The organism is Rhodococcus sp. 14-2483-1-2, from assembly GCF_002259405.1.
In the GTDB taxonomy this organism is placed as follows: domain Bacteria; phylum Actinomycetota; class Actinomycetes; order Mycobacteriales; family Mycobacteriaceae; genus Rhodococcoides.
The window spans coordinates 57672-113880 of the sequence record NZ_NPFW01000012.1 but is presented as its reverse complement, the minus strand read 5'-3'; the positions used below and the strand labels follow the sequence as shown (position 1 = coordinate 113880).

Below are 56209 nucleotides of genomic sequence, written 5' to 3'. Positions count from 1 at the left end.
TTCGGTTTCACCGTCTCGCTCCGCACTCCGGAGGAGATCCATCTGCGCGGCACTCAGGTCGGCGCGCCGTGCGTGATCATCCGCCGCGGTAAGCGAACACGCTTCGTGGGCGCAGCCTTCGCCGCCGCAGACGATGCCGACCTCGTGACATTGGCCGAAGCCACCGGGCAGCGGGTCCAGCGCCTACCCGACACACTCGGCGGTGCCGCGGTCACTCTCACCGACCCGGGCGGGCAACCCGTCCAGGTGGTGTCCGGGTACACCGACCATCCCGAACTTCCCGGCCAGGAAGCGCACACCTACAACTTCGGTGAACCCCGCTACCGGCTCAACGCGACGCAACGGCCACCGCGTCAGCCCGCCCGAGTCCAGCGCCTGGGACACGTGGTGCTGCAACGCACCGGCTACCTCGAGAACCTGGACTGGTACCTGCATCACCTCGGCCTGATCGTCAGCGACTTCCTCTACTACGACGGTCAGCGTGATCGCGGTCCAGTGATGAGTTTCATCCGTTGCGATCGTGGCAACACTCCGTCCGATCATCACACTCTCGCAATGACTCTCGGTCCGTCCAACCGGTACGTGCACTCCGCCTACCAGGTGTCGGATCTCGATGCGATAGCCGCGGGCGGGGAGTACCTCACCCAACGCGGGTACCGGCATTCGTGGGGTATCGGCAGGCACATCCAGGGCAGCCAGATCTTCGACTACTGGCGTGATCCCGACGGTTTCCTGGTGGAACATTTCAGCGACGGCGACATGTTCGACAACTCCCTCGAACCCGGCTGGGCCCCGATGACGGCGTCCGGTTTGGCCCAGTGGGGGCCGCCGGCGTCGAAGGACTTCCTCGGAATCGCCCCCAGCAGAGCGTCATTGCACGAACTGAAATCGATCTTCTCCTCACTGCGCAACGACAACGAGTTCGACACCGATCGCCTTCGCGGCCTGATGAAAGTGGCATCCTCATGAGCATCGCTGTACTCCGCACCGCCGACGCCTGGTGGGTCGAAACCCCCGCGGGCGCGTCGCGCATCGACACCTCGGCGGTGAGCACCGCCGAGCTCCTCGCCGATCGGCCTGCCATCGAATCCGCTCGCAGCGCAACCGATGTCGTTGCAGTGGAGACACTGTCGTTGATCTCGCCGGTGACGGCTCCCTGCCGCGTCATGGCGAACATGACCAACTACGTCTCTCACGTCAAGGACTCGGGAATGAACCCCGAGACGGTTCCGCTGACGTTCTTTCGCAAGACCTCCGGTTCCATCAGCGGACCCACCGACGACGTCATCAAGCCGACACACGTGAAGCTGCTCGACTACGAGATCGAGATCGGACTCGTGTTCGGCAAGACGCTCACCGTCGGAACCAAGGTCGACGCCTCCAACGTGGCCGAGTACGTCGCCGGCCTCGTGCTCACCAACGACGTCTCTGCCCGCGACGTCCAGTTGCCGAAGACTCAGTTCTACGAGGGCAAGTCGTATCCCACCTTCACTCCGGTCGGGCCGCGCCTGGTCCTTCTGGAGGCCGGTGAGTTCGACCGGTTCGGCGAACTCGCCCTGACCCTGCGGGTCAACGGCTCTGTGCGACAGGACAGTACGGTCGCCGACATGATCTACCGCCCGGTCGAGTCACTCAAGGCCCTGAGCAAGTTCCAGCGGATCGACGCAGGCGACCTGCTGCTCACCGGCACTCCCGGCGGCACCGCATTGAAGGCCCCCGCCAAGCCGATCGAGATGATCGGATCGCTGGTTCCGCCGTCGGTCAAGTGGAAGGTCTTCTTCAAGAAGCAGGCCAAGAATCCCGCGTTCCTGAAAGACGGTGACGTCCTCGAACTGACCTGCTCGACTCCCGACGGAGCCCTCGATCTGGGGGTCCAGCGCACCCGGGTCTCCTACCGATGACCGGTACCGAGTCCGACGGCACTCACTTTCCAGTGGTGATCGTCGGAGCCGGTCCGACGGGCATGACCGCTGCGTTGCTGCTGGGCCGGTACGGCGTGCCGTGCCTCGTGCTGGACAGGTGGGAGGACGTCTACCCGCAGCCGCGGGCAGTCCACCTCGACGACGAGGTGTACCGCATTCTCGGTGATCTGGGCCTGGCCGAGGACTTCGCGGCCATCTCCCGTCCCGGTCGCGGACTGAGGTTGTGCACCAGGGACATTCGAACCCTGGCCGAGTTCGAACGCGATCCCGACGATCGACCGCACGGCTACCCGCAGGCCAACATGTTCGATCAACCCGAACTCGAGCGTCTGATGCGTTCTCACATCGCGCGTTACGACTCCGTGCAGATGCGTGGCGGATGCGAGATCACCGATGTGCAGAACCTGACGGATTCGGTTCGGGTCCGGTACGACTCGACCGAGGACGGGACGCCACATTGGGTGACCGCCGACTACGTCCTCGGTTGCGACGGGGCCAACAGTGTGGTGCGCAGATCCATCGGTTCGAAAATGGAGGATCTCGGTTTCGAGCAGCGATGGTTGGTCGTGGATATCGAGACCGACGTCGATCTCGGGCAGTGGGATGGCGTGCACCAGGTGTGCGATTCCGAGCGATCGGCGACGTACATGCGCATCGGCCCCACCCGCTACCGCTGGGAGTTCCGGATGCTCGACGGCGAGACCCTCGACGAGTTCACCGATCTCTCGGCCATCCACCCTTTCATCGCACCGTGGTTCGTTTCCGGCGAGATCCCGGACATGAAGCTGATTCGCAGCGCGGAGTACACCTTTCGTGCCCAGGTGGTGGACCGGTGGCGTGATCGCCGGGTCTTCCTGCTCGGCGATTCCGCGCATCTGACGCCGCCCTTCATCGGGCAGGGCATGGGCGCAGGGCTCCGAGATGCGCGCAATCTGATCTGGAAGATCGTCGGCGTGCTCGACGGGCATCTGAAGGAGACCTCGCTCGAGAGCTACGAGACAGAACGAAAGACGCACGCCAAGCAGATGATCGAATTGGCGGTCGCGATCGGATGGGCCATGACCGGCGGCAGCCGGCTCACCGGCATCATGCGCACGAACATCGCACCCGCCCTCGGCTACCTACCGTTCGTCGGCGAGAAGGTCACCGCCAGCACCACCCCGTCACTCGCTCGATCGCAGTACGTGCTGCGTTCGCCCGTCCCGGTTCGCACACTGGCCGGAAAGCTGTGCCCCAACAGTCCGTTGGACAGCGGGGCTCGTCTGGACGACCTCGCGCCGGGCCGGTTCCTGTTCGTCTCGTCGACACCCCTGGCCATCGGGCACCGTCGAGAGATCGAACGCCGCGGAGCCGTCGTCGTCGAGGTGGCGGCGTCGTCGGAGCTGGGGGTCTGGCTGCGCCGCGGACACGCTGTTGCCGCCATCGTGCGACCGGACCGCACGGTCATGGCGTCGGGCACCTCGGTGCCCTCCCTGCACACCAAAGTACCGACCACAGCTTTTCGCAGGACAGAATGCCCGGCACCCGTAGTGACGAAGCCGGCACCTACCCGCACCGTGAACAAGAGGCGTAGATGAACACTGCAATAGTCACCGGAGCGACGTCGGGAATCGGCGAGGCCGTCGCCGAGGTTCTGATCGCTCGCGGCTACCACGTCATCGGAACGAGCCGCGACAGCTCGTCGGTGGCCGACCCGATACCCGGTGTCGAATACCGCGACCTGGACCTGACGGACCCATCATCGATCCGCGGGTTCGTGGACGGCATCGCCGAGACCTCGGTGGATGTGCTGATCAACAACGCAGGCGAAAGTCAGTGCGGCCCACTCGAAGAGCTGCCCATCGAGGCGATTACCCGGCTCTTCCAGCTCAACGTCTTCGGAGCGATCGAGTTGACCCAGGCCGTGCTGCCGGGCATGCGAGATCGTGGCAGCGGAAAGATCGTCAACATCGGGTCGATGCTCGCGAGCTTTCCGCTGGCCTACCGTTCGTCGTATGCCGCCACCAAGGCTGCGATCAAGGGGTTTACCACCGCCGCGCGCTACGAGCTCAAGCCCTACGGAATCGACATCACCACAGTCGAACCCGGCTCCATCGCCACCGGGCTCTCGGCCCGTCGGACCAAGTACTGCGGCCCGCATTCACCGTACCTCCGCGACTTCACCACGGTGATCTCGCAGCTCGACGCCAAAGAGGCCGAAGGCATCACGGCCGAGACCGTGGCCCTCACGGTTCTCAGAGCCGTCGAGGACAAGAAGACGCTGCCCATCTACGCGGTCGGCAGCAATGCCCCTGCGGTGTTCTTCGCCCAGCGATTGCTGCCGCGCACGGTACTCGAACTGTTCACGGCCCGGGCCTACGGACTGCCCAGCAAGCGACCGGTGAACTAGCGAAACAGGTTCGCGACGAACGGAATCGTATCGGCCTGCGACTGGACGAAGGCTCCACTGTGGTCGGTGTTGTAGGCCCTGAACGTCACCGGCTGACCGTCGGCCGTCAGACGGGCGACGTAGGCGGCGGTGGTCGGGAACGGAACGTCGATGTCCTGCAGTCCGTTTCCCATGAAGAAGGGCTTGTCGAAACCTGTTTCGGGCATCGCCATGTAGTCGTCGAGAACGGCGGTGAAGTTCGGCAGGCCGACCAGTGGCGCGGTGAAGAAGTCGCCGATCGTCACACCGTCGAGTTGCGCCTCGAAGTCCGATACGCAGCTCGTCTCGGCCAGGTCTGCGTACTTCTTCCCGAGCGGGGTCAGGATGTCGTCCAGCCCGAGCTCGGGATGCGCGTAACGCAGCGACGCGCCGATGTACGCGACATAGGCGGTCAGGCCCGACGGTAGTTCCACCGGCGGAACGCCCGGTCCACCGATCGAGACCAACTTCTCGATGTACGCGGGAGTTCCGGTACCCACCGCCCCGCGGTAGTCGAGATCGGGGCCGCCGAATTCGGTTGCGTAACGGGCGGTGTAGATCGCTGCGCCACCGCCCTGGGATTGGCCGACGGCCACCCAGGATCGCGAGAGGTCCTCGCTGTGGTTGCGGCCCGCCTTGACCATGTCCACCACGTTGTGAGCCGTGGTTCGACCGTCGAGATACGCCGGTAATCCGGGCGTTCCGAGGCCCGCATAGTCGCTGGCGACGATGGCATAGCCCTGCGCGAGCCAGTTCGCCAGGTACGGCAGATCTCGCTCGGCGTAGGACGGACCGATCAGCGACGGCGCGCATGCGTCGCCGAGCCCGGATGTGCCGTGAGCCCACGAGATCACCGGCCAACCACCCTCCGGCGCAGTTCCCGGCGGTAGGAAGACGGTGCCGGTGCTCAGAGCCTTCTCACCGAAGGTGTCGGTGGTGACGTAGGTGAGCACCTCGGCCGAGGCAGCGCCGGGAATCCAGAGGTCTCGGTCCAGATCGCGAGTCGAGACGACGTCACCGATCTCCTGAGTGATAGCCGGTGCAGCGGAAGCGGGTACGGCCAGCAGCGCCGTCACCATGCTCGACGCGAGCGCCGCGGCAACCGAGAGGGCACCGATCCGACGACGAGAGGTCACTGGTTCTCCATTCCATTCGAGTGTGCGAAGCCACCGCGTTCGTCGATGCGCGCCACCTTGTAATACACGACCGCTCCGATCCACACGAGGAAGAACGTACCGACGACGAGCTGGCCGGCCAGATTGAGATCGATGACGGCCAACGCGTCCCACAACCCGCCGGTCAGCTCGAACTGTTCGGCAAGCAGGGTCAACAGCTGCACCGTGCCGATCACCAGTGCCACGAAGACGGACAGTCCCGTCATCGTCATGTTGTAGTAGATCTTGCGCACCGGCGTCACGAATGCCCAGCCGTACGCCTTGGACATGAAGATGCCGTCGATGGTGTCCATGGTGGTCATGCCCGCGGCGAACAGAACCGGCAGCGCGATGATCGCCATCGGCGGAAGTCCGCCTGCCATGGCCGTCGTGCCTGCGACCGCAAGCAGACCGACCTGAGTGGCGGTGTCGAACCCCAGCCCGAACAGCAGACCCAGCGGGTACATCTGCCACGAATGGTTGATCAGCTTGTCGTAGCGACCTCGGAACAGTCGATTCATCAGCCCACGCTTGGCCAGCAACTCGTCGAGGCCGGCTTCGGTGAACTCACCTCGTTTCGCGCGTCGCCAGACTCCGACGATTCCCGCGAGCACTGCGATGTTCAACGCCGCGATGAGATACAGGAACGTTCCGGACACCAGCGTGCCGATGATGCCGCCGACTCCGGCGAATGCGTCCTGGAACGCCGTCGCCCGCGACGCGACGAACGCGATGGCGGCGACGAAGACGAACACGACGGTCGAATGACCGAGCGAGAAGAAGAGGCCGACGGCCAACGGCCGCTTGCCCTTCTGCAGCAGAAAGCGGGTGGTGTCGTCGATGGCGGCGATGTGATCGGCGTCGAACGCGTGCCTGAGCCCGAGGGTGTACGCCAACACGCCTGCTCCGGCGTAGACCAGCGTGCCGTCGGCTCCGGTGAGGTTGTGGATGCTCGGAATGGAGTTGTAATGGGTGAACAGACCCCACCCGACCACGTGCAGAGCGGCGACGAAGCCGGCCATCGCCAGCAGTCGAGGAACCTCGTCGAGAGTGAATCGACTCTGCCGTCGGCCGAGCTCGACACGCGAGAGTTGGGTCGTCATGGAGACATTGTGGCCGATGACATCGAATTACTCTTCCCGCGCAGCCGCTGCCAGGACGCGCATCGAATCGCGTTCCACGGACCAGTAGGCCAGAAGAGCGAACACTCCCCCGACGGCCAGCAGCGGAAGAAGCGGAATCAGGCCGACGGTGAGTGAATCCGCCGCGTCGGACACCACACCGACCAGAAGCGGCCCGACGGCACCGCCCGCCGTCGCGGCGATCTGCAGCATGCCGAATCCCAGGCCCCGATCGCGTGCCGGGACGACGTCGGCGACGCAGGCGGTGAGAGTGGGAAGGGCGAAGGCCGAGAAGAAGGCGAACACGGTGAGGAGAACGACGAACATCAGCGTGGAGTTCATACCGAGCGCAATCGACATGAACACACTTCCCACCAGAATTCCGCTACCGCCCAGCAGTACTCGCCATTGCGCGAGGCTGGTGCCGACCACGGCACGACGGGTTGCCATCGCCGCGACGAGCGTGCCGAGGACGATTCCGAGCAGCGTCATGCCTCCGCCCGCCGTCGCGGCAGCCGATTCGGACAGGCCGTACCGACGTTGCAGCAGACTCGGTAGCCAGAAGGTCAGACCACCGATCGACAGACTCATGACCGTCAGAGCCGCGCCGGTGAACCACAGCGTTCGGATGGGAAGTAGCCGGCGGAGCTGGGTGGCAAGCGGTCCGGACGGCGTGTGAGCCTGCAGGCTCGAGTCTGCACGGGCCGCCAACCTGTCTGCGTATCCGCGCTCGGGTTCCTTCAGACGTGAGACGAGCACTGCGACAAGCAGTCCGGGGATCGTCATGACCATGAACGCCCCGCGCCAGCCCAGCCAGTCCGCCAGCACACCACCCAGGACAATGCCCGCTCCGCCCAAGTACGCCGAGGTTCGCCACCAACCGAATGCCGTAGATCGTGTTGAGGGCGGGTAGAAGTCGGCAAGAAGACTCGCACTCGCCGGGTTGTCCACTGCCTCCGCCGCGGCAAGACCGACCCGTACGAGGTAGAAGATCAGGAAGGTGGGCGCAAGCGCGGAACCCAACGTCGCCAGAGACCACAGTACGACGACCCAGGTCACGATCCTGCCGCGATCGTGACGGTCGGCGAGGTATGCAGCCGGTATCGCCAGGACGCCCGCGGCGATAGCGGACGCACTGGGCAGCGATCCCGCCACCGCGTCGCCGAAACCCCATTCGGCTTGCAGCTGAGGAAGAACGGCAGCCACGAGGCTGAATTCGATACGGTCCACGAAAGCGACGAGAACCAACACGATCGCCGGTCCCCAGCCGAACGGAAGGACTGCAGAACCGGGCCCGGTGCGCAAGGTCCCGATGGTTCGCCAACGGCTGCCGCGATCGACCACCGTGCCTCGATCGATACCGGTCGCCATGCGTCGTCCACCTCGATTCAGCGTCACGGGAAGGCTCCACTCCCGGGCCACCTCCTACCCCAGTCTGTACCTTTCGAGAAAATCTCAACATCGGTTGATGTCTCTGTGATTTCCGGCGAACATGCTGACAGGTCACAACACAGAAGCGGACATTCGGGGCTGCCGTCACGGCAGGATGAGATGGCCGGAAACGAAATGAGTTGGGACGGTGTTTATGTCACGGGCGAGAATCGCGATGTGCGTGCTCGCGGGTCTGGGATCCTTCGCGATCGTCGTTGCGCTACTTCTGCCCACCCTCGTATACGACCGTCTGGCGGTGACTCCCCTCGACATCGCCGCCACCACGGTGGCCACCACGGCAGAAGGTGCGGGCGGCGAGGTCCTCGACGCGAGGACGATCACCGGACCCGGACCCCTGTCCATCGCGACGGATGTTCCCCTCGTTCTTCAGCGGTACATCACCGTGGAGGATCCCTCCGACGCAGACCGCGTCACCTTCCAGGTCGGAGCCACGGTGCGACGCGCCGACCGCGACGGGGATGCGGGCCTGCTGACCGCCTCGGTGGATCGAGTGACGAGTGACCGGCGCACCGGCCTGCCCGTCGAGCCCACCGGATCCCTGCAGACCACCGTCGACTCGCCTGCTGTTCCTCTGCCGCGCATGGGGTTACAGCATCGCTTCCCCTTCGATACCCAGCCGATCACGTACACGGTCTACGACGCGACGGCGTGGACGAGCTTCGAGGCGAACTTCGTCGAGGAGCTCACCATGGAGGGGCTGCCGATCTATCACTTCCGATCGATCGTGACCGAAGCCGACCTCTCGACCACAACACAGTCGCCGATCAACTCGGTGACCCTCCCGGCATCGAAATGGGGACTGGGCGACGGGGACGAGCCGATCACGATGAAGCGCTGGTACTCGAACGTTCGCGACATCTACGTCGAGCCCTCGAGTGGGAGCCTGGTGTGGGGACAGGAAACGCCGTACCAGTACTTCGCGAGAGATCCGAAGATCCCCGAGGTCACCATATTCAGGGCGTCACTCGCTCTGGACGAGACGGGTCGGCTGGAGCAGGTGGCCTCGGCACGCGACGCCGCGAACAAGTTGGCCTGGTTGACTTCTCGCGGACCACTCCTGGGATACGCGGTCGGCGGAGCCTGCCTCGTCGGTGCCGTCGCCGCCGGAGTGATCGGATCTCGTCGCGCGCGTTCGCCCGAGCCCACTCGCCGACATGCAGACGAAGACGAGCGCGCGTCGGTATAGGTGACCTGGGGTCGACTCTCAGGTCACTGCTGCACGACTCGGAGCAATCCCCAACGCCCCGAGCACCATTGCCCGCAACACGGGACGAGCGTTCTTCGACGGAGTACGCCCCGCACTGTTGGGCGTGGAGTTGATGAGGCCGAAGACCGCGTGTGCCGTGGTTCGAGCGTCGGACTCGTTCAGTTCCGGGCCGACGGCGCAGAGCACCCCGACCCACAGTTCCACGTACTCGCGCTGCATTCGGCGCACCTTGCGTCGGGCTCCCTCGGGGAGGCTCTGCAGGTCGCGATCCTGGATGCGAATGAATGCCGGTGTCTCGAAAGCGAAGTCGAGGTGGAACTCGACCAACGCAGACAACGTGTCCACGGCCGCCCCACCACGATCGACCACCGCACGGCCACCGTCGAGCAGATACTCCGAGATTCCGACCATCAGCTCGACGAGCACTGCCTCCTTGTTCGGGAAGTGTCGGTAGACGGCCGGTCCGCTGACGCCGACTGCCGCGCCCAAGTCCTCGAGTCGCACCGAGGTGAAGCCGCGCTCGGCGAACAGTGATGCGGCAGCATCGAGCAACTGCTGTCGACGCTCGGCCTTGCGCTGCTCGCGCACCGTCGTCGGCCTTGCCTCCAACTCCTGCACTGGCTCCCCCTCGACCCTGGACTCTCAGTTAATCGTAGTTTACTATGATGTCAGTTATCAACCATTAACTGAACTCCTGTGACACCGGCGTCCAACCCCTAAGGCGTGCACCTCATGGCAATCGATATTGCTGCCAACCGGGCAGATCACGAGCGTCTCACCGGCGAGCTGGCCGAACGGCTCGCCGCGGCGGCGCTCGGCGGTAGCGAAAAATCCCGGGAACGCCACATCGCACGAGGCAAACTCCTCCCCCGCGACCGCGTCGACGAGCTACTCGATCCCGGCAGCCCGTTCTTGGAGATCGCGCCACTGGCCGCGAACGGTCTCTACGACGACGAGTGCCCCGGCGCAGGAGTGATCGCCGGCATCGGGCGCGTCTCCGGGCGCGAATGCGTCATCGTCGCCAACGACGCCACCGTCAAGGGCGGCACGTACTACCCGATGACGGTGAAGAAGCACCTGCGCGCGCAGGAGATCGCACTGCAGAACACCCTGCCGTGCATCTACCTCGTCGACTCGGGCGGCGCGTTCCTCCCGCGTCAGGACGAGGTGTTTCCCGACCGCGACCACTTCGGCCGCATCTTCTTCAATCAGGCGACCATGAGCGCCAAGGGAATTGCGCAGATTGCCGCCGTCATGGGCTCGTGCACCGCAGGCGGTGCCTACGTACCGGCGATGAGCGACGAGGCGATCATCGTCAAGAACCAGGGCACCATCTTCCTCGGCGGCCCGCCACTGGTGAAGGCCGCGACCGGAGAGGTCGTCACCGCAGAAGAACTCGGCGGTGGTGATCTGCACTCCAAAATCTCCGGCGTCACCGATCATCTCGCCGAGGACGATCGAGACGCACTGCACCGCGTCCGTCGCATCGTTTCCACCCTCGGGCCCCGGACACCACGGCCATGGGACGTCGTCACGACGCGTGACCCCGTAGCCGACCAGACCGAGCTCTACGACGTCGTCCCCACCGACCCCCGCACTCCGTACGACGTGCGTGAGGTGATCGGCCGCGTCGTCGACGCGGGCGAATTCGACGAGTTCAAAGCCGAATACGGCAAGACGCTCGTCACCGGATTCGCCCACATCCACGGCCATCCCGTCGGAATCGTCGCCAACAACGGTGTGCTGTTCGCCGAATCTGCCATGAAGGGCGCGCATTTCATCGAACTGTGCGACAAGCGCAGCATTCCGCTCGTCTTCCTGCAGAACATCTCCGGGTTCATGGTCGGCCGCGATTACGAGGCAGGCGGCATCGCCAAGCACGGCGCGAAGATGGTCACCGCGGTGGCATGTGCCCGTGTCCCCAAGATCACCGTCGTCATCGGCGGGTCCTACGGCGCAGGCAACTACTCGATGTGCGGCAGAGCCTATTCACCACGCTTTCTGTTCATGTGGCCCAACGCGCGAATCTCGGTGATGGGCGGCGAGCAGGCGGCCTCGGTGCTCGCCACGGTGCGCAGCGAACAACTCGACGCGGCAGGCAAACCCTGGAGTGACGACGACCAGGAATCGTTCAAGGCTCCGATTCGCGACCAGTACGAAAGCCAGGGCAACCCTTACTATTCGACGGCCCGCCTCTGGGACGACGGCATCATCGACCCGGCCGACACCAGGCAGGTTCTCGGACTTGCCCTCTCGGCGTGCGCCAATGCGCCGCTCGAGCCGGTCTCCTACGGCGTTTTCAGGATGTGACGGACATGACCACGATAGACACCATTCTGATCGCCAACCGAGGCGAAATCGCTGTGCGGGTGGCACGAACGCTGCGCCGCATGGGAATTCGCACCGTTGCCGTCTACAGTGACGCCGATGCCGACGCCCGCCACGTCCACGAGGCCGACACCGCGGTACGACTCGGCCCCGCCAACGCACGCGAGAGCTACCTCGACATCGCCAAGGTGATCGCGGCCGCGAAAGCCGCCGGAGCACAGGGAATTCATCCCGGATACGGCTTCCTGTCCGAGAACTCCGAGTTCGCAACCGCCTGTGCCGAAGCCGGAATCGCCTTCCTCGGGCCGCCGGCCAAGGCTATCGAGGTGATGGGCGACAAGATCGCCGCCAAGGCCGCGGTCAGCGCCTTCGGCGTCCCGGTCGTGCCCGGCATCTCGCGCCCAGGACTGTCCGACGAGGACCTCATCGCAGGTGCGCCGGATGTGGGTTTCCCCGTCCTGGTGAAACCGTCCGCGGGCGGTGGCGGCAAGGGTATGCGTCTGGTCGAGCGCGCCGAGGACCTACCGGCAGCGCTGACCAGCGCACGTCGTGAAGCGGCCTCCTCGTTCGGCGACGACACTCTGTTTCTCGAACGATTCGTATTGCGGCCCCGGCACATCGAGGTCCAGATCCTCGCCGACGGGCACGGAAACGTCATCCATCTCGGCGAACGCGAATGCAGCCTGCAGCGGCGGCACCAGAAGGTCATCGAGGAGGCACCGTCGCCGTTGCTCGACGACGCAACCAGGACACGCATCGGCGAGGCCGCCTGCAACACTGCCCGCAGTGTCGACTACTCCGGTGCCGGCACAGTCGAATTCATCGTCTCGGCCGAGCGCCCCGACGAGTTCTTCTTCATGGAGATGAACACTCGTCTCCAGGTCGAGCACCCGGTCACCGAGATGGTCACCGGCCTCGACCTCGTCGAGTGGCAGGTCCGGGTGGCATCAGGCGAGCCCCTCACTCTCGCTCAGAACGACATCACGCTCACCGGACATGCGATCGAAGCCCGCGTCTACGCCGAGGATCCCGGCCGCGGATTTCTCCCCACCGGCGGTGCCGTCGTCGGATTGCGCGAGCCATCTGCGCCGGGAATTCGCGTCGACTCCGGCCTTGCCGTCGGAACGGAGGTGGGCAGCAACTACGACCCCATGCTCTCGAAGGTAATCGCACACGGACCCGATCGCGCGACCGCACTGCGCAGTCTCGATCGTGCACTGGCCGACACCGCCGTACTCGGTGTCGTCACGAACATCGAGTTCGCACGGTTCCTGCTCGCCGACAACGATGTTCGTGCCGGCAATCTCGACACCGGCCTACTCGACCGTCGCGTCGAGGATTTCGTGGCCGCCGAGGCGACCGACGAGGCGCTGATCGCCGCCACCGCAGTGCAGTGGCTCGACGCGTGGCAGGCCGCGGGACAGGACATCTGGGCAGCACCATCGGGTTGGCGAGTCGGCGCGAAAGCTCCGTTCCATCGTCGCCTCGCGTCCGGCGGTCGGACGGCGCATGTGGCCATCACCGGTACAGCGAGCACGGCAACGGTCGTCGTCGACGAGGGATCGCCGCGCACCCTCCGGGCTACGGCCACCGAGGATTCCGTGGATCTGGTGATCGACGGTCTCCGCGAATCGATGACCTTCGCCCGAAACGGCTCGGCCACCTGGGTTTCCAGTGCTCGCGGCACCTGGCGCATCGATCGGATTGCCGAGGCGAGCGTCCGCGAGGACGATGCCCATTCCGGTGACGCCGAGATCCTCTCGCCGATGCCGGGCTCGATCATCGCGATCGGAACCACCACCGGCAGCGCCGTCACCGCGGGCACGGCCATCGTCGTCGTCGAGGCGATGAAGATGGAACACACCCTGACCACCCCGATCGACGGCACCGTCGAACTGACTGTCGCAGTGGGCGATCAGGTCCGCGTCGATCAGATCCTCGCCCGAATCGTTCCCACACACACCGAAGAGGACCAGCCATGACCGAGCACCTGTCGTCGTCGAATCTGCCCGACGAGTACCAGCAACTGGTCAAATCCGTTGCCGACTTCACCCGGACGGTCGTCGCGCCGGTCTCGGCGAAACACGATGCCGAGCATTCCTTTCCGTACGAGGTAGTCGCAGGCATGGCCGAGATGGGCCTGTTCGGCCTACCGTTTCCCGAGGAGTTCGGCGGCATGGGCGGCGACTACTTCGCGCTGTGCCTGGCGCTCGAGGAGCTCGGCAAGGTCGATCAGAGTGTCGCCATGACCCTCGAGGCCGGCGTCTCGCTCGGTGCCATGCCGGTGTACCGCTTCGGCAACGACGCACAGAAGCAGCAGTGGCTGCCCAAACTCACCGCAGGCAAGGCCCTGGCCGCGTTCGGTCTGACCGAGCCCGGTGCCGGCAGCGACGCGGGCGGCACCAAGACCACCGCCAAACGCGACGGTGGTGACTGGATCATCAACGGCAGCAAGCAGTTCATCACCAACTCCGGCACCGACATCACCGAGCTCGTCACCGTCACCGCGGTGACGGGGGTCGACGAAGCGACCGGACGCAAGCAGATCTCGTCGATCCTCGTCCCCACCGATACCCCGGGATTCGTCGCAGAGGCTGCCTACAACAAGGTCGGCTGGAACGCGTCGGACACACACCCGCTCAGCTTCACCGATGTGCGCGTGCCGCAGGAGAATCTGCTCGGCGAGGAAGGTCGCGGGTATGCGAACTTCCTGCACATCCTCGACGAAGGCCGGATCGCGATCGCGGCGGTGTCGGTCGGTGCGGCGCAGGGCTGCGTGGACGAAAGCGTGAAGTACGCCAAAGAGCGTGAGGCGTTCGGTAGCCCTATCGCCCGCAATCAGGCGATCTCGTTCAAGATCGCCCGCATGGAGGCCCGCGCCCACACCGCTCGAACCGCGTACTACGACGCCGCGGCATTGATGTTGGCGGGCAAGCCGTTCAAGAAGGCCGCGTCGATCGCCAAGCTCGTCGCCTCCGAGGCCGCCATGGACAATGCGCGCGATGCGACGCAGATCCACGGCGGATACGGCTTCATGAACGAGTACGTCGTCGCTCGCCACTACCGGGACAGCAAGATCCTCGAAATCGGTGAGGGCACAACCGAGGTTCAGCTGATGCTGATCGCCCGGAGCCTGGGACTGTGAGCGACAAACGAATTCGCCAACGCGGCCTGTGGTTCGAGGAGATGGAACTCGGCACCGTGTACGAGCACCGACCCGGCCGCACCATCACCGAGGCCGACAACACGCTGTTCACCACGCAGACGATGAACACCCAGGCCCTGCACCTCGACGCGGCCTACAGCGAGACAACACCTTTCGGGCAACGACTGGTGAACTCCATGTTCACCGTGTCCACGCTCGTCGGACTGTCGGTGACGCAGTTGACCCAGGGCACCATCGTGGCGAACCTGGGCTTCTCGGAGGTGTCGTTTCCCAAGCCGCTGTTCCACGGCGACACCCTCTACGCCGAGACCGTGATCTCGGACAAGCGCGAATCGAAGTCTCGCCCCGGCGAGGGCATCGTGACGTTCACGCACACCGGTCGAAATCAGCACGGGGACGTCGTCGCAATCGCCGTCCGCAAGACACTCGTCCGGATGCAACCACCGGAGGAGGCGTCGTGAACTGGGTTCCGCCGGGACCGGCGTGGCTGTTCTGCCCGGCAGACCGACCCGAGCGGTACGACAAGGCCGCAGCACGAGCGGATGTGGTCATTCTCGATCTCGAGGATGCCGTCGGCGCTGCCGACAAAGCGGGCGCTCGTGAGTCCGTGGCCGCCACTTCTCTGGACCCGGCGCGCACCATAGTCCGAGTCAACGCGCACGGCACCGACGATCAGGCCGCGGACCTCGCGGCATTGCAGCAGACCGAGTACACCACCGTGATGCTGCCCAAATGTGAATCGGCAGAACAGATCGCGGCTCTGGCTCCACTGAATGTCGTCGCGCTGATCGAGTCCCCGCTCGGCGCGATGACGGTATTCGACGCCCTCGCCGCCGACAACGCCATCGGTGCCATGTGGGGTGCCGAGGACCTGGTTGCCGCCATGGGTGGCAACTCGAGCAGGCTCTCCAACGGGCAGTATCGTGCTGTGGCGCAGCACGTTCGGTCGCAGACCTTGCTCGCAGCCAAGGCACGCGGGCTGTTCGCGTTGGATTCGGTGTTCCTCGACATCCCCGATCTCGACGGTGTCCGTGCGGAAGCCGACGATGCCGTGGCCGTCGGCTTCGATGGAAAGGTGGCCATTCACCCCAGCCACATCCCCGTCATTCGCGAGGCCTATGCGCCGACCGTCGAGGAAATCGACTGGGCCATCGCCGTGCTCGACGCCGTCTCACACAATCGCGGTGTCTTCGCCTTCCGTGGCCAGATGGTCGATGCCCCGGTGCTCGCGCATGCTCGACGCATCGTCGCGCGCAGTTCCCCCTCCTAGCCCCAGTACTTGCACGCGCCGTTAATTGCCAGCGCGGTATGGTGGGTGGTCACGAGTACAGGTATCGAGAGGCACGACCTATGAGCGCACACGACCCCGCCCTGACTGCCCTTGCGCAGAATTGGCTTGCGCTTGCGGTCCTGCACGGACGTATCGAAAGCCGCATCGAGCGCGCGCTGCAGACCAACCACAATCTCAGCGCGCGCGAGTACTGGCTGCTCGACGTCCTGGGCAGGCAGCACGACGGGGAGGGCGGGCATCTGCAGATGAAACAGGTGGCCGACGCCGTCGTCCTGAGCCAGAGTGCGACGACTCGCCTGGTCACACGCCTCGAGGATCGTGGGCTGCTCACGCGGTACCTGTGCCCTACCGATCGCCGCGGCATCTACACCGACGTCAGCAAAGAAGGACTTGCACTCCTCGAGGCAGCTCGACCGACCAACGATTCGGCGCTACGCGAGGCTCTCGACGAGGCGTCGACCGAGTCGGATCTGATCCCACTGGTCGACGCCGTCCGCCGCGCCGAAAGCTGATTCACTCCACCTGTTCCACGGCTGCTCTGGTCGCGTCGGCTACCAACGAGTTCATCGCCGGCGAGTCTTCCACCCCCGACGTCGTCGCGCTGAGCACGACCAGCAGGATCCTCTGCCCGTCCGGACCGAGTAGCAGCCCCGCATCGTTCGAGACGCCGTAGCTGCCCGTGCCGGTCTTGTCTGCCGAGGTCCACTGTTCGGGGATTCCGGCGCGGAACCGGCCGTCGGAAGTCTGGGTGTCGGTCATCCACGCCAGCAGTCGATCGCGGGAGGCCGGAGTGAGTACGTCGCCGTCGAGCAGGGTTCGGTAGCCGGCGGCCATCGAGTTCGGTGTCGTGGTGTCGCGTGGATCGCCAGGTATGGCGGTGTTCAGTTCCGGCTCGGTGCGATCGAGCCGGAACTCGGTGTCGCCCAGCGAGCGCGCGAACTCTGTGAGTGCCGCAGTTCCACCGGCCTCGCGGATCAGAAGGTTGCCGGAGGTGTTGTCACTCTTGGTCAATGCGGCCGACGCCAGATCTGCAATCGTGACAACGGATCCTGGTTCCCAGTCGACAGCAGACTCGGGCACCTTGTCCTCGGCGGTGATCGTTCTGGTGTCGGTCAGCTGCAGTGCGCCAGCATCCACGGCGGCGAGTACGGCACCGACGGCATACACCTTGAACGTCGAGCAGAACGCGAAACGTTCGTCGCCGCGATGACTTTCGGTGTAACCGGAGCCGAGATCGACGGCACTGACACCGAGACGCGCGGTGTCCCTGGCCTCGAGATCGACATAATTCTGTTCGGCCGAGGCTTGTTCGGTGGTGGACTGGGCGGCGCTCGCGGCTGTCTGCGGCGGTTCGGTGGTGGTCGTCGAAGAACAGGCAACGCCTGCGGTCAACGTCGCCGCTGCAATCGCGATGAGCAGGCGGGTGGATGTCGAGGTACGCATGGGATCATGCGATCACAGAAACCCCGGTAGCTGGCTCACCGCCCCTCGGACATCCATTCCGTTCTCGGCGTCATAGGTGGTCGCGGGCATCGTCCACTCACCGCGCGGTCCATGTCGGAGTGCGTTTCTGCAGGAATGCGGTGATTCCTTCGACGACGTCCTGCGTGGTGGCGAGTCGATCCAACTCCTGACGGTTCTGTTGCCATGAATCTTCCTCGTGCGCGATGGTGCCGTCGGAGATACGTCGAGCGAGACGCTTGGATGCGCGCACGGCGAGCGGCGCACCCTCCGCACACAGGCGAGCGAGACCGAGTGCGGTATCGAGGACGTCGTCGGGTGCGGCAACCCTGTTGACCAACCCCCATCGGGCGGCCTCCTGCGCGGAGATCGGCTGTCCGGTCAAGATCATTTCCAGCGCAACGTGTTCCGGTACCGCAGACATCAGTCGAAAGGCACCACCTGCACCGGCGACGAGTCCACGGCGAATCTCGGGTAGGCCGAATATGGCCGTGTCCGAGGCGACGACCATGTCCGAGGCCAGAGCGATCTCGGTTCCGCCTCCCATCGCAGACCCGTTCACCGCCGAGATGACGGGAACCGAAATCGGATGTTGGACAATCCCGGCGAATCCCCAATGCTCGGTCTCGGGCGGGGTCACCGCGCCGGGGCCTCCGGTGCCGAGGGCTTTCAGATCGGCACCCCCGCAGAAGGTCGACGATCCCGCACCGGTCAACACGATGGCACGGATGTCACGGTCCGCCTCGGCCGACTCCCAGGCTTGCCCGAGGAGCGTGTGCACGCGTGCATCGATGCTGTTGGCAGCCTTCGGTCGGTTGATCGTGACGACGAGAACATGACCTTTTCGCCTCGTCAGTACAACAGGTTCGATGCTATCGGCGTCGGACACGAATGTTCCCCTCGTTCGACTCGACACTGACTGTTGCTCCGATGATTTCGCGTGCAGGTTCGCTCCGATAGAGGGACAACGCATGCGCACTGGCCGTATCGCCAGGCACCGTCTGTGCGGCAACGCGTCGTCCGCGTTCGTCCCTCCCGACGAGGAATGCCTGGTTCGGTTCCTGCTGCCGTGAATGCTCGACGGAGACAGTCTCCACCACGAGATCCCCGTCCTCGACAGGTGCGCGAGGCGGCGGATTCGGCGTCAGCACTGTGGGTTCGGGATTTCCGATGTAGCCGAGCGGATGCTGGTCGGCGCCCAACAGCACGGAGTGGTGGTAGGTCAGATAGCCACCGTTCGCGTGCACCAGCGCACAACTCTTCCCGCCCCGAATCTCCCGAACGGATGCGGTGATCGAATGCAACGAATGACTGCTGAGAGGCCCACCGAAGGACGAATGGCCACCGGTCACTGTGGGAATCAACGACTTCGGCGTTCCGAGGTGACATGTGGCAAGGGTCGGCACGATCGGGAAGCAGCTGTAGACGTCCAACACGTCCAGTTGCTCGACCCCGATCTCCGCTCGGTACAACGCGCGATCCATCGCGTCTTCCATCGCTGGGGACCGGCCGAAACTGCTGCGGTCGAGAATGTCGACCGTGTCCTCGGCACCGGCACCGCCCCAGACGTACACGATGTCACCCTTGGGCACACCGCGTTCGAGAGCTTCGGCCAAGCTCGTCACCACGATGCACGCCGCCTGGTCGACGAACGGCATGGCGTTCATCGACAGCGGATACGGCTCGCACACGATGCGGTTTCTCGGCGACGGCGTTCCGATGTCTACAGCCGTCCGCGCTGTGCCGTTCCAGGAGTACGGATTCTTCTCGGACACAACGGAGAAGGTCGCATACAGCTCGCTGCACTCGGCCTGCCGCGTTGCCGGATCCATGCCGGCCTCGAAGCGAAAGCGGCTCTCGAACAACGGATAGATCCGAACCGGTGAGATCAGACCGGCTTCTTGCATTGCAGCGCTGCCGAGTTGATCGAGATCGAAGGTGGGCGGACCGCCCGGATCCGTGCTCCACCCTCCGTCCTCGACGGGGTCTCGTCCGGCCTTGACCAGCGCGCTCATCGAGGCCTGGGCTTCACCGCCCGCGATCACCGCAACCGTCGACTCTCCGGAGGCGATGCGCGCGGCCGCGCGATCGAGGAGTCGGGCAGGCCATTGCCCACCGATCGGAGCGTCGAACAGATCTGCCGGTGTGGCACCGAATCTACGTCCCAGCGCAGCGGCGGGACTGGCGTAGGCCCAGCTGGCGACATGACAGAACGCGATGCTGTCCGCGCGGCGAATCCATGGGTCCGACGTCAGCGAGTCCTGAAGTGCCGCAGTCGCAGCGAGTGCGATCAGATCCATGGGTTCGACGCTCATGGGTTCGCCGCGGCCGCTTGCTTCACCGATTGCCACGATCACCGGAATGCGTGTCGGATCCACCGTCGACGCCTCGTGCCGTACAGAACTCATGAAAGCAAACCTATTACAGACAGAGATTGTCCGCAATGCCACCGGGTGCGACAATCCGGGGGTGACCGACGAAGCCAAGAGCCGACGAGGACGTCCTCGCGATCCGCATCTGGAAGACCGCGTCTACGACGCGGTGCTCGAGGTGTACTGGGAAAAAGGGTGGTCCGGCTTCACACTCGACGCCGTTGCCCGCCGCGCCTCGGTCGGTAGGGCCGCGCTCTATCGTCGCTGGGAATCGAAGGGGGCCTTGGTCGTCGATGCGCTGGAAGCCAGGAGTCCACTCGCGTCGCCGATCGACTTCGGCACGCTGCGGGCGGATCTCGTCGAACTCGCAGTGCAGCTTCTGCAGGGTTACCGAGGGACAGCAGGTCTGGTCAGTCTGAGGGTCGCCCTCGATGCGCGGGTGCACCCCGATCTTCTCGGACACATGATCGACACTCTCAACCGGAGCCGACTGGTCGCAGCGCGCCTCATCGTTCATCGAGCTCAGACTCGAGGTGAGTTGCCGGAGTCCGCCGATACCACCCGAATCCTCGAACTGGTGACCGGAGCGGTGTTCAGCCACGTCATCTTCTCGCATCGCACCGATGCCGATCGAGCCGAGACCGACCGCGTCTACGCCGAAAATCTGGTCGACGCGGTCCTCGGCGGGGTCGGCACGACATGACACGAACGGCCGATTCCGCCGATCACCGGTGGCTCGATGTCGTTGCGCACCGAATACTCACCGAGATCGCTCGGTGATCGGACACTTCCGGCATGGCGATGACCTCGAAGCTTCGTACGGCAGTCGGTGAAGACACCAGCAGATAGCTGGCGCTCCGAATGTCTTTCGTATAGCTCGATGTTCGTGTATCGGCATCTCCGACGAGGTCGGTCATTCCGTGGTCGGCAAGCACAGCGAATGTCTTGCTCGTCGGCAGGAGATTCAGGTCGCCACAGAGCACAACGACGTCGGCCGACGGACGAACATGCTCGACGATCTCCGCCAACTTCCTTGCTTGCTCCAGCCGAATGGGACTGTCGCCCTTCCCTGCTGGATCGCGCAGACCATGACATTGGATGACGGAGACGAAGGTACCTGCGAGGCGATCCCGAACGGTGACCGTCAGCGCCGCTCGTGGACGATCGTCCACGCTCCACTCGGCGTGATCGACGAACCGGGAATGGACGAACCGCGCGTCGAGTCCTACGACGGGAACGTCGTCACGAACCCAGGTCGCGATCCCGAAGTCCTGCCTCAGTTCGACGCCGTCACTGTCGGTGACAGGGCCGGCGTCGTTGGCTACGAAATACGGCGTGTATCCGGGCAGTGCGGCCGACACGTCGTCGAACAGGTTGAACCGCTGCGGCAGAGTGCGCTCACCGTCGGCAAAAGTCGCCCAACCTGACCGATGTGGCGTGCGCGTGACTTCCTGAAGACACAGGACGTCGGCGTCGACGGTTCTGAGCCATCCGATGAGCTCGTCGTACATGGCACCGCCCCATGCATTGATCGATACGATCTTCACGGGGTGATGATCGCAGACGAAGTCGAGACGGAGCAGTCCATTTTGGGGCTGCCATGACTCGATTGTTTCACCGAGCGGCGACCGCACTGCAGTTCGCAGAGGTGACCAGAAAGGACATTCCATGACGAAAGGCCACGAGCACCCGTGACCGTTCAATGGCCCGTGTTCCTGTCTCTCGTGCTCGCCAGCTACGTCTCCCCCGGACCCGACACCGTGATGATCCTGCGGTCGAGTGTCGGGGGACGGCTCGTTGCGATGGCAGCGGCAGCCGGCGCGTTGAGTGGACTCACCGTGCACCTTCTCATCAGTGCAATCGGTTTGTCGGCGTTGATCGTCGCCGTCCCCGGTAGTCTCACCGTTCTCGCGCTGATCGGTGCCGCGTACCTCGCTTATCTCGGTGTTCGAGCGCTGACAGAGAGTCGGCGAATGAGAGTGCGCGACTCGAGCTCACTCGATACCGAGAACTCGCCCGTGTCGATCACACGCGCCTTCCGCACGACGTTGGCCACCAATCTGACGAACCCGAAGGTGATCCTGTTCTTCGTTGCTGTCCTACCCCAGTTCGTCGACCGGTCGTCTTCGTGGCCGATCGCAATGCAACTCGGCATCCTCGGCACTCTCGACGTCCTCGTCGGAATCCTCTATCTACCTGTTTTGGTCTTGTTCGGTGTCAGGGCATTTCGGAACCTCGGGACACGAGGATTGGCCAACCTCGAACTCGGGGTAGGCGTCGTCCTGCTGATATTTGCCGCGGCACTCATCGCCGAAGCGTCTGTGGGATAGCCGAAGACAATTCTTGTAGCGCCACCGGCCGACGCATGAGACCGTGAAGGGATGGAACCCATGCGACCGGTCGACTACGTGGAGCAGTCGACTTCGGGATCCGAAAAGCGCAAGCAGCGTTGGTGGCGAGTGTTTTTCGGATGCCTGGTGATCTATCAGTTGATTGCCTTCGTCGTGTACGACGTCGGGTCTTGGTGGGTGGCTCTGACGAGTGTTGCCCTGTGCGGATTGTACGAACTCCTGTGGGCCGTGCTCGCCCGCTCCAACTCCCGCAGGAGGTAGCCGTTGAGTACGGCCGATCGAATTGCAGGAAGTCAGCGCTTGGATCGCTCGCCGATCACGGACGCGGCTGCCCCGACGACGAAGACGAGCGCCGTCAGCAGGATGTTCGACCACAAGCTGTAGCGGCTGTCGAATGTAAGCGTTTGTGGCACAAGATTCTCCACGTTGTAGAGGTTCGACACCAGACTCGCCGCGACGGCCGCGACTCCTACTGCGACCACTACTCGCGACCGCAGAGCAACGCCCCAGACCAACACCGCTACCGACATGGTCAACAGCGGAAGAAGTCCACGAATCGTCAAGTTGCCCATGTAGAACAGCAGTCCGCCCTGCACGACAACGACCGTGGCAACACACAATCCAACACTGACCGCGAGCCAGACACGAACGCGCAGTTCGGTGCCCGATCTACGTTCACTCCATGTGCAGTAGAGAGCGACTGCCCCGATGCACACCGGCCGTGCAATCAGCCAATAGAGACCCGCTGCCGGTGATGCGAGAAACGCAGATCCGCCGAACCACATCGGACTCGATACCGACTCCCCGGAACCGAACGGCTGCCGAACGTAGAACGGCAGCGCGCCGATGAACGTCACCGCGATGATCAACAGCGGGACTGACAACCGCGCGGGCACGGCATGCGGTCGAGGATCGGCCCCGACCCCGCCCAGCCGACCGCGTTCGCTCGAGATTCTGTCCGGTCGATCGCTCACGCGCCCTCCCCCCAAGGTTTCAGCAAACCCTACGCCCGGTTTGTTTCGATTGTCCAAGTATCTGCCGAGTCGGCCGCACACACCGCGCACAACGACAGAGCGCCGAACCGCATCGCTGCAGTTCGGGGCTCGTCGTCTCTACGCCGGAGGGATTGGAATCCCGAGCAGCCCCTAAGCCACCTTGTCTTTCTTGCGGTGAGGTGGCGGGTTCAGAACCATCGGATCGTTACTGAGATCCCGGTACAACGAGACACACAGTCCGATCATGACGACCACGAAGGGTGCTGCTGCAATGATGGTCATCGTTTGGAGGCCGTTGAGCGCGTCGGAGCCGCCGGTCCACAGGATGATCGCCGCTGTTGCGCCGGTCAACGTGCCCCAGAACACCACGACCCACTTGCTCGGCTCGAGCGTTCCGCGCTGCGACAGCGATCCCATCACCATCGACGCGGCGTCGGCACCGGAGACGAAGAAGATACCGACGAGCACCATGACGAGAACGGTCGAAATGCCGAACAGGGGCAGGTTTTCGAGCATTCCGAACAGCTGCGACTCGGTGCTGTCGCGGGTCGCGAGGTCGATGCCGTCCTGCTGTTCACCGATACCGGCACCGCCGAAGATCGCGAACCACACCAGTGACACAGCACTCGGGATCAGGATGACACCGACGATGAATTCACGAATGGTGCGGCCACGGCTGATGCGCGCCAGGAACATTCCGACGAACGGGGTCCACGAGATCCACCACGCCCAGTAGAAGATGGTCCACGACGAGAGCCACGAAGCCGTCTCGGGATCCGAGTTCGCCGCCGACCGGGCGGACATGTCGAACAGTTGAGACGCGTAGTCGCCGATACTCGTCGGAATGATGTTGAGGATGAACACAGTCGGGCCGACGACGAACACGAAGATGGCAAGGACCAACGCAAGCACCATGTTGGTGTTGGAAAGCCACTGAATGCCCTTGGAGACGCCGGACACCGCCGATGCCACGAACGCCAGCGTCAACAACGCGACGATGGCGACGAGCAACAGTGTGCCGCTCTCACCGATCCAGCCGACCACCTCGAATCCGGAACCGATTTGCAGCGCACCGAGTCCCAGCGATGCTGCAGTACCGAACAGCGTCGCGAAGATGGCCAGGATGTCGATGATCTTGCCGATCGGGCCTTCGGCGCGGCGACCTATCAAAGGAATGAACGCAGAGCTGATGAGTTGCTTGCGACCGCGGCGATACGTGCCGTACGCGATGGCCAGGCCCATCACCGCGTAAATGGACCACGGATGCAAGCTCCAATGGAACATGGTGGTGGCCATGGCAGTTCCGACGCCACCGCCCGTTCCCGGAGGCGGTGTGACGAAGTGAGTCAGTGGCTCGGAGACGCCGTAGAACATCAGGCCGATGCCCATGCCTGCACTGAACATCATCGCGATCCAGCTGACGGTCTTGAATTCGGGCTTCTCGCCGTCTGCACCCAGCGGGATACGTCCGAACTTGGACACCGCCAGATAAAGCGAGAAGATCACGAACCCGGTGGCGGCGAGGATGAAGAGCCAGCCGAGGTTGGTCACGAGCCAGTTCAGTGTCGAGGACGAGACGGACTCGAGATTGTCCGGCACCACCAGGCCCCACACGATGATGGCAACCACAACGACGGCTGCGACACCGAAGACCACTCTGTCGAGTCGAGGCGGGCGGATGGCGGAGGTCGACGTCCCGTTCTGCCCGGCGTCGACCTCGTGACGGTCAGGGTCGGAAGAGCCGACCGGGATGTGAGTTCGGGAAGTCATAGATGCCCAGGTAACGCCGTATTTCGACTGTTGGCAACTCGGAACACCGAGTCGTACCTGGAATGTGCCGCGACAACGCCGACGAAAAAGCCCCGAACCGCATCGCTGCAGTTCGGGGCTTCTCCTTCTGTGCGCCCGAAGGGATTCGAACCCCTAACCTCTTGATCCGTAGTCAAGTGCTCTATCCGTTGAGCTACGGGCGCATGTTCAGTTATCCAACTGGTCTAGCTGAACGGTAACGATCTACCGTTCGTGGCGGAGGCGAGAGGATTTGAACCTCCGGTCCCGGTGAAAGGACAAGTCATTAGCAGTGACTCCCATTCGGCCGCTCTGGCACGCCTCCTAGGCTGCCGGCCCTCTCGGACCGCCGAGGAAAGAGATTACACACGGCAAAGGCCAGAAGGCAAAACGGCTGGTCGACGCCTCTGGTTCGCGCGGCGTTCGCGTAAAAGATGCTTGTTGCTCTTCAGCGCATGAAGCTGTCGAACCAATCGAAGATTCGGGTCTGCGCGTCGACGAGCGCCGCCGCTGCCGGGTCGCTGTGATCGGAGCTGCCGGGTTGTTCGCGGGGATGGTCGGCTCGATGCTTCAGCCCCGAATAGCTGACGACGTTCGTGGCCACTGAGGCGCGCGTGGCGGCGTCGCGAAGGGCTTCGATGTGATCGGGTGGGGTGTGCGGGTCATCCTCGCCGTAGAGACCGAGCCAGGGGGCCTGCAGCTTGGGTGCTGCCTCGACCAACGCGACTGCGTCGGAGTTGAGCGGTTCGACGATTCCGGCCGCAGCGACACTGACCGCCGCCCCGACCGGACGACTGGTGGCCACGATCAACGCTGCCGTCCCTGCGTCGTCGAACCCGATGACTCCGACACAGTCGGGGTAGACACCGCGTTGGACGAGCCAGTCGGAGGTGGCGTCGAAGTCCGCGAAGAGGTCGTCGCCGAATACTTCCTTGTCGTCGCCGTGACCTCGATGGAACAGGTTCGGCGCGACGGCCAGCCAGCCTTCCAAGGCGAGTGCGCGCAGCAGGTCGAGCAGAGACTCGGGCACCTCACGGGCCTCGTGCAGCACGACGATTCCGCCGCGAGGTGGCCCGTCGGGTTCGACGGCCGTCAACGGAACTTTCTCTCGCGGGGGTGATTCGTGCGCGGACGTGTCCACCACGTCGTCCGCGCCCACCGTGGGCGCGGAGGCGGACCGAAGAACTGCGACGTCGCTCAATATTCCCGACATACTTATCGAAGATAGGACGATCGGTCCGGTCGTGCACAGCAATATCACGGACGCGTAGAAGTCAACCCCGAACCTGGGCGCATAATGGCAGCCGTGACCGCGCGCATCCGCCCCGACCTCGACGCCATCCCCGCCTACGTTCCCGGCCGCACCTTTCCGGGTGCGATCAAACTGGCGAGCAACGAGACGACGCAGGGACCGCTGCCGAGCGTGCGCGACGCGATCGCGGAGGCCGTCGGCGGCGTCAATCGCTACCCCGACAATCGAGCGACCGCGCTCGTCGAGTCACTGGCGAAGAAGCTCGGCGTCGCCACGGAGAACGTGGCCGTCGGAAGTGGTTCCGTCTCGCTGTGCCAGGAGGTCGTCCAGATCACCTGCGGTCCCGGCGACGAAGTGTTGTTCGCCTGGCGCTCGTTCGAGGCGTACCCCATCGTCACCAGCGTCGCCGGCGCCACGCCCGTGCAGGTTCCGTTGACCGCCGACCACGTGCACGATCTGGACGCGATGCTTACCGCGATCACCGACCGCACCCGGCTGATCTTCGTCTGCAACCCGAACAACCCGACCGGAACGGTCGTTCAGCGCGACAAGCTCGAGGCGTTTCTCGACGCGGTGCCGTCGAACATTCTCGTGGTGCTCGACGAGGCCTACTTCGAATACACCCGCCCCGACGCGGGCAACCACACCGACGGAGTGGAGCTGGCACGCGGACGACGCAACGTGATCGTGCTGCGGACGTTCTCCAAGGCCTACGGACTCGCCGGTTTGCGGGTGGGTTACGCGATTGCCGATCCCGAGGTGATCACGGCACTGTCGAAGGTGCGGATCGCGTTCGCTGTCAGCACCGTGGCGCAACAGGCAGCGGTGGCGTCGTTGGATGCCTCGGCGGAACTGCTGGCTCGCACCGATGGTCTGATCGCGGAACGTGATCGTGTGCGCGATGCGCTCGTGGCGGGCGGTTACGACGTCGGTGCATCGCAGTCCAACTTCGTCTGGCTGCCGCTGGCCGAACGCTCGGGTGAATTCGCTGCTGCTGCCGCCGAACAGGGCGTACTGCTGCGCGCCTACGGAAACGACGGAGTGCGGGTCACCATCGGCGACCCGCACGAGAACGACGCATTTCTGAAGTTTGCTCTACAGGCCTAGCGCGCGCTCGAGCGTCGGCCACGATTCACGCAGGTCGTCCTGCCAGTACGGCCACTGATGGATGCCGTACGGGCGGTAGACAACTGTCGCGGGGATGTCGAGCGACCGGAGTCGAGTATCGAACACGGTGGTGCAGTACAGCGCGGCCGCCTCGAGCGGTCCGCCCATCAGTGCGCTCTCGACGCCGCTACCACCGGGGCCGAGCTCGTACGGACCGGGCAGGCCGGTGCCGACGGACAAGTAGACGTCCTTGCCGCGGAGCGCTTCGGCATTACGTGACGGATCGTGCTCGACCCACCGGGGATCGGTGTTCTCGCCCCACATGTTCGTCGCGTTGCCGCCGTTCGTGGCGACGGTGGCGCGCACCGCGTCCTTGAAGTTGGTCTGCGAATTGTCGTAGCAACCACTCAGGCCTGCGACTCCGGTGTAGAGGCCGGGGTGACGGGTGATCAGGTCCATCGCGGCCTGGGCACCCATCGAGACACCGGAGATTGCGTTGGTGCCGTTACCGGAGAAGCGCGCATCGATCAGCGGCGGCAGCTCCGACGTCAGAAACGTCTCCCACTTGTTCACGCCGAGCACCGGATCCGGCACGTTCCAGTCCGTGTAATAGCTGCTCGATCCACCGACCGGGAGCACGACGTTGACCTGCTTGTCCGCGAAGAAGTCGACGATGTCGGTCTTCTGCGTCCAGGTGCTTTCCTTGTAATCGGATTCTTTGCCCGCGCTGACACCGTCGAGCATGTAGAGCGTCGGGCGGGACACGGCCTGCGCGGCCGGAAGAAGAACCTGGACCTGGATGGCGCGTCCCATCGCGGGCGAGTCGACCCACACCGCAGCGCGACGGTCGGTCAGCATGTCCACACGATCGATGCGTGCCGACGCAGCAGGCAGGGACTGAGCTGTGATTCCGGGGGCCGCACCGCCACCGTCGGAACTGCCGGTATCGGGAAGCGGCTGCGCCCCGGCAAGACCCGACCCCAGCAGCGACACTGCCAGAGCAGTTCCCGCTACTGCCAACACTCGGCGGTGCATCAGATTGCCCATCCTCCCCCGGCGCACCCTCACGGGGCGCAACACAAACAACATCCGTCACTCAACGTACCCACCGAGTTGCGCGCACGCTAAAGCTGTGGGTTCGCTCACAATAGCCGCGCACATGCGGGTCCAAAAGTCCGCGTGATCCTTTGTTACATGTACTCGAGGCATAACGGTCTACCTGGTCGGATGTCCTCGTACACGCCGTTCGCGCGGGGCACTCGATGTGACATTCGGTGGACTTTTCGGGGGTCAATGTCACATCGAGTGGACCACTGCGGCGTCGATTCAGCCGCGGCCGGTTTCGCCCTGCAGCTTGTCGATCATTTCCGACGCCTGCGCCTTGTTGAGACCCTCGGGAACTTCCTCTCCCGCTTCCTGCGCAAGGGTGCTCAGGTAGCTCTTCTGTGGGCCGGTCATCGGCTCGTCGCCGGTGACCCAATCGTCGGGATCCTTCTCGGGGTTCTGATTGACCTGCTCGTTTTCGCTCATACGTTCGTAGATACGCCGAATCGCCGGGTTCCAAACACATTCGCGTTCGCGGAGTCGCGGCGTAGGTCACTCGAATGACTTGATTGACAGTTCAACAATTGGCCGAGAAAGCTCCACAACACATCCCCTCGATTGGAGTTCCATGAAGACGAAGAACCTGCTGGTCAAGATCGGCATCAGCGGTGCGATCGCTGCGGCCGCTCTGGTCACCGCCCCGGCCGTCGCCTCGGCCGACCCGATCACCGATTTCCTCTGCAGCAGCGGATCGGCCCAGTTCTGCCCGGTACTCCTTCCCCCACCGCCGGCCCCACTGGCGGCACCTGCGCCCGCACCCCGTCAGGGCGGCACGTTCCAGTACAAGAACTGCGATGCGGCGCGCGACGCCGGTGCCGCCCCGGTCTATCGAGGCGACTACGGCTACGGGCCTCATCTCGACCGCGACGACGACGGCATCGGCTGCGAGTAGCGAATTCGCACTTGTGCAGACAGATGGCACCGATTTGTCTGCACAAGTGCGATCTCAGCGGGCGGATACGCTCATCCGGTGAGACGACGCCAGCAACCACCCCTGGCGAAGCGGCACGGTCTCGATCCCGCGCGAATACGGATGCCCGAGGACGGCACCTGGCGCACCGTCCGTGAGTTCCTGACAGCGACCGAGTTCCGGATTCCTCCACACCGGATCGACGCCATGTTCGACGCCGACGAGATCGTCGACATGGCCGGTCCCTTACCCTTGGACGCTCCATACGTTCCCGGCGAGGCAGTCTGGTTCCACCGCGATCTACCGTCGGAAACCGTTGTGCCGTTCGATATCTCGATCGTGTACCGGGACGACGCGTTGCTGGTGATCGACAAGCCGCACTTTCTGCCGACCATCCCCCGCGGCGGACATATTCTGCAGACCGCACTCGTGCGATTGCGACTCGAACTCGACCTGCCGCAATTGGTGCCCGCTCACCGACTCGATCGCGTCACCGCAGGCCTGGTCCTGTTCGTCATCGACCCGACACTGCGCGGCGCGTATCAGACACTCTTCCAGGATCGGCAGGTGCGCAAGGAGTACGAGGCGGTCGCACTGCATGACCCCACGCTGACCTTGCCCACCGTCGTTCGCAGCCGAATCGTCTCGGAGAAGGGGCAATTCACCGCCCACCAGGTCGACGGAGAACCCAACGCGCACACCACCGTCGAACTCCTGGAGCATCGAGACGGGCTCGGTCGCTACCGACTGACACCGTTGACCGGCCGCACCCATCAACTGCGACTGCACATGAATTCACTCGGTGTACCCATCCTCGGGGACGACCTCTACCCGACGGCTACCGGCCGAGCCGTCGACGATTTCACGAATCCACTCCAATTACTGTCCAGTGCAATCGAATTCACGGATCCGATCTCGAAAGCTGTGCGACGCTTCGAGACCGGATTGAGCTTGGAGCGGTGGACTGAGGGCGCGCGACGGTCAGGGCCGCTCTGATCTGTCGGGTTTTGCCGAGTGACTGACTCGTTTGGCTTCGAGCAGTCGAGCATCCGCACGAGCCAGAAGCGAGTCCATGGTGTCGCCGCGCGAACTCACTGCCGAACCCGAAGACCACGCGCTGGAGGTGAGCGACTGAAGACGCTCCACCAGACTCTGGGCACTCTCCTCATCGATTCCGGGCAGGACGAGGGCGAACTCATCGCCTCCAATGCGCGCGACCACATCGGACGCACGAAGGCCGCGTCGAACTTCGGTGACGAATCGAGCCAGCACGCGGTCGCCGGCGTGGTGCCCGTACTCATCGTTCACTCGCTTGAAGCGGTCCAGGTCGATCATCACCAATGCCAGAGGTGCACCGGACTTCTCTGCCCACCGTAGGTACTGACTTCCGTTGCGCTCGAACCCGATCCGGTTCACAGCCCCGGTCAATGAGTCCGTCTCGACCTGCCGTTGCAAGCGGCGGTAGAGATAGCTCGCAGATTCGAGACAGAACAGCGACGCGAGCATCAGATTGAGCCAGGTGACTGTCAGCGATCCGCTGGGGCTGAGCGCAACGCCGACGCCGGATGCCGCAATCGCCACTCCTACAACCGACCTGGCGACCAGACGACGGAAGAACCATCCGAGATAGCAGGCGAGCAACGGATAGAAAACCAGGTTGTTGATCGCGACGATCCCTTGGGTCGATGTGGCCATCTGGACCGATGTGACCCCGATGAACAAAGCGCAGCCCAGCAAGGCGATGCTCCGCGGAAACCTCTCACCCATCGCCGCCGGGATCAGAACCACAACTACGGCGACGGCCGTCCAGAGCCATGTCCACAACCGACCGAGAGCGCCAGGATCGGAGGTGACGGCGTCGAGCACGCCACTGACGGCCACGACCGCGGAGGCAAGCGAGGTGACGTTCGCAAACGGTGGATTCGTCCACAACCGTGTCTTCAAGTGCAGTAGCGGTCGACTGCGGCGCGTCCTCATGGCGACAATTGTGAGCGCAGAACGAGGCCACGGTCGACCGGGGCGGTGTCGACGCCTCTCCGCGGCACCCCGAGCGAACAAAACCCGGCCCACCCTTGCGGGCGGACCGGGTTCGAACGACGAACATGTGGCGGAAGCGGAGGGATTTGAACCCCCGGACGCTTTTACACGTCTCTCGCTTTCAAGGCGAGTGCATTGGGCCGCTCTGCCACGCTTCCGTGTGCGATCTTAAACGGCCGGGCCGCCCGAGGCCCAATCGCCCCTCATCGTCCAGCCCTCATCGTCGCGGTGTCGAGCCGGACGCGTCCATCGCGGCGTCGACCTTCTCGAAGATGTCGCCCAGCACCTCGAGTTCGTGAGGCGAGAGGATGTCGACGAGGTGTTGACGGACGCCGCGGACGTGGGTGGGTGCCGCCTCCGCCAATCGCCGACGGCCCTCGTCGGTGATCACCGCGAGCACGCCTCTGCCGTCGTTGACGCAGGTACTGCGAGACACCATGTCCTGGAGTTCCATTCGCCTGATCTGATGCGTCAGGCGACTTCTGGAGGACAGGACACCGTCCGCCAGCTCACTCATTCTGATGGAGCCGTCGACCGATTCCGACAACATCACCAGGATGCGGTATTCGGCCATCGAAAGATCGTGGCGATCCTGCAGATCCCTGTTCAATACCCCCATCAATCGTTGCCCGCCGTCCATATAGGCGCGCCATGCTTTCATTTCCGCAGTGTCGAGCCACTGCGGGTCCCCCCCGGGACCAATGGCTAGTTCGGCCGTCACGCGTGTCATCTTAGGCAGGAAATCTACCCACGAGTAGGTTGACGCGGTTCGAGGCCCTGTTCGGTACAGCGCCCTAAGGTCGAAGAATGACCGATCCCAACATCGACCCGCCGTACGTTGCCGCCGCCGACCGCTACGAGTCCATGCTCTTCCGCCGAGTGGGCTCACGTGGCCCCCGACTTCCGGCGGTCTCGCTGGGACTGTGGCACAACTTCGGTGACGACGTACCGCTGATGAACCAGCGCGCAATCCTACGTCGCGCATTCGATCTGGGTATCACGCACTTCGATCTGGCCAACAATTACGGCCCGCCGTACGGCAGTGCGGAGAAGAACTTCGGCCGCATCTTCGCGGAGGATTTCGCCGGATATCGCGATGAGCTGATCATCTCCAGCAAGGCCGGCTGGGACATGTGGCCCGGCCCCTACGGCTTCGGCGGCTCCCGCAAATACCTCCTGTCCTCGCTCGAACAATCGCTGACCCGGATGCGACTCGACCACGTCGACATCTTCTACAGCCACCGCCCCGACCACGACACCCCGATCGAAGAGACTGCGGGCGCACTGATCAGCGCCGTGCAGCAGGGCAAAGCCCTGTACGCGGGCATCAGCTCGTACAAGCCCGAGGGCACGCAGAAGATGGCGGACCTGCTCGCCGATGCGGGTGTTCCCCTGTTGATCCATCAGCCGAGCTATTCGATGGTCAATCGCTGGATCGAACCCGAACTGCTCGGCACCCTCGATGCCGTGGGCGCGGGCGTCATCGCATTCTCACCTCTGGCCCAGGGCATGCTCACCGACAAGTACCTCGACGGTGTCCCGTCGAATTCGAGAGCAGCGCAGGGCAAATCGCTGAATCCGGACTGGCTCACCGATGACCACATCGGGCATCTCCGGGCGTTGAACGACATCGCCGCCACTCGCGGCCAATCCCTCGCGCAACTCGCCCTGAGCTGGGCCCTGCGCGACCCGCGCGTGACGTCGGTACTGATCGGCGCATCGAGCGTCGAACAGCTGGAGAACAACGTGGCGGCATTGAAGAACCTGGACTTCACCGACGCCGAACTCGCCGAGATCGACACGCACGCCGAGGACTTCGGGATCAATCTCTGGGACCTGTAGGAGTGCCTGCGGCAGTGGTGCGACTCTGCCTGCAGGTAGTTCCGCAGGCTCCACTCCCGGGTGCTCCAGAGGGCACTTGACCGCGCCACTGCGCCGGAGGCGCACTATGGAGACATGCGTGCCATCACACTCAGAGAATTCGGCGATCCCGACGTCATGGAATGGACCGAGGTCCCCGACCCCCGCCCGAGCCGCGGGCAGGTGATCGTCGATGTTTCGGCCACCGCCGTCAACCGCGCCGATCTGATGCAGCGTCAGGGCAATTACCCGCCGCCTCCGGGTGCCAGTGACATCCTCGGTCTCGAGTGCTCGGGCATCATCTCCGAACTCGGCGAGGGCGTCAGCGGCTGGAACGTCGGCGACAGGGTCTGCGCTCTGTTGGCCGGCGGTGGCTACGCCGAGCAGGTCGCCGTACCCGCCACTCAGCTGTTTCCCATTCCTCGGGGCCTCGATCTACATGTGGCAGCGGCACTTCCGGAGGTCGCCTCCACAGTGTGGTCCAACCTGGTGATGGATGCACACATGCGTTCGGGGCAGGTACTGCTCGTTCACGGCGGCGGCAGCGGAATCGGCACCCACGCAATCCAACTGGCCAAACAGATGGGCGTCACCGTCGCCGTCACCGCCGGATCGAAGTACAAGCTGGACATGTGCGCCGATCTCGGAGCCGACATCCTGATCGACTACAAGAACCAGGACTTCGTCACCGAGATCCGTTCACAGACACAGGATCACGGTGCCGACCTGATTCTGGACAACATGGGAGCGAAGTACCTCGACCGCAACCTCGACGCATTGGCGATGGACGGCACCGTCGTCACCATCGGTATGCAAGGCGGCGTGAAGGGTGAGCTGAACTTCGGCAAACTCCTCGCCAAGCGAGGCTCGGTGCACGCAGCCGGGTTGCGCGGCCGACCCGAAACCGGGCCGTCGAGCAAAGCGAACATCGTCGCAGACATGACCGCACACCTGTGGCCGATGATCTCCGAGGGTCGCGTCACCGCCGTCGTGCACGCCGAGATCCCGATAACCGAAGCAGCGCAAGGACATCGAATGCTCGACGAGGCCGAGACCATAGGGAAAGTGATCCTGCGAATCCAGTAGCGCGCAGGTCGGCGGTCGTGAGCGGGCGGCTACGCCGCTCTAGAGGGCGAGCGCAGTGAGCGCTTTGACGAGCTGATCGATTTCGTAACGGGTGGTGTACGGAGCCAGACCGATGGTGACGGCACCACCCTCGTCGTTGACGCCCAAGGCGTCGAGCAACCGACTGCCACCGTGGACTCCGCTGACACTGCCGATTCTGGCCTGCGCGAGTTGCTCGGACACCTTCACCGCAGGCATGCCCTCGACGGTGAAGCTCAGGGTGGGAATGCGCGTCGGTGCGTTGCCCAGCACCATGACGTGGTCCAGAGAATCGAGCGCCTTCATCAGATAATCGAAAAGACCGTCGTGGTAGTGCTGCAACGATCCGATCGACAGTTCGAGGCGCTCGCGACGCGTCCCGGTGGCTGCGTCGTCCAGATTTGCCAGGTAGTCGATGGACGAGACCACGCCCGCCAACAACGCGTACTGATGGGCGCTGACCTCGAGCCTCTCGGGTCCCTTGGCCGACGGGTTCAACGACATCGACGGCAGCTGTTCCAGGAGCGTCGGGTCGCGGAAGATCAGCGCACCGACCGACGGCCCACCCCACGCGGCCGTGTCGATCGCGACGATGTCGGCCCCGAGTTCCTTGATGTCGACGTGGGCGTACGGGGCAGCTCCGGCCGCGTCGACCACGATCAGGCCACCGACCTCGTGCACCAAGTCCGCCGCGACCCGAACATCGGGCGCACTACCGACGATCGGCGACGCCGCGGTGACCGCAACGAGCCGAGTGGTGGAGGTGATCAGGTCGTCGAACTGCCAGGTGGGCAACTCGCACGTATCGATCTCGACCTCGGCCCATCGCACGTGCGCGCCCGAGCGGCTGGCGACCCGCAGCCACGGTGCAACGTTCGCTTCCTCGTCCAGACGCGAGAGCACCAGACCGGTTCCCAACCCCAGCCGCGAGCTCATCGAATCCGCGAGCCAGGACAGCAACGTCGCGCGGTCCGGGCCGATGACCACGCCGGACGGGTAGGCACCGACCAGGTCGGCGATCGCGACGCGAGCAGATTCCAGCAGAGCCGCACTGCGCTTGGCCGAGGTGTTGCCGGCCGAATGATTGGAGGCACTGTGCCGAAATGCGGTGGACACAGCGGTCGACACGCGGTCCGGGATCAGCATCCCCAGCTGAGGGTCGAGATGAATCCACCCGTCACCGAGCGAGGGGATGGAACCTCTCACTCGTGCGACGTCGTAACCCATGCCGGACACTCTAAGCGCCGACCGGTGAAGCATGTGTTCCACGTCCTGTTTCCCCAGGGAACGGTTGCCCACCTCGCACGCTCGATCCTCCCGGCCTCCACTGTTCCCGACGACCGAACCAGGATAATCGCCCCGGACGATCGCGCAACGGCGAGCGACGCGTAAAGATGGATATATGACTCAATCCGAGCCGAACGGCGCATCCGAGGACCATGTCGTTGTGATCGGCCCCAATGGAGAACCACTCGCCCTGAGCCGCGAGGAAGCGACGGCCGCTGCGGCTCGCGCCGCCGGATCCTCCGCGAACGACGGATCGGACGATGGCTCGGGCCTGTCGGAGATGGTCGAGCAGCCCGCGAAGGTGATGCGCATCGGCACGATGATCAAGCAACTTCTCGAGGAGGTGCGCGCCGCACCGCTCGACGACGCGAGCCGGACGCGGCTCAAGGAAATCCACAAGTCGTCCATCCACGAACTCGAACAGGGCCTCGCACCGGAACTGCGCGACGAACTCGAGCGCCTGGTACTGCCCTTCGGCGACGACGTGGTCCCCACCGACGCGGAACTGCGCATCGCGCAGGCTCAGCTCGTCGGCTGGCTCGAAGGCCTCTTCCACGGCATCCAGACGGCCCTGTTCGCTCAGCAGATGGCCGCGCGGGCTCAACTCGAACAGATGCGGCAGGGCGCGTTGCCTCCCGGTGTGATGGGCGCTCCGGGTGGCGGCCAGGGTGGCGGGGGCCACGGCGGCGGCGGTACCGGCCAGTATCTGTAGCAAGCTCGGAATGAGCGCAGTCTCCGAAGAGAGGTAGTGTCGACCGTCGTGTCGGCACCAGCGAAGGATCCCGAGAGCGAGGCAGGAGATCACATGCCTGCTCCGGTTTCGGACTCACAGACTTATCGGCGCGCTTTCGGCGACCTGAGAACCGGTTTCAGCCAGCGCGAACTGTGGCTGCATCTCGGCTGGCAGGACATCAAGCAGCGGTATCGCCGGTCGGTGATCGGTCCGTTCTGGATCACCATCGCCACCGGTGTGCAGGCAATCGCCATGGGGCTGCTGTATTCGGTGCTGCTCAACATCGATCTGCGCGAGTTCCTGCCGCACGTCACCGTCGGTCTGATCATCTGGAACCTCATCAGTGCCGCGATTCTCGAAGGCGGAGACGTCTTCGTCGCGAACGAGGGACTGATCAAACAGCTGCCGAGCGCGTTGAGTGTGCACGTCTATCGCCTGGTGTGGCGCCAGCTGCTGCTGCTCGGCCACAACATGCTGATCTACGTGATCATCATCGCGATCTTCTGGCCGCCCGGCGGGCTGCACTGGACCGTGATCTTCGCGATCCCCGCGCTGGTTCTGATCCTGTTGAACGCGGTGTGGGTATCCATCCTGTTCGGCATCATCGCCACCCGCTACCGCGACATCGCCCCGATCCTGGGCAGCTTCGTCACGCTGATGTTCTTCATGACGCCGATCGTGTGGACCACCTCGGGGCTGCAGTCCATGGGCGGCGAGGCCGCGAACCGCGCCAAGCTCGTCGAGATCAACCCGCTCTTCCATTACCTCGACATCATCCGGGCCCCATTGATCGGCGAGGATCAGCAGGCGTACCACTGGTACATCGTGCTCGGCTTCACCGTCGTCGGATGGGCGCTGGCCATCGTCGCACTCAAGAAGTACCGGGCCCGCGTGCCCTACTGGGTTTAGGGGTATTCGAGTTGTCCATCAGCATCAGCACCCACGACGCGTGCGTCGACTTCCCGATCTTCGACGCCAAGACGCGGTCACTGAAGAAGGCGTTCCTCGGCAAGGCCGGCGGGGCCATCGACCGCAACTCCTCCGACGTCGTCGTCGTGGAAGCTCTCAAGAACATCACGATGAACCTCGAGGACGGCGATCGCGTCGGACTGGTGGGACACAACGGTGCGGGCAAGTCGACGCTGCTGCGTCTGCTCTCGGGCATCTACGAGCCGACGCGGGGCAGCGCCACCATCCGCGGCCGCGTCGCGCCGGTGTTCGATCTGGGCGTCGGTATGGACCCGGAGATCTCCGGCTACGAGAACATCATCATCCGCGGCCTGTTCCTCGGGCAGACCCGCAAGCAGATGCTCGCGAAGATGGACGAGATCGCCGACTTCACCGAACTCGGCGACTACCTCGACATGCCACTGCGTACCTACTCGACGGGCATGCGCGTGCGCGTCGCGATGGGCGTGGTCACCAGCATCGACCCGGAGATCCTGCTGCTCGACGAGGGCATCGGAGCAGTCGACGCGGAATTCATGAAGAAGGCTCGGCTTCGCCTGCAGGAGTTGGTGAAACGATCGGGAATCCTTGTGTTCGCCAGCCACTCCAACGAATTCCTGGCTCAGCTGTGCGACACCGCGATGTGGATCGATCACGGTCAGGTGCGGCAGCAGGGCGGGATCGAGGACGTGGTGCGCGCATACGAGGGCAACGACGCGGGAGACCACGTCGCGCAGATCCTGAAAGAGATCGAGCGGGAAGACGCAGCGGGAGTGACGCCTGCGGAACGACCGGATGGGCAAGCCGGTGCCTGACCGGATCATCGGGGTCATCGTCACGCACAAACGGCGTGAGTTGTTGGCTCTCTCGCTCGACGTCATCGGCGCACAGACGCGTCCGCTCGATCATCTGGTCGTCGTCGACAATGCCGACGAGCCGGCCGTACGCGAACTGGTGGAATCGATCGACCTGCCGACGACGTATCTCGGCTCGCAGCACAATCTGGGCGGCGCGGGCGGGTTCGCGCTCGGGATTCTGTATGCGCTCTCGCTCGGTGCGGATTGGGTGTTCCTCGCCGACGACGACGGCCGCCCCGAGGGCCCGAACGTACTCGAGACTCTCTACGACTGTGCCCTCACCCACGGATTGGACGAGGTCTCCCCCGTCGTCTGCGACATCGCCGACCCGGACCGGTTGGCCTTTCCGCTACGTCGCGGCGTCGAGTGGCGTCGGCTGCGGTCGGAATTGATCGACCCCGAGAATCCCGATGACGACCTCCTCGAAGGCATTGCGTCGCTGTTCAACGGAGCACTGTTCAAGGCGTCGACGATCGATGCGGTCGGCGTGCCCGATCTACGGCTGTTCGTGCGCGGCGACGAGGTGGAGGTACACCGACGATTGCAGCGCTCGGGCCTGAAGTTCGGCACCTGCCTCACTGCGGCCTACGTCCACCCCAACGGGGCCGAGGAGTTCAAGCCGATCCTCGGTGGCCGGATGCACACGCAGTACCCGGACGACGCGACCAAGCGCTACTTCACGTACCGCAATCGCGGCTACCTGATGTCGCAGCCCGGCATGCGAAAGCTGCTGCCGCAGGAGTGGATTCGCTTCACCTGGTTCTTCCTGATCACCACCCGCAACCCGAAGGGTCTGGCCGAGTGGTTCCGGTTGCGCGGGCTGGGGCGTCGGGAACACTTCCGCCGACCCTGACGCTGCCTCCAAGGGGTGCGCGCACCCACGTGATACCGCTACCGTGTGCCCATGACGGAACCTCGGAAGCTCGCTGATCGCATCAAGTCGTCGGCACGGGAGAAGCTTCAACGAGCGATCGGCGAGGTTCTGGCTCAGCAGACCGCCCAGCTGGCCGAGCAGACCAACGATCAGCAGGCGAAATTGCTCGACGTCCTCGAACGCCAACGCCGGGAGATCGACGATCTCCACGCATTCATCCGCGGCCTCGAAATGCGGATGCGTCGCGACATCCCGTACGCGTCCGACGTCGAAGCAGCCGCTCAGAGCGCCGAATTCGCCGAAGAGATGATGCCGCAGGCCCCGACGTTCCTGCGGCCGCACGCCACGCTGCGATTCGCGCTCGGCGAGGTCTCCATTCGCGGCATGGCCCTCGAATTCGGAGTCGCCAGCGGCACGACGCTCGAGATCATCGCCGAGGAATTGAGCTCACGCAAGGACATCACCGTCGTCGCCGGATTCGACGTGTTCTCCGGCCTTCCCGAGGCCTGGCGTACGGGCTTTCCGAAAGGATTGTTCGAGCAGGACACCATCCCCGAGGTGCCCGGGGCGCAGATCGTCCCCGGTCTGTTCGAGGACTCGCTTCCGGGCTTCCTGAAAGGTCACCACGAGAAGTTGGCGTTCCTGCACCTGGACGCAGACCTGTACTCATCGACGGTCACCGTGCTGGATCTGGTGGCCGACCGACTCGCGGTGGGCACCGTCATCGTGTTCGACGAGTACTTCAACTTCCCCGGCTGGCGCAACCACGAGTACCGGGCGTGGACGGAATTCGTCGCACGCACCGGTACCGAGTTCGACTACCTGGGCTACACCGCCGACAACGAGCAGGTCGTCGTGCGGATTCGTACAGCGCCCGTCGTCGGCCCGAAATAGCTACTGGCCGTACAGGCGAGCCCAGTTCTCTCGGCTCGTCAGTTTCGGCACGGCGGCACGGTACGAGGCAGCAACCGTCGGCGTCTCGGTGCGCAAACGCTTGAGTGCGGTCACCCCGCGCTTGAGCAGCTCGGACGCATGCGCCTTGTTCCGCTTGCGAACTCGGACGCCTTCCTGCGAGCGATCGGTGACGATCGCGTGCGAGAACAGCGAGACGTGCCACCAGTGCGCGTCGTCCGCGGAGATGGCAACAGGACCGGGATTCACCGTGCCGCGCCACTGGTTGAGCACGCGCTTGGCCAGGACTGCGAATTCCATGCTCTTCTTCGGCGGTGGGCCCGCCGGAGTGATGAACATGTCGGCCGGACGCACTCCGGGAACGTCGTTCGCGTTGTGGCGCTTTGTTTCTCCGTATGCGGCACGTTCACGCCGGATGGAACCGGCAGCGTCCATTCCGCCGTCGAGCAGATGATCGGGGCCGGCCAGAAAGTCCTCGACGGCCTTGATCAGCGTGTACGCCATGCCGTACTGCATCGACACCAGGTACCGCAGCAGATCGGTGAACAGCTGCTTGGCGAGCGCGCGCCCGTCGAGTTCGATGTGCAGGGCCGCGGTGATCATGCCGTTGCGCAGGTTGAAGTAGCGGTGCCACTCGTCCCAGTCCTTCCACGCGAAGTCGGCATGCCACACCGCTGCGCCCGGAAGCGTCACGGTAGCGAATCCGTTTGCACGAGAACGGTATCCGTACTCGATGTCGTCCCACTGGAAGAACAGTGGCAGCGGGTAGCCGACCTGCCCGACGATCTCGGACGGAATGAGGCACGACCACCACCCGTTGTAGCCGGCGTCGACACGGACGTCCTGCTGCCGCTTGCGCTTGAACGCACTCTTGTCCGAGATCGCGTTCTTGACGTGCACTCCGGCTTCGAGCTTCTGCAGGTTGGCCACCTCGGCACCGACATGCACACGATCGGGGTGCAGCAGGTACAGCATCTGCGCGCCGATGATCGCCGGCTCGACGGTCATGTTGGCGAACGAGTTCATGCGCACTATCGCCTCGGGCTCGCACAGCACGTCGTCGTCCATGAAGATCACGTTGGCCGGATCGCCGCCCTTGCCCTGCACCTCGTAGAGGCCACGGGTGAACCCGCCTGCCCCGCCGAGGTTGGGCTGAGTGATGTAGACGAGCTTGTCACCGAGCTCGGCCGCGACGCGCTGGAACTTCTCGCGCGTCTGCACCTGATCGGTGCCCTGATCGACGACGTAGACGTTGTCGACCCCGAGCAGAGCGATGGGATCGTCGGCCATGGCAGCGACGGTGTTGGCGCAGTCGTCGGCGCGATTGAACGTGCAGATCACCACCGAGGTGGGACGCAGCTTCTCCGGCGCGGCGACGGTCCATTCCGCGTCCTGCACCGACAACTCACTCGACGTGGTGGTGAAGCGGACGTACAGCGCGCCGCCGTCGAGGAACTGCGTCGTGGCGACGGGAACGGCCAATTGGGTCGACGCGTTCGCGGAATCGACCGTTGTACTGGCCATCGTGCGCTCGTGACCCTTGTAGTCCGTGGCCACCAGATCGATCCGACCCGCACCGGCGACGGTCGCCCGGAACACCACCTCGGTGACGGTGGTCCACCGCTGCCAGTAGCTGGCCGGGAACCGTCCGAAGTAGCTGTTGGTGTGCAGCACGCTGCGCTTGGCGATACGAACGCCCGTGCGGGTGCGCTCGGCATTGCCCTTGCCGACCGAGCTGTACATATCGGCACTGACCAGGGGCGACGGACCGTCGAACAGCAGTCTCTGAACTGTCAGTTCGGGCTCACCGTCACCGCCGGCAACAGCCGACACATCCGATGCGGAGCCGAGACGATCGAGAGCAGTGCCGTCCATACCGAGAAGTACCCCATCCGGTTCGAGTAATGACAGTTCGAGCGATGAACATGTGCGGCCGTGTCGACAAGAAGACCACTGACCATGGTTGCACAGCCCCCGACCGATACGTCAGACGCACGCCGCGCCGAGTTCTGTCGTCCGAGTCGGACGGCGACGGAAGGGTGGCCGATTTCGCCAGGTCAAAGCCCGAAGGACCCATTCGAGCGGTCCATAGCGGAAGTGCCACAACCAGATACGGCTCAGCACGGACTGCACGGTGATCACGACGAGTGCGATGCCGAGCGCGGGGTACACCGACTCGGCCTCGAACAATCCGGACCCCCAGGCAGCGGCCAGTACGACGAACGACGCGGATACGTAGTTCGTCAGGGACATCTTGCCGAGTGGATCGAACACGGCTCGCAGCCCAGCGCGGGTCGGGGCCCACTGCCACGCGAGCGCGAGGATGCCGATGTATGCCAGCGCCATGGCCAGACCGGCGCGAGCACCGGGAAGAGAGAAGCGCGGATCACCGGCGCCCGCAGAGATGTAGGACATCATCAGCGGTATCGCGGCCACGCCCGCCACGCAGGTCAGCACCAACCCCGGCACCACGGACTTCTCCATCATCGCCGGTACTCCCAGCTGCGCGGCGCCCGCCCCCACGAGCAGCAAACCCGGCAACGAGTCGAACCCACCACCGAAGAAACCGAAGCTCGCGACGGTCAAGGCACAGCCCACGACCACGTTGACGAGGGCCGGTGCCCACACGATCAACGGCATCACAATCAGTCCGACGATCGCATATGCGCGGAGAATGTCACCTCCGTACGCCAGCGAGTGCACCACCCCGATCAGTCCCAGTCCGAGCATTCGGAACATCAGCGGCTGCCACGCACCCACACCGCGTCGACGGGCACCGTCGGCGATCAGATACATCGACACCCCGAACAACAGGGTGAAGATCGGAACGAACCGGGATTGCACCGTGTAGTCGAGTAAGCCCCCGCCTGTTGTTTCGGCGGAGATCTCGGTGATGTCCAGGACGTTGACCAGCAAAATCCCGAACAGAGCGAACCCGCGAAGCGAGTCCATGAAGTGGTATCGAGTCATGATGAACAGTCTTCGGTCTCGGCGGTCGATCCACATCGGGCCAGCGGATGGTCTCGATCATCCGAGCGAATGATCGACGGTGACTCTCGCGACCGATGGAAACCTTGTCGACCGGCGACGACACCGCTCGTCCGCACGCCGCGGTTTCGGTTCCCGGCCACCTCGAGAGATACAGTCGAGTGTCTTTGCCCGAACTCACGGAGTTGACCCTTGACCCCCACGGATACCCCGATCGTGCGCGCCGCCCTGCCCGACAGCAGGAAAGTGCGCCTCGTGTGGGGAGCAGCGGTCGCTGCAGTCGTCGTCCTCGGTTATCTCCTGGTGCTCAGCGTCGATCCCCGTTTCTTTTACATCGACGACACCGAATCGGGTGCCGTCCCCAACTGGCTCCAGCTCGGACGCATCATGCGCGACGGGCAATTCCCCTCGCTGGTGCTCGATCAGTGGATGGCCGGCAACTATCCCGTCGAAGGCCAGGGCGGCCTGTGGAACCCCGTACAAATGGCGATCAACTACATCTCGCCGTCGATCGACAACCTGGTACTGCTGGCCACGGTCGTCAAACTCGGCTTCTCGATTCTGTTGGCCTGGGGCGTCTTTCGAGTCGCTCTCGCCTACGGTGCCCGAGCCAACTGGGCCGCGGTCGCCGGTGCCAGCGCACCGTTCGTCGGCTTCACGCTGTTCTTCGAGAACACCTCGTGGGTGACCGCACTGATGGGCACCGCGTGGATCATGAACGCGTGGGCGAGCTCGGTGTCCTACGCCCGCGGACGCAGCGGCCCGATCGTGCCGTTCGTCTTTCTCTACCTCGCCATCAGCGTGGGATACGTCCACGCCGCGGTGATGGCCGGCGTGATGATCGGATCCGTCGCCATCGGCGAACGACTGTTCCAGCGGCTGTGGCGTCCGGCACTGAAGGTGTGCGCGGTAGGTATCGCTGCCGCGGCCTGCGGAGCCGTCACCTTCCTGCCCGGAGTGCTCACGTCCGCGGTCACCTGGCGTAGCGGCGACGAAGGCACGTTCAACGACAACTTCCTGACGGCTCCGTGGTCGGAATCGCTCACCGCGAGCATCCCGACCGCCGTGACGAGCATCGAATCCTGGGCGGGCGAGACCACCGAATCTCCGGTCACCTACATCGCCTGGTTCGTCGTCCCCGCGCTGGCGTTCATCGCCTGGCGTCGGGTGCCCGCGGCTCTGCGCGAGCTGGCTGCCCCGCTGATCATGCTGGCGTTCGCCCTGATCTTCACCGCAGGTCCCAGCGACATCGGGCCGATCCGCTGGCCCGCCCGCATTCTGCCGTTCGTCGCCCTCGTCGCACTGATTCTCGTGGTCACTCTGATCAGCCGGTACGGAACTCTGGACAAGCTGCGGCCACGGCTGCTCGCGGCCGGCCTGCTGACGCTGGTACTGCTGCTGCGCGCTGGTTCGTCGGGCCCGGAGTTCTTCGGTCGCCACATCCTCGCGGCGCTGGTGATCCTGCTCGTCGGCGCACTCGCGCTGCTACTGGCCCACCGGTTCTCCACCCGGGCCACGGCGGCACTGCTGCTCGTGACGATCGCACCGGTCGCGATGTACCAGGTGGCAACCTACGAACCACCCTTCGACAAGTGGTGGCTGCCCGCGTCCCAGTCCGAGGCCAAGGCCGAGTTCCCGCAGTGGCAGGGCGCGACCCTGCAACTCGGCAGCCGTGCCCTCACCGAAACCCAGGCCGACGGACCCGACGACCCCCGGCTGCCCTGGCACTCCCAGGTGTACGGCAACTCCGCCAAGATCATGGGCCTGGACTACGTCAACGCCTACACTCCCGTCGGCTATCTCGACTTCGCCAACCTGCTGTGCTTCGAGCACGAGGGATCGACCTGCACGGACGCCTTCCAGCGAGTCTTCGAGATCGAGCCGTACACCGGCAAGACGTACGCCGATCTGATGCAACTCGATCGAATCGTGCTGCAGAAGAACCAGTATCCGCTCGCGAACTCCCGGCCCGCACCCGCAGGCTGGATGTGGGTGACCGCTCCCACGCCCGATTCCGCTCGCCAGATCTACGTCCTCGAACGCGTCGACGGGTTGATTCCCGCGTCGTCGGGCCGCGTCGTCGCGACCGTGAACGCCACGGCCGAACCCCGATCGTCCGACGCGGACTCGGAGCACGTCGACGTCAGCGCACCCAACGGTGGCAGCGTCGTGTTCTCGCGTCTGGCCTGGCCCGGCTACACCGCGACACTGAACGGTGAAGAGCTGCAGACGAAGGGACTGGCCGACATCTTCCTGTACGTCGACCTGCCACCCGGGACCGAGAACGCGGACCTGCAGATCACCTTCCGGCCGCCCGGCGAACGACTCGGACTGGCCGCGATGGCGGGCGGAGTGATCGTCCTGGTCGGGCTCGTGGTGCTCGATGTGCGACGACGCCGAAGCTCGAATTCTCCGGAGTTCGGCAGTACGACGTCCAGCAGATAAGGTCAGACCTCGTGATGTCCGACGACGCTGCTGCTGATCCGCACCGCATCTCCATCGTGGTTCCGGTCTATCAGGGCGAACGGACGCTCAGCGCGTTGATGGACGAGATCATCCCGTTGACCCAGGTGGTGCACACTCCCCTCGGGCGTCCGATGGTCGTCGAAGAAGTTCTGCTCGTGTTCGATCACGGCCCCGACAACTCCGCTGCAGTGATCAGGCAGCTCACCGCAGCGCACACGTTCGTGCGCGGTGTATGGCTGAGCCGCAACTTCGGCCAACACCCGGCCACGCTCGCCGGTATGGCATCGAGCGGCGGCGAGTGGATCGTCACGATGGACGAGGACGGCCAGCACGACCCAGCGGCCATCGGCGGCATGCTCGATACCGCCCTCGACCAGCAGTCAACCGTCGTCTACGCCAAGCCCACCAATGTCGCTCCCCACGGAATGTGGCGCAACGCAGCCTCCAAGGGCTCGAAGTGGCTGATCGCCAAGGCTCTGGCCGGGGACAACACCGTCGACTACCAGAGCTTCCGTCTGGTGCTCGGTGAAGTCGGTCGCTCCGTCGCCGCCTACGCCGGTTCCGAGGCGTACCTGGACATCGCACTCGGGTGGATCGCAGGCGATGTCACGACCAGCCCGGTGGCGTTGCGCGAAGAGGTGGACCGTCGATCGGGCTACCGACTGCGCACCTTGCTCTCGCACTTCTGGCGGATGGTGCTCTCGAGCGGCACCAAGGGCCTGCGGCTGGTCAGCTTCATCGGCATCGCCTTCGCGGTACTCGGCCTGATTCTGGTGGCGTATGTACTGGTGTCGTACTTCGTCTTCGATTCGGGTGCCGAGGTGCGAGGCTGGGCATCGACGATGGTGATCCTGTTGTTCGGCTTCGGGGCAACACTGTTCTCCCTCGGTGTGGTGGCCGAGTACGTGGGCGTCAACGTCAAGACGGCCATGGGCAAGCCGCCGTACCTGATCGTCACCGATCCCGGAAACGGCCCGCTCGGACGCACTGCGCCTGCCGTATCGACCGAATCGCCCGAAAAAACGCCGCCGTTGTGACCGCAACGCACACGTGGATCGTCGGCAGCGGCGGACTGCTCGGCGCTGCGGTGACCCGCGAGGCCGGTCGTCGTGGGCATCGGGTGCACACCAGCACCATCCCGTGGTCGGATACAGCGTCCGCCGAACAGGCTCTGCTGCAGCGCTGTTCGGACTTCTTCGACTCCTTCACCGACGGTACCTGGAACGTGATCTGGGCCGCGGGAGCGGGCGTGAACGGAACCAGCGCAGCACAATTCGCCGAAGAGAATGGCCTGATCCGCACCGTCCTGGCACGTATCGAGGCTGTCGCCGCCGACCGCGCGGGCACCGGAACCGTGTTCCTCGCCTCGTCCGCCGGAGGCGTCTACGCCGGCGCGACGGGAGCCCCACATCACGAGGGCACGAACCCGGTTCCGTTGGGCGACTACGGCTTCGCCAAGCTGCAGTCCGAGGCCATCGCGACCGAGTTCGGTGAACGCACCGGCATCAACGTGGCCATCGGCCGGTTCGCGAACCTCTACGGGCCGGGTCAGAACCTCGCGAAACCGCAGGGCCTGATCTCGCACCTGTGCCGGGGATACCTCATGGCCTCCCCCGTCTCCATCTACGTCCCGATGGACACGTTGCGCGACTACCTCTACGTGTCCGACGCGGCCGAGATGGTCGCCGACACCCTCGCCATGTCGGCCACGCAACGACTCTCGCCGACGATCAAGATCTTCGCCTCCGGTGAGGCCGTCACCATCGGCTCGATACTCGGAGCGTGCCGGACGGTGTTCCGCCGTCGACCGAACGTGGTGCTGGCGGCGTCCCCACTCGCAGTGTTCCAGGGTCGCGATCTACGGCTGCGGTCGACGGTCTGGCCACAGATCGATCGCCGAACGCACCGAACATTGCCCGCCGGCATCGCGTCGACCTTGTTCGCGACGCGTCAAGCATTGGGGGTCGGTCGATGACCGAACCACGGACTCCCGCTCCCCCGGCCGGCATGAACGGCGCGCCCGGGCCGCTGATGCGCATCGTCAAGAATCAGAAGATCGCGTTCCTGCTCGTCGGCGGCGTCAACACCGCATTGGGTACCGCGTGGTTCATCCTGTGGCAGTTGCTGATCGGCGAGCAGTACGGATACCACGCCGCGATCGTGCTCGGCTATCTCTGCAACGTGCTGTGCGCGTTTGCGATGTACCGCTACCTGGTGTTCCGCGTGCGGGGTCACTTCCTACGTGATCTGCTGCGGTTCTTCGTCGTGAACTTCGGCGCGTTCGTCGCCAACATCTCCCTGATGACGATCGCCGTATCCGTCTTCCACTTCCCGCCCATCCCTTCACAATTGGTCGTCACAGCCGTGATGGCAGTCGTCAGCTTCTTCGGCTACCGCGACTTCTCGTTCCGCAGAAAGAGCCAGGCCCCCACATCATGACCCCCCGTGTTTCCGTAGTCGTCCCGGCATACAACAACGCCGAGTACCTGGCCGAGACCATCGATTCGATTCTCGCCCAGACGTTCACGGACTTCGAACTGGTCATCGCCGATCATTCGTCGACCGACGGAACCCTCGCCGTCGCGCAGAAGTTCGACGACCCACGGATTCGCCTGCTGACCACCCCGGCCGGTGGCGGTGCACAGGCCAACTGGAATCGCGTGACCGAGGAAGCCACCGGCGAGCTGATCAAGCTGGTCTGCGGTGACGACACCATCGCCCCCACCGCGTTGGCCACCCAGGTGCAGGCTTTCGACGACAGCCCGTCCGCCGTTCTGGTCGCCTCGCAGCGGACGCTGATCGACGCCTACGGCAAGACGGTCATCGCCGCCCGCGGGCTCGGCGGACTGCACGGAACGGTCTCGGGTCGAGTCGCCGCCAGAACCGCAGTTCGGGCCGGTGCCAACATCTTCGGCGAACCCGGCGGCGTCATGATGAAGCTGTCGGAACTCCGCGAGATCGGACTGTGGGACAACAGCCATCCCTACCTGATCGACCAGGCCACCTTCATCGCGGTCGCACTACGCGGCGACATCGTGGCAATTCCGCAGCCCCTGGCCTCGTTCCGCATCAACTCGGGACAGTGGAGCGTGGAACTGGCGACACAGCAGGCACGTCAGGCAGCGGACTTCCATCGCTCACTGCAGGCAAGTGACCCGACGTTGTTGTCCGACAGCGACGTTCGCATCGGCAACGCCAAGGCTCTGATGACGTCGTTCATGCGTCGTGCGGTGTACCTGCTGCTGCGGCACCGGATGTCGCGCAGCAGCTAGTATCGCGCGGCGGCCTCGAGGCCCCGCAGCCTGTCCGACGGTGATCGACGCGGACAGCTGGTGCACTTGTCCGCCCCGCTCGTCTCGTAGAGGAGGCAGCACGAGCTACGCCGTGTGAACCGCCGTCCACCGACGTCGACGAAACGCGGCGCGGGAAGTGTCGCGGCCATCTCCCCGATCAGCCATTCTGCGAAGTCGCTGCCGAGTGACCGATCACCCAACGCAGCAGCGACATCCAAGCTTCGGTTGGCGATCGAATCCGATGCGATCGCCCACAACGCTTGCCTGCGTACCCCCGAGGCCGCCGACAACGCGTCGACGATGCCGGTGAACGTCTCGTTCACTGCCGCGGGCAATGCCGCGACCTCGAGAACGCTGTCCGACACCGTTCCACCCAGATATCCGTCCGGACGCAGGAAGCAGCGCGAGCCGTCCAGCCGTGGATCTGCTGCCTCACCCGTGACCATCGCGGTGGCGATGGCAAGGAACGCGATCGTCGAGCTGGCCGAATACCACCACAGCGTTCCGTTGACCCGCGCGTCGGTGCACTGCCACCGGTGGCCGGTATCGTCGACCCGCGCCCGCAGCCAGTCGTCGTCGAGCATGACCGTCGCACAGAGATCGAACGGCCCGTCGATGTACTGCTGCAGACCCGGGACTCGTTCTGCCGCAAGCGCGTAGGCGTTCATGCCAGCCCCTGAATGTCGATGGTGGGTGGCGGTCCTGTTCGGACGGTCGCGCGAATGCCGAACACGTCGGCAAGCAACCGATCGTCGAGAACATCGGTGGTCGGTCCCGACGCCACCACGGCCCCGCCGTCGAGCACGGCGAGACTGTGGCAGTACTCCACCGCCAGCCGCAGATCGTGGACGGTCACGACGACGGCCAGCCCGTCCGCGGCGAGGTCGCGAATCGCGTTCATCACGATCAGTTGCTGCCGTAGGTCGAGGTGGTTGGTCGGCTCGTCGAGCAAGAGGGTCTGCGGTTGCTGCGCCAGGGCGCGCGCGATGGACACCCGCTGCCGCTCACCGCCGGACAGTGCACCGACGTCGCGGCCGTCCAAGGCGAGCAGGTCGACGCGGTCCATACACGCGGTGACGATGTCGTCGTCGGACGCGGTGGGGCGGTCGAACCAGCCGCGGTGCGGCACGCGGCCGAGCGCTACGGATTCACGGACGGTCAGACCGACCGATGCCTGTGGCTCCTGGGTCCCGACCCCGATCGTCCGCGACAGCTCCGATCGCTTCATGGTGTGCGCATCGACGCCATCGACGAGAACCGTTCCGGCAGAGGGAGTCAAAGCTCGATAACAACACCGCAGTGCCGTCGTCTTCCCGGACCCGTTCGGCCCGACGAGACCGAGCACCTCGCCGGGCGGAACGTCGAAGTTCACCCCGTGCAGCACCTCTCGCGACCCGAGTCGCGAGGACAATTCCCGCACGGACAGTCTCATCGGATCTCCCGTGCGTAGCGGCGATACAGCATGAACACGAAGATCGGTGCGCCGACGAGCGCGGTGATCACTCCTACCGGGACCTCGGTGCTCTGTGTGATCGATCGTGCGAGCGTGTCGGCACCGACGAGGGCTATCGCACCGAACAACGCCGCCACGGGCAGCAGCCTGACGGCGCGGGTGCCGACGACGTATCCGGCGAGGTGCGGCACCAGCAGACCGACGAATCCGATTCCGCCACTGACCGATACCGCTGCACCCGCCAGCAGGGAGATGGCCAGCAGTTGCATCATCCGGAACCGACGTACGTTCATACCCAGCGCGGCCGCGCCGTCGTCACCTGTTTTGAGCAGGTCCATCCTGGGCGCGCTCATCATCACGAGTATTCCTACGCAGAGCAACGCCAGCACGGGGAACACGAGCGTCGACCAGCGGGCGTCACCGAAACCGCCTGCAAGCCAATGCATTACACCGCTCAAGCTTCGTTCGTCCGCGAACACGAGCAGCGTCAAGGTGATGAGAGCGGTGAACACGCTGCCCACTGCGACACCGACGAGGACGATCGCCGTCGACTGTGGGTAGCGACCGCCGATCGCGAGCGCCAGGAACAGCGGGATCAACGCACCGACGAACGCAGCCGCAGGCACGGTGAACGCGCCGAGTGCACCCGCGCCGATACCGAGCGTCATCACCATCACGACTCCGAAACCGGCACCCGAGGACACGCCGAGCAGGTATGGATCGGCAAGCGGGTTTCGCGTGACCGCCTGCGCCACACCGCCGGCGAGTGCGAGGGACGCACCGACCACCGCGGCGGTCAACGACCGCGGGAGCCGCGAATCGACGACGATCGCCGCACGCGCCTCGGTCCACCACGACTCGAACGCGCCTGGCGCGAGACGGTGCGCGACTATGGCCCACACGTCGCCGATGGGTATGCGCACCGACCCGAACGAGACGGCCGCCGCAATGGATGCGAGCAACGCTGCCGACGAGAGGAGCAGGATCACGGAGTAGCCGGTGCGCGACGATCGCGTGCTCCGAACCGGGGCCGCGACGGGCCTGTCCAGCACTGCGCTCATCAGAAGCGATCGGGATGCAGCGAGCGCGCGATCGTCTCGGCGCTTCCGACGAGCCGCGGACTCTGGAAGCAGTCGTCGAGCGGAACGACCACGAAATTGTCCTGCTGCACTGCCGGCGTCGTCGCCATGATCGGCTGACTCTTCAAGAAGTCGATCTTGTCCTCCGCGGACGTATCGCCGTAATCGAGGACTACGATGGCCTCGGGGGCCCGTTCGCCGACGAGTTCCCACGTCGTACCCAAGTACGGCCGGTCCCCCTCGGGAAAGATGTTCTCGGCCCCGGCGTGATCGGCGATCAGTTGCCCCACGCCCACACTCCCGATCGTCGTGGGCTCGTTCTCGCCCGAATCGTAGAAGAACGTGGGTGTGGGGGCGACGCCTGCCAGCGCGTCGTCGATCTCGGCAAGCCCGCTGACCACGCCGTCGGTGACGTCCCGCGCAGCGTCGGCCACGCCCAGAATGTCGCCCAGTTGCGCGTAGTCCGTCTCCAACATGCCGATATCGGCAAGACCTGCGCCGCAGTACTCGGAGAACAGGAACGTCGGGATGTCGAGCTCTGCGAACGACGCGCGCGAGCGCCCCTCCTTGTCGTCGAACGCGCTGCGCATGCCGCCCACGACGAGATCCGGCTCGAGATCGAGAATTTGCTCCTTGGTCGGATACTCGTCGGCGAGTCCCTCTATCGACGCGAACTTTTCGGCGGTCTCCGGCGTCGGAACGGCATTGCGATACCCCATTCCGACGATCCGATCCGCCACGCCCATCTCGATGAGGACCTCTGTGACGTGGTCGTTCATCGAAACGATGCGCTGAGGCGGGGATTCGAAGCGCTGGAGGGTTTCGCAGTTGGTCACCTCCACGGGCTGATCGAACTGCGCTGTCTGCGCAGCCTCGGTCGGGGAGTCACCGCGGGAGCAACCCGCGAGAAGGACGGCCGCGGCGAGAACGGCGATGCGGGCGGAGCGTGACATGAGGACCTCACTGGAGCTCAGAGCCACGAAATGAGAGTCGGGTGCGCAGCACGAAGCGGCCACGCGCAGGACTGCCGATTCGTAGACCACGACGAATAGGTGTGTCGCACACCGGTCGCTGGGTAATCGGGCTCGCCACCTGTATCAGTGGCCCACCGTTGCGGGTCAGCGCCGGATTTCGACCGGCTTCCCCCATTGCGACTGGCTTGCTTGTGTTCGCCACGCAGTATGCACCACAGTGCCGATCCCGCGTGACCGTGCCTCCGCGTCGGTTACGGCAGGACGGACTCCTTCGCCGCGTAGACCGCCTCGGTGGCGTCTTTCTGCGGTCGCCACCACTGCTCGTTCTCGCGGTACCAGTCGACGGTTGCCTTCAGTCCGGCGCGGAAGTCGACATACGTTGGTGTCCAACCCAATTCGGTACGCAGTTTGGTCGAGTCGATGGCGTAGCGGAGGTCGTGGCCGGGCCGGTCGGTGACGAAATCGAAGGCGTCGGGTGCGTTGCCGGTCTCTTCGAGGATCGCTTCGAGGACGGTGCGGTTGTTCGCTTCGCCGTCGGCTCCGATGAGGTAGGTCTCGCCGATGCGGCCACCGTCGATGATGGCCCAGACGGCACTGTTGTGGTCGTCGACATGGATCCAATCGCGCACGTTCTGCCCTGCCCCGTAGAGCTTGGGCCGGGAGCCACTGAGGATGTTGGTGATCTGACGCGGGATGAACTTCTCCACGTGTTGGTACGGGCCGTAGTTGTTCGAGCAGTTGGAGATGGTGGAACGGACCCCGAACGAGCGGGTCCAGGCGCGCACCAGCAGGTCGCTCGAGGCCTTGGTGGAGGAGTACGGGCTCGACGGGTTGTACGGGGTCGATTCGGTGAACCGTGCCGGGTCGTCGAGTTCGAGGTCGCCGTAGACCTCGTCGGTGGAGATGTGGTGGTAGCGAACGTCGTGTTCGCGGACCGCGTTGAGCAAGGTGGTGGTGCCGATGACGTTGGTGTGCACGAACGGCCACGGATCGGTCAACGAGTTGTCGTTGTGGGATTCGGCGGCGAAGTGCACGACCAGGTCCGTCTCGCGCACGAGGCGGTCCACGAGGTCCGCGTCGGCGATGTCGCCGTGCACGAACTCGATGCGATCCGCCACCGGGTCGAGGGAGGCCTTGTTGCCGGCGTAGGTGAGCTTGTCGAGCACGGTGACCTGGGAGTCGGGGCGCTGCGCGAGGGTCTGATGTACGAAGTTCGCGCCGATGAACCCGGCCCCACCCGTGACGAGAATTCTCATGAACCGGCACTTTACCGGCGGAGGCTCGTGCGGGCCGTTCTTGTCGGGTCCACTGGCCATCCCAGCGGGGGTGCTGCGCTGCACGGAATGCTCCACTCGACGCCCCAGCTGTGGGGATCCCGGCGATGAGACCTTCGAGTGGAGCAGTAGTTGCACCGCGTCCGGAGGTCGACCCATCATGTCGGGCGCGCGTACTAGCTTCTGTTCGACTTCGGGGGGAGTGACGATGCGTCTTCGATACATACTGCTGCGTCTCGCGGCATCAGTAGCGGTGCTGTTCGGGATGATGTGGGCAATCCCGCACTTTGCGCCGCCTGTGCCGGAACCGTACGAGGGGGTACAGGCCCTTCCTCCGGTGTCGCCGGAACCCACGGGCTCGACCACGCCCCCACCACCCCTGCCGCCGGGGTTTCCGTCCATGAACCGGCCGCCACCGAAAGTCGAGGTGCCCGACGGCCAGCCGCAGCCCATCGCCACCAAATTCGGCTGGACCTACGAAATACCGGCGGACTGGGAAAACTGGAATGACGGATTCTCGGAGTGGGTCGGCGAGGACGGATCGACCGCAACGTACGGGGCAATGGGCCTCCACGGTCGATTCGATTGCGAGGGGGGTGAGTTCGAGTCTTCGGCGATCAGCGGAATGACCGGTCGACGTGCCGGAGACTTGACGGTCCTCGCCTATCGAGAAGCGCAGAAAGCGTCGATGATCTTCACCAACCAAGACGGGTCACTGGCACCCACTGTTCAGATCAGCGACCCCGAGTATCTACAGGTCGACGGAGTCCCGGCTGTCCGCTACACAGCCCTGGTGGAAGACATACCGGATTCGCCGTACTGCCCTCCTCCTCGCGCCACATTCGACGTTGTCACCACTACCGGTTTCGCCACGGCAGAGGTCGCGGTCTTCGTCGTGCTCGCCGACCGTGATGTCGAGAACGCACTCTCCGATGAGGACGTCGACGGCCTCGTCTCGTCACTGAGAAGGACCGAGACGCAATGACCGAACCGCTGATCGCCAGATCCTCGGAAATAGCCGGCTTCGGAAATCTTCTCGATCGCATCGGCGGCGACACTCTGGCCAGTCATCGTTATCTGCTCGATCATGCAGGCCTGAGCGAGAACGTGATTGGGCAGATTCTGCAGCGACTCCAGCCGTATCTCGCACGCTTTCAGGAGATGACACGCACTCGGCAGGTTCACCTGTCCGCCAACTGCGGGGAAATGGGTGCAGAACTCAACAGGGCGGCATGGCTGTATGCCGATCAGGATCAGCGAAACTATGACCTGCTGAACGCTCACACAAGCGCGCTGCCACTACCGGGCATCGATCGTGGCAGCTCGGATCGTGCCGCGGTCGGCCACGTGGACGAATTCGACGGGGCGGCCGATTACGGACGGCCCCACGGGATCGACTATCCCGCGCCGAATCCCGTCGTCGACGACGTCCGAGAATTACTCGACGATGCCGCGGAGATCGTGTGGCCGAACGAATGGCCGACTCCGATCGCCGAGACCGGAACTTCGCCCTACCGAATTCAGTGGGAGTGATCGACCGCTGGAACTGTCAGGAGCCTCGGACAGTGCGCCCGGCGAAAGCCGCCAAACGCTCGTACGCGTTTGCGCTGTCGGGTGCCGGTTGCTCAGGATCGAAGGCACCGCCCCGCCGTTCGTCGGTCATGTTGGCCGACATGAACACCATCCCCTCTTCCGCCACCGTCTGGTCGAGGTCGTCCGTGCCGCGCCCGAGTGCGGTCGCGAGATCCCACGCGTGCACCGAGAGTTCCGCAGCGACCATGCCGAGCGGCAACGGTGAACCTGCATCGATCTCGGCCAGCAGTTCGCGAGTCCGCTCCGTCCACAGCGGAATCGGATCCGACGACGGTTCGGGCGACGCCGCCCAATCGATCTCGCCACCCCGAGCCATGGTCACCAAGTTGGCCGCGGTGTTCACCAGGTGGTCCGTCAGCTCGGCGACGGTCCATTCTGTGCAGGGCGTGGCCGATGCGCGGTCGACTTCGGTGACTGTGGAGAGCAGAGCGGTGACCTGGCTGATACCGGTTTCGATCTGGGTGCGGCTCGTCACGATCGTTGTCCTCGGTTCTCTCGGAAGGCTGGGTATGCGGCGAGCGTAGGTGCACCTCGGAGCTCACGCAGCGGAAACGGGGCAGGCACAACCGCGCGGTCGACCGGGGGGTCTGGAAGACTGCGGGTTCATGCGGGGAATCATTCTGGCGGGCGGCACGGGCTCGCGTCTTCATCCGATCACGATGGGCGTCAGCAAGCAGCTGGTCCCGGTCTACGACAAACCGATGATCTACTACCCGCTCTCGACACTGATCCTGGCCGGGATCCGCGAGATCCTCATCATCACCACACCCCAGGACGCCGACCAGTTCACCCGCCTCCTCGGCGACGGCTCCCAATTCGGCATCTCATTGACCTACAAAGTCCAACACGAGCCCAACGGCCTCGCCCAAGCCTTCGTCCTCGGAGCCGAGCACATCGGCACCGACTCCGCAGCATTGGTGTTGGGCGACAACATCTTCTACGGCCCCGGCCTGGGCACCCAACTCTCGCGCTTCGACACCATCGACGGCGGAGCCGTCTTCGCCTACGAAGTCTCCGACCCCACCGCCTACGGCGTCATCGAATTCGACGACAACCGCACAGCGATCTCCCTCGAAGAAAAGCCCGCCG

Annotated in this window: 56 protein-coding genes, 3 tRNA genes and 1 riboswitch (2 of these 60 only partly in view); of the genes, 32 read left to right on the top strand and 27 right to left on the bottom strand. The window is 64.5% G+C overall.

Going from position 1 to position 56209, the window contains the following annotated elements; all coding sequences use genetic code 11:
- The 4 genes in view from CH295_RS10970 to CH295_RS10955 are tightly spaced (each overlapping or abutting the next) and all read left to right on the top strand, a layout consistent with a single transcriptional unit that may run on beyond the window.
- Positions 1–969, top strand: the 3' portion of a protein-coding gene (locus CH295_RS10970) for a VOC family protein (RefSeq protein ID WP_094740687.1). 165 nt of this gene lie to the left of the window's left edge; the window shows 969 of its 1134 coding nt (coding positions 166–1134); the start codon falls outside the window, past its left edge; it ends in the stop codon at positions 967–969.
- Positions 966–1901, top strand: a complete 936-nt coding sequence (locus CH295_RS10965) for a fumarylacetoacetate hydrolase family protein (protein WP_094740686.1) — start codon at positions 966–968, stop codon at positions 1899–1901. Before CH295_RS10970 ends, CH295_RS10965 begins: the two co-directional genes overlap by 4 nt.
- The gene (mhpA, locus tag CH295_RS10960) at positions 1898–3499 is read left to right on the top strand and encodes a bifunctional 3-(3-hydroxy-phenyl)propionate/3-hydroxycinnamic acid hydroxylase MhpA (protein WP_094634034.1); all 1602 of its coding nucleotides are present in this window, start codon (positions 1898–1900) and stop codon (positions 3497–3499) included. The genes CH295_RS10965 and mhpA overlap by 4 nt, the downstream gene beginning before the upstream one ends.
- On the top strand, positions 3496–4311 hold the full coding sequence (locus CH295_RS10955) for an SDR family oxidoreductase (protein WP_094740685.1): 816 nt from the start codon (positions 3496–3498) through the stop codon (positions 4309–4311). Before mhpA ends, CH295_RS10955 begins: the two co-directional genes overlap by 4 nt.
- Here CH295_RS10955 and CH295_RS10950 read toward each other — a convergent pair.
- The 3 genes from CH295_RS10950 to CH295_RS10940 are packed head-to-tail and all read right to left on the bottom strand — an operon-like array spanning position 4308 to position 8002.
- The gene (locus CH295_RS10950; RefSeq protein ID WP_252342001.1) at positions 4308–5408 is read right to left on the bottom strand and encodes an alpha/beta hydrolase family protein; all 1101 of its coding nucleotides are present in this window, start codon (positions 5406–5408) and stop codon (positions 4308–4310) included. The two genes, CH295_RS10955 and CH295_RS10950, sit on opposite strands and share 4 nt — an antisense overlap.
- 53 nt (positions 5409–5461) lie before the next feature.
- Positions 5462–6586: a Nickel transporter NicT gene (gene nicT, locus CH295_RS10945; RefSeq protein ID WP_094740683.1), complete on the bottom strand. Its 1125-nt coding sequence runs from the start codon at positions 6584–6586 to the stop codon at positions 5462–5464.
- Positions 6587–6613: 27 nt separating this feature from the next.
- Complete coding sequence (locus CH295_RS10940) at positions 6614–8002, bottom strand: MFS transporter (protein WP_141216998.1); 1389 nt, start codon at positions 8000–8002, stop codon at positions 6614–6616.
- 187 nt (positions 8003–8189) lie between these two features.
- On the opposite strand from CH295_RS10940, the gene pgfA reads away from it, so the two are divergent.
- Positions 8190–9242, top strand: coding sequence for a cell envelope lipid trafficking protein PgfA (gene pgfA, locus CH295_RS10935; protein WP_094740681.1), 1053 nt, complete (start codon positions 8190–8192; stop codon positions 9240–9242).
- Positions 9243–9260: 18 nt separating this feature from the next.
- Here pgfA and CH295_RS10930 read toward each other — a convergent pair whose 3' ends face one another.
- The gene (locus CH295_RS10930) at positions 9261–9881 is read right to left on the bottom strand and encodes an SACE_7040 family transcriptional regulator (protein WP_094740680.1); all 621 of its coding nucleotides are present in this window, start codon (positions 9879–9881) and stop codon (positions 9261–9263) included.
- 114 nt (positions 9882–9995) lie between these two features.
- Here CH295_RS10930 and CH295_RS10925 point away from each other — a divergent pair, with 114 nt between their 5' ends.
- From CH295_RS10925 to CH295_RS10900, 6 genes are all read left to right on the top strand, one after another.
- Positions 9996–11573, top strand: coding sequence for a carboxyl transferase domain-containing protein (locus CH295_RS10925; protein ID WP_094740679.1), 1578 nt, complete (start codon positions 9996–9998; stop codon positions 11571–11573).
- Between the two features lie 5 nt (positions 11574–11578).
- Positions 11579–13573: an acetyl/propionyl/methylcrotonyl-CoA carboxylase subunit alpha gene (locus CH295_RS10920; protein ID WP_094740708.1), complete on the top strand. Its 1995-nt coding sequence runs from the start codon at positions 11579–11581 to the stop codon at positions 13571–13573.
- Positions 13570–14736, top strand: coding sequence for an acyl-CoA dehydrogenase family protein (locus tag CH295_RS10915; RefSeq protein ID WP_094740678.1), 1167 nt, complete (start codon positions 13570–13572; stop codon positions 14734–14736). Before CH295_RS10920 ends, CH295_RS10915 begins: the two co-directional genes overlap by 4 nt.
- Positions 14733–15218 (top strand): MaoC family dehydratase, encoded by a 486-nt coding sequence (locus CH295_RS10910; RefSeq protein ID WP_037187309.1) that lies wholly within the window; start codon positions 14733–14735, stop codon positions 15216–15218. The genes CH295_RS10915 and CH295_RS10910 overlap by 4 nt, the downstream gene beginning before the upstream one ends.
- Positions 15215–16027, top strand: a complete 813-nt coding sequence (locus CH295_RS10905; RefSeq protein ID WP_094740677.1) for an HpcH/HpaI aldolase/citrate lyase family protein — start codon at positions 15215–15217, stop codon at positions 16025–16027. The genes CH295_RS10910 and CH295_RS10905 overlap by 4 nt, the downstream gene beginning before the upstream one ends.
- Positions 16028–16107: 80 nt before the next feature.
- Positions 16108–16560, top strand: coding sequence for a MarR family winged helix-turn-helix transcriptional regulator (locus tag CH295_RS10900; protein ID WP_094740676.1), 453 nt, complete (start codon positions 16108–16110; stop codon positions 16558–16560).
- A 1-nt stretch (position 16561) separates the two neighbouring features.
- On the opposite strand, the gene bla is transcribed toward CH295_RS10900, so the two are convergent.
- From bla to CH295_RS10885, 3 genes are all read right to left on the bottom strand, one after another.
- Positions 16562–17491 carry a class A beta-lactamase gene (gene bla, locus CH295_RS10895; protein ID WP_094740675.1) on the bottom strand — a complete coding sequence of 310 codons (930 nt, stop codon included), beginning with the start codon at positions 17489–17491 and terminating at the stop codon, positions 16562–16564.
- Positions 17492–17588: 97 nt separating this feature from the next.
- Positions 17589–18398, bottom strand: coding sequence for an enoyl-CoA hydratase-related protein (locus tag CH295_RS10890; RefSeq protein ID WP_252342000.1), 810 nt, complete (start codon positions 18396–18398; stop codon positions 17589–17591).
- Positions 18382–19917 carry a TLP1 C-terminal extension domain-containing protein gene (locus tag CH295_RS10885; RefSeq protein ID WP_252341999.1) on the bottom strand — a complete coding sequence of 512 codons (1536 nt, stop codon included), beginning with the start codon at positions 19915–19917 and terminating at the stop codon, positions 18382–18384. The genes CH295_RS10890 and CH295_RS10885 overlap by 17 nt, the downstream gene beginning before the upstream one ends.
- 61 nt (positions 19918–19978) lie before the next feature.
- On the opposite strand from CH295_RS10885, the gene CH295_RS10880 reads away from it, so the two are divergent.
- Positions 19979–20584, top strand: a complete 606-nt coding sequence (locus CH295_RS10880; protein ID WP_252341998.1) for a TetR/AcrR family transcriptional regulator — start codon at positions 19979–19981, stop codon at positions 20582–20584.
- Positions 20585–20606: 22 nt separating this feature from the next.
- On the opposite strand, the gene CH295_RS10875 is transcribed toward CH295_RS10880, so the two are convergent.
- Positions 20607–21428 (bottom strand): endonuclease/exonuclease/phosphatase family protein, encoded by an 822-nt coding sequence (locus CH295_RS10875; RefSeq protein WP_094740674.1) that lies wholly within the window; start codon positions 21426–21428, stop codon positions 20607–20609.
- 144 nt (positions 21429–21572) lie between these two features.
- On the opposite strand from CH295_RS10875, the gene CH295_RS10870 reads away from it, so the two are divergent.
- Complete coding sequence (locus tag CH295_RS10870; RefSeq protein WP_094634022.1) at positions 21573–22211, top strand: LysE family translocator; 639 nt, start codon at positions 21573–21575, stop codon at positions 22209–22211.
- A 51-nt stretch (positions 22212–22262) separates the two neighbouring features.
- Positions 22263–22493 carry a hypothetical protein gene (locus CH295_RS10865; RefSeq protein ID WP_094740673.1) on the top strand — a complete coding sequence of 77 codons (231 nt, stop codon included), beginning with the start codon at positions 22263–22265 and terminating at the stop codon, positions 22491–22493.
- A gap of 32 nt (positions 22494–22525) precedes the next feature.
- On the opposite strand, the gene CH295_RS10860 is transcribed toward CH295_RS10865, so the two are convergent.
- From CH295_RS10860 to CH295_RS10840, 5 genes are all read right to left on the bottom strand, one after another.
- The gene (locus CH295_RS10860) at positions 22526–23206 is read right to left on the bottom strand and encodes a hypothetical protein (RefSeq protein ID WP_094740672.1); all 681 of its coding nucleotides are present in this window, start codon (positions 23204–23206) and stop codon (positions 22526–22528) included.
- Between the two features lie 171 nt (positions 23207–23377).
- Positions 23378–24997 (bottom strand): BCCT family transporter, encoded by a 1620-nt coding sequence (locus CH295_RS10855; RefSeq protein WP_094681627.1) that lies wholly within the window; start codon positions 24995–24997, stop codon positions 23378–23380.
- A 130-nt stretch (positions 24998–25127) separates the two neighbouring features.
- Positions 25128–25200 (bottom strand) — tRNA-Arg (locus tag CH295_RS10850).
- A 50-nt stretch (positions 25201–25250) separates the two neighbouring features.
- A tRNA-Ser gene (locus CH295_RS10845) sits at positions 25251–25340 on the bottom strand.
- Positions 25341–25463: 123 nt separating this feature from the next.
- Positions 25464–26228 (bottom strand): dienelactone hydrolase family protein, encoded by a 765-nt coding sequence (locus tag CH295_RS10840; protein WP_037187291.1) that lies wholly within the window; start codon positions 26226–26228, stop codon positions 25464–25466.
- Between the two features lie 93 nt (positions 26229–26321).
- Between CH295_RS10840 and hisC the strand changes: the two genes are divergently transcribed.
- Positions 26322–27374 (top strand): histidinol-phosphate transaminase, encoded by a 1053-nt coding sequence (gene hisC, locus CH295_RS10835; RefSeq protein ID WP_094634735.1) that lies wholly within the window; start codon positions 26322–26324, stop codon positions 27372–27374.
- On the opposite strand, the gene CH295_RS10830 is transcribed toward hisC, so the two are convergent.
- Together CH295_RS10830 and CH295_RS10825 are read right to left on the bottom strand one after the other, a co-directional pair.
- The gene (locus tag CH295_RS10830) at positions 27363–28409 is read right to left on the bottom strand and encodes an alpha/beta hydrolase (protein ID WP_094740707.1); all 1047 of its coding nucleotides are present in this window, start codon (positions 28407–28409) and stop codon (positions 27363–27365) included. The two genes, hisC and CH295_RS10830, sit on opposite strands and share 12 nt — an antisense overlap.
- Before the next feature lie 291 nt (positions 28410–28700).
- A complete protein-coding gene (locus CH295_RS10825; protein ID WP_032395510.1) occupies positions 28701–28904 on the bottom strand; it encodes a DUF3072 domain-containing protein in 204 nt (67 codons plus the stop codon).
- A 142-nt stretch (positions 28905–29046) separates the two neighbouring features.
- On the opposite strand from CH295_RS10825, the gene CH295_RS10820 reads away from it, so the two are divergent.
- On the top strand, positions 29047–29370 hold the full coding sequence (locus CH295_RS10820; protein ID WP_094740671.1) for an excalibur calcium-binding domain-containing protein: 324 nt from the start codon (positions 29047–29049) through the stop codon (positions 29368–29370).
- Between the two features lie 78 nt (positions 29371–29448).
- A complete protein-coding gene (locus tag CH295_RS10815) occupies positions 29449–30384 on the top strand; it encodes a pseudouridine synthase (RefSeq protein ID WP_170945862.1) in 936 nt (311 codons plus the stop codon).
- On the opposite strand, the gene CH295_RS10810 is transcribed toward CH295_RS10815, so the two are convergent.
- From CH295_RS10810 to CH295_RS10800, 3 genes are all read right to left on the bottom strand, one after another.
- Positions 30370–31365: a GGDEF domain-containing protein gene (locus CH295_RS10810; RefSeq protein WP_082323463.1), complete on the bottom strand. Its 996-nt coding sequence runs from the start codon at positions 31363–31365 to the stop codon at positions 30370–30372. The two genes, CH295_RS10815 and CH295_RS10810, sit on opposite strands and share 15 nt — an antisense overlap.
- Before the next feature lie 128 nt (positions 31366–31493).
- Positions 31494–31583: transfer RNA gene (locus CH295_RS10805), tRNA-Ser, on the bottom strand.
- A gap of 59 nt (positions 31584–31642) precedes the next feature.
- Positions 31643–32155 carry a MarR family winged helix-turn-helix transcriptional regulator gene (locus CH295_RS10800; RefSeq protein ID WP_502694486.1) on the bottom strand — a complete coding sequence of 171 codons (513 nt, stop codon included), beginning with the start codon at positions 32153–32155 and terminating at the stop codon, positions 31643–31645.
- 77 nt (positions 32156–32232) lie between these two features.
- Between CH295_RS10800 and mgrA the strand changes: the two genes are divergently transcribed.
- On the top strand, positions 32233–33267 hold the full coding sequence (mgrA, locus tag CH295_RS10795) for an L-glyceraldehyde 3-phosphate reductase (RefSeq protein WP_094740668.1): 1035 nt from the start codon (positions 32233–32235) through the stop codon (positions 33265–33267).
- A 114-nt stretch (positions 33268–33381) separates the two neighbouring features.
- Positions 33382–34371 (top strand): NAD(P)H-quinone oxidoreductase, encoded by a 990-nt coding sequence (locus tag CH295_RS10790; protein WP_094740667.1) that lies wholly within the window; start codon positions 33382–33384, stop codon positions 34369–34371.
- A 39-nt stretch (positions 34372–34410) separates the two neighbouring features.
- On the opposite strand, the gene CH295_RS10785 is transcribed toward CH295_RS10790, so the two are convergent.
- Entirely contained in the window at positions 34411–35616 is a 1206-nt protein-coding gene (locus CH295_RS10785) for a cysteine desulfurase-like protein (RefSeq protein ID WP_037187257.1), read from the bottom strand.
- Positions 35617–35791: 175 nt separating this feature from the next.
- On the opposite strand from CH295_RS10785, the gene CH295_RS10780 reads away from it, so the two are divergent.
- From CH295_RS10780 to CH295_RS10760, 5 genes are all read left to right on the top strand, one after another.
- Positions 35792–36388 (top strand): bacterial proteasome activator family protein, encoded by a 597-nt coding sequence (locus CH295_RS10780; protein ID WP_094740666.1) that lies wholly within the window; start codon positions 35792–35794, stop codon positions 36386–36388.
- Between the two features lie 93 nt (positions 36389–36481).
- Complete coding sequence (gene wzm / locus CH295_RS10775) at positions 36482–37318, top strand: galactan export ABC transporter permease subunit Wzm/RfbD (protein WP_170945861.1); 837 nt, start codon at positions 36482–36484, stop codon at positions 37316–37318.
- Between the two features lie 11 nt (positions 37319–37329).
- Positions 37330–38172: a galactan export ABC transporter ATP-binding subunit Wzt/RfbE gene (gene wzt, locus CH295_RS10770; RefSeq protein WP_094740665.1), complete on the top strand. Its 843-nt coding sequence runs from the start codon at positions 37330–37332 to the stop codon at positions 38170–38172.
- Complete coding sequence (gene glfT1 / locus CH295_RS10765; protein WP_094740664.1) at positions 38153–39067, top strand: galactofuranosyltransferase GlfT1; 915 nt, start codon at positions 38153–38155, stop codon at positions 39065–39067. The genes wzt and glfT1 overlap by 20 nt, the downstream gene beginning before the upstream one ends.
- Positions 39068–39118: 51 nt before the next feature.
- Positions 39119–39982: a TylF/MycF/NovP-related O-methyltransferase gene (locus CH295_RS10760; protein ID WP_094740663.1), complete on the top strand. Its 864-nt coding sequence runs from the start codon at positions 39119–39121 to the stop codon at positions 39980–39982.
- On the opposite strand, the gene CH295_RS10755 is transcribed toward CH295_RS10760, so the two are convergent.
- Together CH295_RS10755 and CH295_RS10750 are read right to left on the bottom strand one after the other, a co-directional pair.
- Complete coding sequence (locus tag CH295_RS10755) at positions 39983–41875, bottom strand: glycosyltransferase (RefSeq protein WP_094634723.1); 1893 nt, start codon at positions 41873–41875, stop codon at positions 39983–39985. It lies immediately after the preceding gene.
- Between the two features lie 111 nt (positions 41876–41986).
- Positions 41987–42970, bottom strand: a complete 984-nt coding sequence (locus tag CH295_RS10750) for a DUF418 domain-containing protein (protein WP_170945860.1) — start codon at positions 42968–42970, stop codon at positions 41987–41989.
- A 210-nt stretch (positions 42971–43180) separates the two neighbouring features.
- Between CH295_RS10750 and CH295_RS10745 the strand changes: the two genes are divergently transcribed.
- Genes CH295_RS10745 through CH295_RS10725 form a run of 5 tightly spaced genes read left to right on the top strand, consistent with a single transcriptional unit; the run spans position 43181 to position 48726 of the window.
- The gene (locus CH295_RS10745) at positions 43181–45433 is read left to right on the top strand and encodes a hypothetical protein (protein ID WP_252341997.1); all 2253 of its coding nucleotides are present in this window, start codon (positions 43181–43183) and stop codon (positions 45431–45433) included.
- A 14-nt stretch (positions 45434–45447) separates the two neighbouring features.
- Entirely contained in the window at positions 45448–46491 is a 1044-nt protein-coding gene (locus CH295_RS10740; RefSeq protein WP_170945866.1) for a glycosyltransferase, read from the top strand.
- The gene (locus CH295_RS10735) at positions 46488–47429 is read left to right on the top strand and encodes an NAD-dependent epimerase/dehydratase family protein (protein ID WP_094740661.1); all 942 of its coding nucleotides are present in this window, start codon (positions 46488–46490) and stop codon (positions 47427–47429) included. Before CH295_RS10740 ends, CH295_RS10735 begins: the two co-directional genes overlap by 4 nt.
- Positions 47426–47893 carry a GtrA family protein gene (locus CH295_RS10730; protein WP_094740660.1) on the top strand — a complete coding sequence of 156 codons (468 nt, stop codon included), beginning with the start codon at positions 47426–47428 and terminating at the stop codon, positions 47891–47893. The genes CH295_RS10735 and CH295_RS10730 overlap by 4 nt, the downstream gene beginning before the upstream one ends.
- Positions 47890–48726, top strand: a complete 837-nt coding sequence (locus tag CH295_RS10725; RefSeq protein WP_037187238.1) for a glycosyltransferase family 2 protein — start codon at positions 47890–47892, stop codon at positions 48724–48726. Before CH295_RS10730 ends, CH295_RS10725 begins: the two co-directional genes overlap by 4 nt.
- Here CH295_RS10725 and CH295_RS10720 read toward each other — a convergent pair.
- From CH295_RS10720 to rfbB, 5 genes are all read right to left on the bottom strand, one after another.
- Positions 48723–49415, bottom strand: coding sequence for a (2Fe-2S)-binding protein (locus CH295_RS10720; protein WP_094740659.1), 693 nt, complete (start codon positions 49413–49415; stop codon positions 48723–48725). The genes CH295_RS10725 and CH295_RS10720 overlap by 4 nt on opposite strands.
- Entirely contained in the window at positions 49412–50179 is a 768-nt protein-coding gene (locus CH295_RS10715; RefSeq protein WP_094740658.1) for an ABC transporter ATP-binding protein, read from the bottom strand. The genes CH295_RS10720 and CH295_RS10715 overlap by 4 nt, the downstream gene beginning before the upstream one ends.
- On the bottom strand, positions 50176–51261 hold the full coding sequence (locus CH295_RS10710) for a FecCD family ABC transporter permease (protein WP_094740657.1): 1086 nt from the start codon (positions 51259–51261) through the stop codon (positions 50176–50178). The genes CH295_RS10715 and CH295_RS10710 overlap by 4 nt, the downstream gene beginning before the upstream one ends.
- The gene (locus CH295_RS10705; RefSeq protein ID WP_094740704.1) at positions 51261–52232 is read right to left on the bottom strand and encodes an ABC transporter substrate-binding protein; all 972 of its coding nucleotides are present in this window, start codon (positions 52230–52232) and stop codon (positions 51261–51263) included. The genes CH295_RS10710 and CH295_RS10705 overlap by 1 nt, the downstream gene beginning before the upstream one ends.
- Positions 52233–52331: 99 nt before the next feature.
- A riboswitch (cobalamin riboswitch) is annotated at positions 52332–52450 on the bottom strand.
- A 54-nt stretch (positions 52451–52504) separates the two neighbouring features.
- Positions 52505–53509 (bottom strand): dTDP-glucose 4,6-dehydratase, encoded by a 1005-nt coding sequence (gene rfbB / locus CH295_RS10700; protein ID WP_037188736.1) that lies wholly within the window; start codon positions 53507–53509, stop codon positions 52505–52507.
- 226 nt (positions 53510–53735) lie between these two features.
- Here rfbB and CH295_RS10695 point away from each other — a divergent pair, with 226 nt between their 5' ends.
- A complete protein-coding gene (locus CH295_RS10695) occupies positions 53736–54512 on the top strand; it encodes a DUF8017 domain-containing protein (RefSeq protein WP_094740656.1) in 777 nt (258 codons plus the stop codon).
- Positions 54509–55060: a hypothetical protein gene (locus tag CH295_RS10690; RefSeq protein WP_094740655.1), complete on the top strand. Its 552-nt coding sequence runs from the start codon at positions 54509–54511 to the stop codon at positions 55058–55060. The genes CH295_RS10695 and CH295_RS10690 overlap by 4 nt, the downstream gene beginning before the upstream one ends.
- Positions 55061–55076: 16 nt before the next feature.
- On the opposite strand, the gene CH295_RS10685 is transcribed toward CH295_RS10690, so the two are convergent.
- Complete coding sequence (locus tag CH295_RS10685) at positions 55077–55595, bottom strand: maleylpyruvate isomerase family mycothiol-dependent enzyme (protein ID WP_170945859.1); 519 nt, start codon at positions 55593–55595, stop codon at positions 55077–55079.
- 130 nt (positions 55596–55725) lie between these two features.
- Here CH295_RS10685 and rfbA point away from each other — a divergent pair, with 130 nt between their 5' ends.
- A protein-coding gene (gene rfbA / locus CH295_RS10680; RefSeq protein ID WP_094740653.1) for a glucose-1-phosphate thymidylyltransferase RfbA crosses the window boundary here: on the top strand, positions 55726–56209 show its 5' portion. The gene runs 389 nt beyond the window's last position; only the first 484 of its 873 coding nucleotides appear in the window; it begins with the start codon at positions 55726–55728; its stop codon lies off the right edge, out of view.

What these genes read in the sequence shown, in the direction of transcription:
- CH295_RS10965 (WP_094740686.1), top strand. Translation starts at nt 966, where the DNA reads ATGAGCATCGCTGTACTCCGCACCGCCGACGCCTGGTGGGTCGAAACC.
- mhpA (WP_094634034.1), top strand. Translation starts at nt 1,898, where the DNA reads ATGACCGGTACCGAGTCCGACGGCACTCACTTTCCAGTGGTGATCGTC.
- CH295_RS10955 (WP_094740685.1), top strand. Translation starts at nt 3,496, where the DNA reads ATGAACACTGCAATAGTCACCGGAGCGACGTCGGGAATCGGCGAGGCC.
- CH295_RS10950 (WP_252342001.1), bottom strand. Translation starts at nt 5,408, where the DNA reads ATGGTGACGGCGCTGCTGGCCGTACCCGCTTCCGCTGCACCGGCTATC.
- nicT (WP_094740683.1), bottom strand. Translation starts at nt 6,586, where the DNA reads ATGACGACCCAACTCTCGCGTGTCGAGCTCGGCCGACGGCAGAGTCGA.
- pgfA (WP_094740681.1), top strand. Translation starts at nt 8,190, where the DNA reads ATGTCACGGGCGAGAATCGCGATGTGCGTGCTCGCGGGTCTGGGATCC.
- CH295_RS10925 (WP_094740679.1), top strand. Translation starts at nt 9,996, where the DNA reads ATGGCAATCGATATTGCTGCCAACCGGGCAGATCACGAGCGTCTCACC.
- CH295_RS10920 (WP_094740708.1), top strand. Translation starts at nt 11,579, where the DNA reads ATGACCACGATAGACACCATTCTGATCGCCAACCGAGGCGAAATCGCT.
- CH295_RS10915 (WP_094740678.1), top strand. Translation starts at nt 13,570, where the DNA reads ATGACCGAGCACCTGTCGTCGTCGAATCTGCCCGACGAGTACCAGCAA.
- CH295_RS10900 (WP_094740676.1), top strand. Translation starts at nt 16,108, where the DNA reads ATGAGCGCACACGACCCCGCCCTGACTGCCCTTGCGCAGAATTGGCTT.
- bla (WP_094740675.1), bottom strand. Translation starts at nt 17,491, where the DNA reads ATGCGTACCTCGACATCCACCCGCCTGCTCATCGCGATTGCAGCGGCG.
- CH295_RS10885 (WP_252341999.1), bottom strand. Translation starts at nt 19,917, where the DNA reads ATGAGTTCTGTACGGCACGAGGCGTCGACGGTGGATCCGACACGCATT.
- CH295_RS10865 (WP_094740673.1), top strand. Translation starts at nt 22,263, where the DNA reads ATGGAACCCATGCGACCGGTCGACTACGTGGAGCAGTCGACTTCGGGA.
- CH295_RS10855 (WP_094681627.1), bottom strand. Translation starts at nt 24,997, where the DNA reads ATGACTTCCCGAACTCACATCCCGGTCGGCTCTTCCGACCCTGACCGT.
- CH295_RS10840 (WP_037187291.1), bottom strand. Translation starts at nt 26,228, where the DNA reads ATGTCGGGAATATTGAGCGACGTCGCAGTTCTTCGGTCCGCCTCCGCG.
- CH295_RS10830 (WP_094740707.1), bottom strand. Translation starts at nt 28,409, where the DNA reads ATGCACCGCCGAGTGTTGGCAGTAGCGGGAACTGCTCTGGCAGTGTCG.
- CH295_RS10825 (WP_032395510.1), bottom strand. Translation starts at nt 28,904, where the DNA reads ATGAGCGAAAACGAGCAGGTCAATCAGAACCCCGAGAAGGATCCCGAC.
- CH295_RS10820 (WP_094740671.1), top strand. Translation starts at nt 29,047, where the DNA reads ATGAAGACGAAGAACCTGCTGGTCAAGATCGGCATCAGCGGTGCGATC.
- CH295_RS10810 (WP_082323463.1), bottom strand. Translation starts at nt 31,365, where the DNA reads ATGAGGACGCGCCGCAGTCGACCGCTACTGCACTTGAAGACACGGTTG.
- CH295_RS10800 (WP_502694486.1), bottom strand. Translation starts at nt 32,155, where the DNA reads ATGACACGCGTGACGGCCGAACTAGCCATTGGTCCCGGGGGGGACCCG.
- mgrA (WP_094740668.1), top strand. Translation starts at nt 32,233, where the DNA reads ATGACCGATCCCAACATCGACCCGCCGTACGTTGCCGCCGCCGACCGC.
- CH295_RS10790 (WP_094740667.1), top strand. Translation starts at nt 33,382, where the DNA reads ATGCGTGCCATCACACTCAGAGAATTCGGCGATCCCGACGTCATGGAA.
- CH295_RS10785 (WP_037187257.1), bottom strand. Translation starts at nt 35,616, where the DNA reads ATGGGTTACGACGTCGCACGAGTGAGAGGTTCCATCCCCTCGCTCGGT.
- CH295_RS10780 (WP_094740666.1), top strand. Translation starts at nt 35,792, where the DNA reads ATGACTCAATCCGAGCCGAACGGCGCATCCGAGGACCATGTCGTTGTG.
- wzm (WP_170945861.1), top strand. Translation starts at nt 36,482, where the DNA reads ATGCCTGCTCCGGTTTCGGACTCACAGACTTATCGGCGCGCTTTCGGC.
- glfT1 (WP_094740664.1), top strand. Translation starts at nt 38,153, where the DNA reads ATGGGCAAGCCGGTGCCTGACCGGATCATCGGGGTCATCGTCACGCAC.
- CH295_RS10760 (WP_094740663.1), top strand. Translation starts at nt 39,119, where the DNA reads ATGACGGAACCTCGGAAGCTCGCTGATCGCATCAAGTCGTCGGCACGG.
- CH295_RS10755 (WP_094634723.1), bottom strand. Translation starts at nt 41,875, where the DNA reads ATGGACGGCACTGCTCTCGATCGTCTCGGCTCCGCATCGGATGTGTCG.
- CH295_RS10750 (WP_170945860.1), bottom strand. Translation starts at nt 42,970, where the DNA reads ATGACTCGATACCACTTCATGGACTCGCTTCGCGGGTTCGCTCTGTTC.
- CH295_RS10740 (WP_170945866.1), top strand. Translation starts at nt 45,448, where the DNA reads ATGTCCGACGACGCTGCTGCTGATCCGCACCGCATCTCCATCGTGGTT.
- CH295_RS10730 (WP_094740660.1), top strand. Translation starts at nt 47,426, where the DNA reads ATGACCGAACCACGGACTCCCGCTCCCCCGGCCGGCATGAACGGCGCG.
- CH295_RS10725 (WP_037187238.1), top strand. Translation starts at nt 47,890, where the DNA reads ATGACCCCCCGTGTTTCCGTAGTCGTCCCGGCATACAACAACGCCGAG.
- CH295_RS10720 (WP_094740659.1), bottom strand. Translation starts at nt 49,415, where the DNA reads ATGAACGCCTACGCGCTTGCGGCAGAACGAGTCCCGGGTCTGCAGCAG.
- CH295_RS10715 (WP_094740658.1), bottom strand. Translation starts at nt 50,179, where the DNA reads ATGAGACTGTCCGTGCGGGAATTGTCCTCGCGACTCGGGTCGCGAGAG.
- CH295_RS10710 (WP_094740657.1), bottom strand. Translation starts at nt 51,261, where the DNA reads ATGAGCGCAGTGCTGGACAGGCCCGTCGCGGCCCCGGTTCGGAGCACG.
- CH295_RS10705 (WP_094740704.1), bottom strand. Translation starts at nt 52,232, where the DNA reads ATGTCACGCTCCGCCCGCATCGCCGTTCTCGCCGCGGCCGTCCTTCTC.
- rfbB (WP_037188736.1), bottom strand. Translation starts at nt 53,509, where the DNA reads ATGAGAATTCTCGTCACGGGTGGGGCCGGGTTCATCGGCGCGAACTTC.
- CH295_RS10695 (WP_094740656.1), top strand. Translation starts at nt 53,736, where the DNA reads ATGCGTCTTCGATACATACTGCTGCGTCTCGCGGCATCAGTAGCGGTG.
- CH295_RS10690 (WP_094740655.1), top strand. Translation starts at nt 54,509, where the DNA reads ATGACCGAACCGCTGATCGCCAGATCCTCGGAAATAGCCGGCTTCGGA.